Origin of the sequence: Capnocytophaga bilenii, from assembly GCF_017565765.1 — a bacterium.
GTDB classification, from domain to species: Bacteria; Bacteroidota; Bacteroidia; order Flavobacteriales; family Flavobacteriaceae; genus Capnocytophaga; species Capnocytophaga bilenii.
In genome coordinates, this window is the sequence record NZ_JAGDYP010000003.1 from 230687 (window position 1) to 288357 (window position 57671).

59 protein-coding genes and 1 other RNA gene (2 of these 60 running past the window's edge) are annotated in these 57671 nt (G+C 36.8%); 31 read left to right on the plus strand and 29 right to left on the minus strand.

The genetic code is table 11. The features are described 5' to 3' along the window. Both nrdG and nrdD read right to left on the minus strand, forming a co-directional pair. A protein-coding gene (gene nrdG / locus J4N46_RS05460; RefSeq protein ID WP_208058458.1) for an anaerobic ribonucleoside-triphosphate reductase activating protein crosses the window boundary here: on the minus strand, positions 1-147 show its 5' portion. Its footprint begins 330 nt before the window's first position; 147 of the gene's 477 nt are visible here — the first part of the coding sequence; it begins with the start codon at positions 145-147; the stop codon falls past the left edge of the window. After that, the gene (nrdD, locus tag J4N46_RS05465) at positions 128-1918 is read right to left on the minus strand and encodes an anaerobic ribonucleoside-triphosphate reductase (protein WP_208058459.1); all 1791 of its coding nucleotides are present in this window, start codon (positions 1916-1918) and stop codon (positions 128-130) included. The genes nrdG and nrdD overlap by 20 nt, the downstream gene beginning before the upstream one ends. Before the next feature lie 292 nt (positions 1919-2210). On the opposite strand from nrdD, the gene J4N46_RS05470 reads away from it, so the two are divergent. From J4N46_RS05470 to J4N46_RS05520, 11 genes are all read left to right on the plus strand, one after another. Beyond that, the gene (locus J4N46_RS05470; RefSeq protein WP_208058460.1) at positions 2211-3242 is read left to right on the plus strand and encodes a PDDEXK nuclease domain-containing protein; all 1032 of its coding nucleotides are present in this window, start codon (positions 2211-2213) and stop codon (positions 3240-3242) included. A 303-nt stretch (positions 3243-3545) separates the two neighbouring features. Beyond that, positions 3546-4181: a peroxiredoxin gene (locus J4N46_RS05475; protein ID WP_208058461.1), complete on the plus strand. Its 636-nt coding sequence runs from the start codon at positions 3546-3548 to the stop codon at positions 4179-4181. 240 nt (positions 4182-4421) lie between these two features. After that, positions 4422-5252 carry a class I SAM-dependent methyltransferase gene (locus J4N46_RS05480; RefSeq protein ID WP_236013743.1) on the plus strand — a complete coding sequence of 277 codons (831 nt, stop codon included), beginning with the start codon at positions 4422-4424 and terminating at the stop codon, positions 5250-5252. Positions 5253-5309: 57 nt separating this feature from the next. Further along, a complete protein-coding gene (locus tag J4N46_RS05485; RefSeq protein ID WP_208058463.1) occupies positions 5310-6119 on the plus strand; it encodes a type IV secretion protein Rhs in 810 nt (269 codons plus the stop codon). Positions 6120-6149: 30 nt separating this feature from the next. Then, positions 6150-6827 carry a porin family protein gene (locus tag J4N46_RS05490; RefSeq protein ID WP_208058464.1) on the plus strand — a complete coding sequence of 226 codons (678 nt, stop codon included), beginning with the start codon at positions 6150-6152 and terminating at the stop codon, positions 6825-6827. Positions 6828-6983: 156 nt separating this feature from the next. Continuing rightward, positions 6984-8510, plus strand: a complete 1527-nt coding sequence (locus J4N46_RS05495) for an oligosaccharide flippase family protein (RefSeq protein WP_317194293.1) — start codon at positions 6984-6986, stop codon at positions 8508-8510. Between the two features lies 1 nt (position 8511). Next, positions 8512-9378, plus strand: coding sequence for a glycosyltransferase family 2 protein (locus J4N46_RS05500; protein WP_208058465.1), 867 nt, complete (start codon positions 8512-8514; stop codon positions 9376-9378). 5 nt (positions 9379-9383) lie between these two features. Beyond that, positions 9384-10283, plus strand: coding sequence for a glycosyltransferase family 8 protein (locus J4N46_RS05505; protein ID WP_208058466.1), 900 nt, complete (start codon positions 9384-9386; stop codon positions 10281-10283). A 10-nt stretch (positions 10284-10293) separates the two neighbouring features. Then, positions 10294-11421 carry a glycosyltransferase family 4 protein gene (locus tag J4N46_RS05510; protein ID WP_208058467.1) on the plus strand — a complete coding sequence of 376 codons (1128 nt, stop codon included), beginning with the start codon at positions 10294-10296 and terminating at the stop codon, positions 11419-11421. A 7-nt stretch (positions 11422-11428) separates the two neighbouring features. Next, positions 11429-13315, plus strand: a complete 1887-nt coding sequence (locus J4N46_RS05515; protein WP_208058468.1) for an acyltransferase family protein — start codon at positions 11429-11431, stop codon at positions 13313-13315. Positions 13316-13326: 11 nt separating this feature from the next. Continuing rightward, positions 13327-14091, plus strand: a complete 765-nt coding sequence (locus J4N46_RS05520) for a molecular chaperone DjiA (protein WP_208058469.1) — start codon at positions 13327-13329, stop codon at positions 14089-14091. Positions 14092-14099: 8 nt separating this feature from the next. Here the strand turns inward: J4N46_RS05520 and ffs are convergent. Further along, an RNA gene (ffs, locus tag J4N46_RS05525) (signal recognition particle sRNA small type) lies at positions 14100-14198 on the minus strand. Positions 14199-14246: 48 nt separating this feature from the next. Here ffs and J4N46_RS05530 point away from each other — a divergent pair. The 8 genes from J4N46_RS05530 (at position 14247) to J4N46_RS05565 (ending at position 23231) form a co-directional block, all read left to right on the plus strand. After that, positions 14247-14912, plus strand: coding sequence for a spermidine synthase (locus J4N46_RS05530; RefSeq protein ID WP_208058470.1), 666 nt, complete (start codon positions 14247-14249; stop codon positions 14910-14912). Between the two features lie 451 nt (positions 14913-15363). Beyond that, complete coding sequence (locus J4N46_RS05535) at positions 15364-17511, plus strand: prolyl oligopeptidase family serine peptidase (RefSeq protein WP_208058471.1); 2148 nt, start codon at positions 15364-15366, stop codon at positions 17509-17511. A 236-nt stretch (positions 17512-17747) separates the two neighbouring features. Beyond that, positions 17748-19124 (plus strand): T9SS ring complex lipoprotein PorK/GldK, encoded by a 1377-nt coding sequence (gene porK, locus J4N46_RS05540; protein ID WP_009416900.1) that lies wholly within the window; start codon positions 17748-17750, stop codon positions 19122-19124. Positions 19125-19190: 66 nt separating this feature from the next. Further along, a complete protein-coding gene (gene porL, locus J4N46_RS05545; RefSeq protein ID WP_009416901.1) occupies positions 19191-19865 on the plus strand; it encodes a type IX secretion system motor protein PorL/GldL in 675 nt (224 codons plus the stop codon). Between the two features lie 41 nt (positions 19866-19906). Next, complete coding sequence (gene porM, locus J4N46_RS05550) at positions 19907-21478, plus strand: type IX secretion system motor protein PorM/GldM (protein ID WP_208058472.1); 1572 nt, start codon at positions 19907-19909, stop codon at positions 21476-21478. Between the two features lie 7 nt (positions 21479-21485). Continuing rightward, positions 21486-22388, plus strand: coding sequence for a type IX secretion system ring subunit PorN/GldN (porN, locus tag J4N46_RS05555; RefSeq protein ID WP_009416903.1), 903 nt, complete (start codon positions 21486-21488; stop codon positions 22386-22388). Between the two features lie 104 nt (positions 22389-22492). Continuing rightward, entirely contained in the window at positions 22493-22912 is a 420-nt protein-coding gene (locus J4N46_RS05560) for a hypothetical protein (protein WP_208058473.1), read from the plus strand. Then, the gene (locus J4N46_RS05565; protein ID WP_009416905.1) at positions 22902-23231 is read left to right on the plus strand and encodes a nucleotide pyrophosphohydrolase; all 330 of its coding nucleotides are present in this window, start codon (positions 22902-22904) and stop codon (positions 23229-23231) included. Before J4N46_RS05560 ends, J4N46_RS05565 begins: the two co-directional genes overlap by 11 nt. A gap of 28 nt (positions 23232-23259) precedes the next feature. Here the strand turns inward: J4N46_RS05565 and recA are convergent, their stop codons facing one another. From recA to J4N46_RS05695, 26 genes are all read right to left on the minus strand, one after another. Further along, a complete protein-coding gene (gene recA, locus J4N46_RS05570; protein WP_009416906.1) occupies positions 23260-24426 on the minus strand; it encodes a recombinase RecA in 1167 nt (388 codons plus the stop codon). 67 nt (positions 24427-24493) lie between these two features. Continuing rightward, on the minus strand, positions 24494-25276 hold the full coding sequence (locus J4N46_RS05575; RefSeq protein WP_208058474.1) for a UDP-2,3-diacylglucosamine diphosphatase: 783 nt from the start codon (positions 25274-25276) through the stop codon (positions 24494-24496). Then, positions 25273-26022 carry a uroporphyrinogen-III synthase gene (locus J4N46_RS05580; protein ID WP_009416908.1) on the minus strand — a complete coding sequence of 250 codons (750 nt, stop codon included), beginning with the start codon at positions 26020-26022 and terminating at the stop codon, positions 25273-25275. The genes J4N46_RS05575 and J4N46_RS05580 overlap by 4 nt, the downstream gene beginning before the upstream one ends. A 36-nt stretch (positions 26023-26058) precedes the next feature. Beyond that, positions 26059-26730, minus strand: coding sequence for a DUF4271 domain-containing protein (locus J4N46_RS05585; protein WP_208058475.1), 672 nt, complete (start codon positions 26728-26730; stop codon positions 26059-26061). 8 nt (positions 26731-26738) lie between these two features. Beyond that, the gene (locus J4N46_RS05590) at positions 26739-27176 is read right to left on the minus strand and encodes a DUF4296 domain-containing protein (protein WP_208058476.1); all 438 of its coding nucleotides are present in this window, start codon (positions 27174-27176) and stop codon (positions 26739-26741) included. A 3-nt stretch (positions 27177-27179) separates the two neighbouring features. Further along, the gene (locus J4N46_RS05595; protein ID WP_208058477.1) at positions 27180-28517 is read right to left on the minus strand and encodes a dihydroorotase; all 1338 of its coding nucleotides are present in this window, start codon (positions 28515-28517) and stop codon (positions 27180-27182) included. An 18-nt stretch (positions 28518-28535) separates the two neighbouring features. Further along, a complete protein-coding gene (locus J4N46_RS05600) occupies positions 28536-29075 on the minus strand; it encodes a GNAT family N-acetyltransferase (RefSeq protein ID WP_009416912.1) in 540 nt (179 codons plus the stop codon). A 4-nt stretch (positions 29076-29079) separates the two neighbouring features. Beyond that, a complete protein-coding gene (locus J4N46_RS05605; RefSeq protein ID WP_236013752.1) occupies positions 29080-29394 on the minus strand; it encodes a DUF721 domain-containing protein in 315 nt (104 codons plus the stop codon). Between the two features lie 14 nt (positions 29395-29408). Then, positions 29409-30296: an NAD kinase gene (locus J4N46_RS05610; protein ID WP_208058478.1), complete on the minus strand. Its 888-nt coding sequence runs from the start codon at positions 30294-30296 to the stop codon at positions 29409-29411. Positions 30297-30316: 20 nt separating this feature from the next. Next, on the minus strand, positions 30317-31336 hold the full coding sequence (locus tag J4N46_RS05615) for an acyltransferase family protein (protein ID WP_208058479.1): 1020 nt from the start codon (positions 31334-31336) through the stop codon (positions 30317-30319). Between the two features lie 3 nt (positions 31337-31339). Next, positions 31340-32491, minus strand: a complete 1152-nt coding sequence (locus J4N46_RS05620) for a hypothetical protein (protein ID WP_208058480.1) — start codon at positions 32489-32491, stop codon at positions 31340-31342. A gap of 12 nt (positions 32492-32503) precedes the next feature. Next, positions 32504-33271: an oxidoreductase gene (locus J4N46_RS05625; RefSeq protein ID WP_208058481.1), complete on the minus strand. Its 768-nt coding sequence runs from the start codon at positions 33269-33271 to the stop codon at positions 32504-32506. Then, positions 33268-34059 carry a nitrilase-related carbon-nitrogen hydrolase gene (locus J4N46_RS05630; RefSeq protein WP_208058482.1) on the minus strand — a complete coding sequence of 264 codons (792 nt, stop codon included), beginning with the start codon at positions 34057-34059 and terminating at the stop codon, positions 33268-33270. The genes J4N46_RS05625 and J4N46_RS05630 overlap by 4 nt, the downstream gene beginning before the upstream one ends. Then, on the minus strand, positions 34059-35351 hold the full coding sequence (locus J4N46_RS05635) for a glutamate-1-semialdehyde 2,1-aminomutase (protein ID WP_009416919.1): 1293 nt from the start codon (positions 35349-35351) through the stop codon (positions 34059-34061). Before J4N46_RS05635 ends, J4N46_RS05630 begins: the two co-directional genes overlap by 1 nt. A 4-nt stretch (positions 35352-35355) precedes the next feature. Then, the gene (locus tag J4N46_RS05640; protein WP_208058483.1) at positions 35356-36072 is read right to left on the minus strand and encodes an acylneuraminate cytidylyltransferase family protein; all 717 of its coding nucleotides are present in this window, start codon (positions 36070-36072) and stop codon (positions 35356-35358) included. Positions 36073-36075: 3 nt separating this feature from the next. Continuing rightward, complete coding sequence (locus J4N46_RS05645; protein WP_009416921.1) at positions 36076-37119, minus strand: nucleotidyltransferase family protein; 1044 nt, start codon at positions 37117-37119, stop codon at positions 36076-36078. 2 nt (positions 37120-37121) lie between these two features. Continuing rightward, positions 37122-37793, minus strand: coding sequence for a PIG-L deacetylase family protein (locus J4N46_RS05650; RefSeq protein ID WP_009416922.1), 672 nt, complete (start codon positions 37791-37793; stop codon positions 37122-37124). Further along, a complete protein-coding gene (locus tag J4N46_RS05655) occupies positions 37790-38680 on the minus strand; it encodes a methionyl-tRNA formyltransferase (protein ID WP_009416923.1) in 891 nt (296 codons plus the stop codon). The genes J4N46_RS05650 and J4N46_RS05655 overlap by 4 nt, the downstream gene beginning before the upstream one ends. A 3-nt stretch (positions 38681-38683) precedes the next feature. Then, on the minus strand, positions 38684-39844 hold the full coding sequence (neuC, locus tag J4N46_RS05660; RefSeq protein WP_009416924.1) for a UDP-N-acetylglucosamine 2-epimerase: 1161 nt from the start codon (positions 39842-39844) through the stop codon (positions 38684-38686). Continuing rightward, the gene (neuB, locus tag J4N46_RS05665) at positions 39841-40848 is read right to left on the minus strand and encodes an N-acetylneuraminate synthase (protein WP_009416925.1); all 1008 of its coding nucleotides are present in this window, start codon (positions 40846-40848) and stop codon (positions 39841-39843) included. Before neuB ends, neuC begins: the two co-directional genes overlap by 4 nt. Beyond that, positions 40845-41162: an LNS2 domain-containing protein gene (locus J4N46_RS05670; RefSeq protein ID WP_009416926.1), complete on the minus strand. Its 318-nt coding sequence runs from the start codon at positions 41160-41162 to the stop codon at positions 40845-40847. The genes neuB and J4N46_RS05670 overlap by 4 nt, the downstream gene beginning before the upstream one ends. Before the next feature lies 1 nt (position 41163). After that, the gene (locus J4N46_RS05675; protein WP_208058484.1) at positions 41164-42102 is read right to left on the minus strand and encodes an ATP-grasp domain-containing protein; all 939 of its coding nucleotides are present in this window, start codon (positions 42100-42102) and stop codon (positions 41164-41166) included. A gap of 138 nt (positions 42103-42240) precedes the next feature. Continuing rightward, on the minus strand, positions 42241-43140 hold the full coding sequence (cysD, locus tag J4N46_RS05680; RefSeq protein WP_208058485.1) for a sulfate adenylyltransferase subunit CysD: 900 nt from the start codon (positions 43138-43140) through the stop codon (positions 42241-42243). Positions 43141-43268: 128 nt separating this feature from the next. Continuing rightward, the gene (locus J4N46_RS05685; protein ID WP_208058486.1) at positions 43269-43490 is read right to left on the minus strand and encodes a hypothetical protein; all 222 of its coding nucleotides are present in this window, start codon (positions 43488-43490) and stop codon (positions 43269-43271) included. Next, positions 43484-43936 carry a DUF6934 family protein gene (locus J4N46_RS05690; RefSeq protein ID WP_208058487.1) on the minus strand — a complete coding sequence of 151 codons (453 nt, stop codon included), beginning with the start codon at positions 43934-43936 and terminating at the stop codon, positions 43484-43486. The genes J4N46_RS05685 and J4N46_RS05690 overlap by 7 nt, the downstream gene beginning before the upstream one ends. Before the next feature lie 98 nt (positions 43937-44034). Further along, positions 44035-45141: a class I SAM-dependent methyltransferase gene (locus tag J4N46_RS05695; RefSeq protein ID WP_208058543.1), complete on the minus strand. Its 1107-nt coding sequence runs from the start codon at positions 45139-45141 to the stop codon at positions 44035-44037. A gap of 603 nt (positions 45142-45744) precedes the next feature. Here J4N46_RS05695 and J4N46_RS05700 point away from each other — a divergent pair. From J4N46_RS05700 to J4N46_RS05755, 12 genes are all read left to right on the plus strand, one after another. Further along, positions 45745-46161: a CBS domain-containing protein gene (locus J4N46_RS05700; protein WP_208058488.1), complete on the plus strand. Its 417-nt coding sequence runs from the start codon at positions 45745-45747 to the stop codon at positions 46159-46161. 10 nt (positions 46162-46171) lie between these two features. Next, positions 46172-47131, plus strand: a complete 960-nt coding sequence (locus J4N46_RS05705; protein WP_208058489.1) for a PhoH family protein — start codon at positions 46172-46174, stop codon at positions 47129-47131. A gap of 100 nt (positions 47132-47231) precedes the next feature. Next, positions 47232-48551 carry a UDP-glucose dehydrogenase family protein gene (locus J4N46_RS05710; protein WP_208058490.1) on the plus strand — a complete coding sequence of 440 codons (1320 nt, stop codon included), beginning with the start codon at positions 47232-47234 and terminating at the stop codon, positions 48549-48551. 10 nt (positions 48552-48561) lie between these two features. Continuing rightward, on the plus strand, positions 48562-49404 hold the full coding sequence (locus J4N46_RS05715; RefSeq protein WP_208058491.1) for an NAD-dependent epimerase/dehydratase family protein: 843 nt from the start codon (positions 48562-48564) through the stop codon (positions 49402-49404). A 48-nt stretch (positions 49405-49452) separates the two neighbouring features. Continuing rightward, positions 49453-50469, plus strand: coding sequence for an NAD-dependent epimerase/dehydratase family protein (locus J4N46_RS05720; RefSeq protein WP_208058492.1), 1017 nt, complete (start codon positions 49453-49455; stop codon positions 50467-50469). Position 50470: 1 nt separating this feature from the next. Continuing rightward, positions 50471-51553: a glycosyltransferase family 4 protein gene (locus tag J4N46_RS05725; protein ID WP_208058493.1), complete on the plus strand. Its 1083-nt coding sequence runs from the start codon at positions 50471-50473 to the stop codon at positions 51551-51553. Next, positions 51540-52946 carry a lipopolysaccharide biosynthesis protein gene (locus J4N46_RS05730; protein ID WP_208058494.1) on the plus strand — a complete coding sequence of 469 codons (1407 nt, stop codon included), beginning with the start codon at positions 51540-51542 and terminating at the stop codon, positions 52944-52946. Before J4N46_RS05725 ends, J4N46_RS05730 begins: the two co-directional genes overlap by 14 nt. Beyond that, on the plus strand, positions 52925-54022 hold the full coding sequence (locus tag J4N46_RS05735; RefSeq protein WP_208058495.1) for a CapA family protein: 1098 nt from the start codon (positions 52925-52927) through the stop codon (positions 54020-54022). The genes J4N46_RS05730 and J4N46_RS05735 overlap by 22 nt, the downstream gene beginning before the upstream one ends. Further along, on the plus strand, positions 53958-54962 hold the full coding sequence (locus J4N46_RS05740) for an ATP-grasp domain-containing protein (protein ID WP_208058496.1): 1005 nt from the start codon (positions 53958-53960) through the stop codon (positions 54960-54962). Before J4N46_RS05735 ends, J4N46_RS05740 begins: the two co-directional genes overlap by 65 nt. A 306-nt stretch (positions 54963-55268) precedes the next feature. Further along, on the plus strand, positions 55269-56309 hold the full coding sequence (locus J4N46_RS05745; protein WP_208058497.1) for a CgeB family protein: 1041 nt from the start codon (positions 55269-55271) through the stop codon (positions 56307-56309). A gap of 95 nt (positions 56310-56404) precedes the next feature. Next, a complete protein-coding gene (locus J4N46_RS05750) occupies positions 56405-57445 on the plus strand; it encodes a glycosyltransferase family 4 protein (RefSeq protein ID WP_236013755.1) in 1041 nt (346 codons plus the stop codon). Positions 57446-57657: 212 nt separating this feature from the next. Further along, on the plus strand, positions 57658-57671 hold the start of the coding sequence (locus J4N46_RS05755) for a hypothetical protein (protein WP_236013757.1). Its footprint extends 1144 nt past the window's final position; the window shows 14 of its 1158 coding nt (coding positions 1-14); it begins with the start codon at positions 57658-57660; the stop codon falls past the right edge of the window.

The following is a 57671-nucleotide window of genomic DNA, read 5'->3' on the forward strand; positions in this document are numbered from 1 at the left end:
CACACTACCGCTATTGCCATCCCAAATATATTCTGAATGGCACCCCTCGCAAGCCAACTGACAGCCCGTGATGGTGAAACACAAGGATATCTCGTTGGGAACTTCTTGCAATACAATGTCGTAACTGCTATACCGTAGTATGCCCATAGTAACGAATTTTAGCTTCTTTTTGTCGGTCTTTTGAGAAATTGGTGATACGCTTTAGGTAGCCTATCACACGCGTAGCGTAATCTACATCGTGCGAACCGCAGTGCGTGCAGTGGTCGGTAGTGTGCTTATTGATGTACCCACAATCGTTGCACACCGTTACACGAATATTGAAACAGAAGTAATTACACCCTGTTTTAGCCGCTACATTCAGCAGTTTGAAGAACCCTTCTTGGGTAGGATACTCCTCGAGGTTGCAGTGGTAAGCCGACCCACCATCTAAATACTGAATATAGTCATTGCCGTGTAGGTAGAATTTGTCGATAAGGTTCTGTGAGCTGTCTTCTACTATGTAGAAATACGAATTGTAGCAGTCGCGGGGTACTTGCAAACCATCAGCTTTGTCCCACGCTGCATTCTTCACCCCTAAATTCTCGGCAGGCACAAATTCAGTGTTGAACATATAGCCATATTTAGCTTTGGCTTCTTTGTTTTTGTCGTAAATTACTTTTAAATTTTTATTGATAAACGCCTTATAGTCAGGGTTATCGGAGATTTCAATTCCCAAATACTCAGCTGCTTCTACCATTCCGTTGATGCCGATAGTGAGGAATTGTTTATTGAGGCTGATAAATCCGGCATCGTATACCGGCAGCATTCCCGCATCTTTATAATCTTGCACAATAGCGCGGTAGGCTACTTGGTATTTTTGTATTTTATCTACCGTTTCTTCCAAAGAAAGCCCCTTTTGGTATAGGCGATTCATATTGATAGTTATCACGTTGATACTACCAGTTGAAACTCCACCTGCCCCAAGCGAGTAGCTAAAAGTATTGTCCGAAATCTCATTGCGCAGGCGGCAGCAGCTCGCCAAAGAGTCGGCGTTATCCGATTGGTATACGAAGAACGCATTGCCCTCGCTAAGCTCTTTGGCACAGAATTGGGCAAAGTGCTCGTCATACACCCGTTTGTCTTTAGTGAGCATCGCAGCCGTTACCACAGGAAAGGTAAGTATCGCCTTAGTGCGCTCAATGTTAAACCAATCCATAAAAAATTGCTGTAGCTTGTCGAGGCTTTCATAGGTAGGCTTACTGCCATCGGGGAATACGAAGGTGCCAAACATCGAATCGAAATAAGGGCGGTCGTAGAGCGAAATGTTCCAGAACACCGATTGATAACCACGTGCCGCCGCAGGCTGATTGATAGCATACACTACGTGTTGTAGTTCGTTTTCTATCACCTGGCGATGAGTGCTGAGGTAGTTGTCGCCAAAGTCTTTACGCGCAAAATAATCAAAGTACATCAAAAACTCTACCGTAGCTACTGCCCCTGCAAACTGCGAAGACACCGAAAACAAGAAGTTGACAAACGAACCGCAATAGCTCGCCAAGTGCTTAGGTGCTTTACTTTCGCCACCGAGTTTTAGCAGCCCGTCTAATAATAGAGGGTACATCGATACGCTCACGCAGTAAGGTTTCAGGCTTGTTTCATCGTGTACGTAGATTTCGTGACTCTCAATTTGACGGATGTATTCTTCGGCAAGCGCCTTGCCAAAAAGCTGTTCAATTTTGTGAGACACCAATGAGCGGTTCACTTGTATATTGATGTCTTTATTGAGTTCAGCCTCCATCGTAGCGATGTTTTTATGAGCCACATTGGCGTTGGCATCAAAGAGAGAGCCAGTGGCGGCATTGTGTGAAGTAAGGTAATTTTCTATGAAGTTGCGTTTGGTAAGCAACTGTTCTTCAGTAAGTTTGGTAAATTTGCTCATAGCTTTTATTATTATTTTTTTCTGAGGGCAAAGTTACGGAATAAAAGAATAGCATCTCCTAATAACGAAAATACTTATCAACACAGTTTTTAACACCTTGAGAATTCTGAATTCTGAATTTTGAATTTTGAATTGGGGGTGAAGTAATTTTGAATTTTGGATTCTGAATTTTGAATTGGGGGTGAGGGAAAAAAACCTTGATAGTCAATTTTTTTGTTATCTTTGCGCTATAAAAGGATAGCAAACTTTTGTGTACTTTACAGCGTAATTTATAAATTAACAAACTGATACTATGAAAAAAGAAGAAGTTAACAAAAACGAACAATTTTATACAGAAATCCGTCAGATTATTGAAACAGCGCGTACTAATGCGATACGAAGTGTTGATTTCAGCAGGGTGCAAATGTATTGGCTCTTAGGCAAACGCATTTTTGAAGAAGAGCAACAAGGCAAAGACCGCGCCGACTATGGGACTTACCTTATCCGTAACTTAGCTGAAGAGCTAATGCCTACATATGGCAGTGGTTTTTCTGTTAGACAACTAAAATTTTGTAGGCAGTTCTATCGAATGTATCCAATTGGGAACGCACTGCGTTCCCAATTGAACTGGACGCAGTACAGACTGCTCATTCAAATTGAAGACCCCTGTAAAAGAGAGTATTACGAGTTAGAATCAGTCAATAATGCTTGGACAGCTCGCGAAACAGAACGACAAATCAACGCAATGCTTTACGAACGTTTATTGCTAAGCAATGACAAAGAGAGTGTACTTGCTATAGCTCGTAAAGAGCGCATTCCCGAATCGCCTACTGAAATTATCAAAGACCCTATGGTATTAGAATTCTTAGGACTTCATCGCGAAGCAAGTTATTATGAGAAAGATTTAGAAGGTGCAATCCTCTCTCATCTAACAGATTTCTTGCTTGAAATGGGCAAAGGATTTTCATTCGTGGCACGCCAAAAACGATTACTATTAGAAGATGATGAATTCTTTGCAGATTTAGTACTTTACAATCGTCTGTTACGTTGTTTTGTGGTGATAGAACTCAAAACAGGCACTTTGACGCATCAGGATTTAGGTCAGTTACAGATGTATGTCAATTATTATGATCGTGTAGAGAAATTGCCAGAAGAAAATCCTACCATTGGTATTTTGCTATGTTCTGCAAAGAATGACACTGTAGTAAAAATGACCCTCCCCGAAGATAACCAAACTATACTTACCAGTGAATATCAAATATATCTACCGACTACAGATCAGCTTATTGAACAAGTAAACGAAGTAAAGCAGAACCTACAAGCTCACACTCCCAGCGAACCTTGAGCGAAGGAAAGTCGGCGAGCTGGCACAGCCGAGTATGTGACGAAGGATAAGCGAAGGATAAGCGAAGGATGAGCGAACGATAAAAGCCTGTGCGGCTCGCACCGAAGGATAAAACTTTGGCAAACTCTGAAAGTTTGCCAAAGTGTGGGGCGCATAAAAGCCTGTGCGGCTCGCACAATTCAAAAAACGATTATTAGCAAAAACTATTTTTAGATAAAAAATTTCAATTAGCAAGCTCTTTTTTTGTGTTGGTTTTACTGTAATTTTGCACCCAGAAAAATAAACCTATAAACACTAAAAAATATGGCACTTGTAGGAAAACAATTCCCTAATATAGCAGTAAATGCTACCGACAAAATGGGAGCTACCTTCAAAATAAACATACTCAACGAGGCGATTAATAACAAAAAGAAAGTGTTGCTCTTTTGGTATCCTAAAGACTTTACTTTTGTATGCCCTACAGAACTTCACGCTTTTCAAGAAGCCTTAGAAGAGTTTGAAAAACGCAACGTAAAGGTTATTGGCGCTTCTTGCGACACTGCCGAAGTACACTTCGCTTGGCTAAATACCCCTAAAAACCAAGGTGGTATTCAGGGCGTTACCTATCCACTTTTGGCTGATAGCAATCGCAACCTCGCTACAGTATTAGATATTCTTGATACTAATGAGGTTTTTGACGAAGACTATGACAACTACCTTATCGAAGGCGACAACGTAACTTACCGCGCTACTTATTTGATTGACGAAAACGGTAAGATTTTCCACGAAAGCATCAACGATATGCCCCTTGGGCGTAATGTAAGCGAGTTCTTGCGCCTAATAGATGCTTACGCTCACGTACAACAATACGGCGAAGTATGCCCTGCCAACTGGCAAGAAGGCAAAGATGCTATGAACGCAAACCGCGATGGAGTGGCTAACTACTTAGCAAATCATTAAAAATCACTATACAACTAATTAGCTTAATCATTGTAATTTGACATTAACTAAAGGACTCTATCACTTATTTATCACTAACTAAATAAATCTTATAGCAAAAATTTTATTATTATTTCTTTCACTAACTAAGGAAAAAAAGCCGTCGGAGTTTTTCTGATGGCTTTTTCTTTTCTTTACCACTTGCTATTTGTAAAAAAATACGTACCTTTGCTAAAAATAATTCTAAAAAACAATCGTACAATGAACCAAGCAAACAAACTTACACAAGTGCCCGAAACAATGCTCATCACCCTATGGGCTAAGGCTACTGAAAACAACCACCCCAAACCATTGCTAAAAGACCCTAAAGCAGCCGAAATTATTAGCAAGATAGATTATGACTTTTCTAAGTTTAAAAAAGCCTCTTTCAGTCAGGCAGGCGTATGTATTAGGGCAAGCCTGATAGATAAACAAGCAGCAGCCTTTATAAAGGCGCACCCCGATGCGGTAGTAATACAATTAGGAGCAGGGCTTGATGCCCGCTATGAGCGTTTGGGATGCCCAGAAGTAACTCACTGGTACGACCTCGATTTGCCCGAAGTAATAGCTTTGCGAAAACAGTGTTTTACCGAAACAGACCGCTATTCGTTTTTGGCAATGTCCTTATTTGACGATGCGTGGATGCACCTTATAACGGCTTTCCATAAACCCATACTGGTGATTGTAGAAGGGGTACTAATGTACTTTGACAGGCAACAAGTGCAGGCATTTTTTAAAAAACTATGCCAAGAACTCTCACAACCTACCACTATAGTAATGGATATTTTGGCTTACTCGCTGGTAGGGCACGCCAAAAACCACGATTCCTTGGGAGCTATGCAAAAAAATGACCGCCCTGAATTTAAATGGAGTGAAAAAGAAAGCCAGCTTATAGAACAATGGCACCCCTATTTACACTTAGATAAGGAATACTTTATGAGCGACTACAACCAAGGGCGTTATCCATTTATATTTAGGGTGCTCTATAAACTGCCCTATTTCTATAAGCGTTTCAATCAGCGGGTAGTGCAATTTTCTATCGTAAAGCGTTAGAGTGTAGTTTGGCACGTTATTTGTGGCTACTTTCGGTCAGAAAATAAATTAATTTATATGAAAAAAATTACATTTGCATTATTTTTTGTTGTGGCATTTGCTTTCGGACAACAAAAACAAAATGGTTGGGAGCGTGCAGGGCTGAAAGGTATGGTAAAAACCTATAAACTGATAGGGTATCAGTTTGACGAAAAAGGGAAACCCCAGCTGATGAACTCAGAGTTTTATGCTGAATTTGACAAAAAAGGTATCAATACCAAGATGCGCGCTATAAATAACAACACGGTGATAAACTATGTAGATACACGTGATGAAAATGGAAATATTTTGGTATCCGATTCACGTGATGCGAGCAATACCTCAATGTCTAAAAACACATATGAGTACGACCAGAATGGAAATTGTGTGCGCCACGATGTCCTCACTTCCGATGGCAGTGTCTTTATGAGTAGGCTTACAGCCTATGACAGTAACCAGCGTGTGATAGAACGTACTGAGTGTATTGCAGGCGTATGCGACGACAAAACTACTTATGTGTATGGCGATAACAATAAGGTATCAGAAGAAACCAAGCTGGGCAAAGATAATGTTGTAAAAGGAAAAACAGTATTTACTTACGACGCTCAGGGTAACGCTATAGAAAAAAAACTATATGATGCTGAAAATAACTTGCAAAAGTTGGTGAAATCAACCTTTGATGAAAATAATAACGAGGTAGAAACGCTTACTTACGACAGCTATGGCAATCTTCTACGCAAAGAAACCAATGTTTACGTATACGATAAAAAGAAAAATTGGGTAAAGAAAACAACATTAGTAGGTGATAAACCTACAATGATGATGAAACAGAAACTAAAATACTATTAATTTCGTAACTAATTTAACAGATAACATACAATGAAAAAGATTATCACAACGTTGGTGCTTGCAGTAGCTACATTAGGGGTAGCACAAGCACAAGAGTTTAAAGTAGGGGTAAAAGCAGGAGGGCTTTTCAGCAATGTTGCTTTTAAAAAACAAACTAAAGAAGGTATTACAACTAAATATAATACAGGCTTTAAGTTTGGTTACCAATTTGGGGTATTGGGCGAATACAACTTCAACGACAAATTGGGGGTAGAAGTAGATGTGCTTTACGCTTTCCAAGGGGCTAAATTCAACTCGATAGAGGGAGGTAGAGAAGGAGAAACTCTTGAAAAAGTAAACGTAAAGAACGGCGAGATAAACACTCAGATGAACGTAAATCACATATGGTTAAAATACTCGATAGCAGAAGGTTTGCGTCCTAAATTGGGGGTAAATATCAGCAACCTTATTAAAACATCACTAAAAGGAGAGTTTGAAGGGGGAGGTCATACACTTAACTTTGCTGATTTAAAAGCTGAACCTAAGAAAAAATTTGATTTTGGAGTAGGTGCAGGGATAGAGTACAACCTCGATTCAGGTTTCTTTGTAGAAGCTACTTACAACTACGGCTTGACAGAACTTAGCTTTAAGGAAAAAGGAGATGCTGACTCTGAAAGTCCTCGTTTTAAAAACAGCGTAATACAGCTGAATGTAGGCTACAAGTTTTAAAAAATAACTACTTTAAACAGATAAAAAAAGCGTGATTTATGGCAAATCACGCTTTTTTTGTATCTTTGCATCATTATCAGAAGTTCATACAATTCAAAATTCATAATTCAAAATTCATAATTCAAAATTCATAATTCAAAATTCATAATTAAATAAGTGTCATATACTAAAAACTACTTGAAAATATACCTTTGGCAAGGATTGTCGTTTGTACTTTCATTCTTATCAATGTTTGTAGTAGTACCAATGATAAGTGCCGATAAGCCTATTTATGGTATTTATACTATTTGCGTATCGCTATCTATCTTCTTACAATACGCCGATTTAGGCTTTTTAGGAGCAGGACAAAAGTTTGCCGCAGAGGCTTTTGCCAAAAAAGACCTCACTACCGAAATACGCATTACAGGCTTTACTACCTTTATACTCCTGATATTTCTACTCCTGCTTTCAGTGGTATTTTTAGTCTTTGCCTATGCCCCTCAGCTTATCATTGATAACCTTACCGACCCCGCTAAATACAATATTGCCCAGCAACTGCTGCTAGTGCTGGCACTCACTACACCCATAACCCTATTACAGCGCATTGTGCAAATGATTTATGTTATTAGAATGGAAGATTACATCTTTCAGCGCATCAACATTATAGGCAATACAATTAAGATATTATCGGTGTTTTACTTTTTTGGAGGTGAGCGTTATAACATCGTAGGTTATTTTCTTTTTATACAGCTTGTGAGCCTTATAGTACCTATGGTGAATATCGCTTTAGCACACAGGCGTTACAACTATGATATTGGCTTGCTGCTCAAGAGTATCCGCTTTGATAGAGCTATTTTCGCACAAACACAACGCTTGGCATTTTCGCTTTTCTTTGGGATGATAGCTTGGATATTGTATTACGAACTGGATGCCGTGAGCATTGGTGCGCTCTGGGGGGCTGAAAAAGTAGCGATTTACGGCATTGGTTTTACACTGCTTACCTTTGTTCGCACTATTTTAGGAACGCTTTTTTCACCTTTTTATGCACGTTTCAATCACTTTGTAGATAATGAGGAAGGACTAAAAAAACTCCTTTCGGATGTAACGGTACTTTACCAACCTATAGTGATGTATATGCTGCTATCGGTTACCTTTTTGGCAGAGCCTTTGGTGCTGTGCTGGGTGGGCGAAAACTATAGAGCTTCGGTGCCTGTAGTGCGCTGGCTGATGCTCTGCAATCTTTTTGCTTTTATCAGTTATCCTGTGGGGGCACTATTGGTGGTAAAACAGCGAGTAAAGGAAATGTATTACCTCAATTGGCTTGTGCCTTTGGTGTTCTGGGGAGGTATTTTGGCTACACAACATTACCTTCAAGAGCTCTCGTTTGCCTTCTTCAAATGGCTCGCATTCCTGATAATGATGTTAGTATATTACAAGATTTTATTATCATATTTGCAACTTTCTTTGGTAAATTCGTTAAAAAGATATATCTTTGCACTATTCTTGCCGTTAGCTTTTCTTGTGGGCTACTATTTTTTGGTGCAACAGCTATTCGTAGCCGAACAGAATACACCTAAATTACTCACTATAGCACTGCTTATAGCAATAGCCTTCGGGGCGTGCCTGCTGCTGCATTACGTTTCATCACGGGCATTTAGGCAAGTAGTACAAACTATTACAACTCGTCTGCTGAAAAAAAATTAATATGTTTTCAATTGTCATTCCTACTTACAACCACGCACACCTGTTGCCGCGCTGTATAGAATCTATTATAAACCAAACGTATACCGATTGGGAGCTTATTATCGTCAATAATGCCTCTACCGATAATACGATTCAGGTGATAGAGGGCTACCACCACCCCAAGGTAAGTTATATCAACTTTAATAACGACCAAGGTATTGCAGCTTCGCGCAATGTGGGCATTAGGGCTGCCAAAGGCGACTTTGTATGCTTTTTAGATTCGGATGACTGGTGGAAGCCTAATAAATTAGAGGTTTGTAGTGCCTATACCGCTACGCACGACCTTATATACCACAATCTGGAGGTGGTAAGTGCCGATGGCAAAGCACTCCGCAAGCAACTCTATAGCCGCCAAATTCCCACCGATAACTTTTTGGCAGATATGTTTATCAATGGCAACCCCATAAAAAACTCGAGTGTAATGCTTTCTAAAAATATTATAGAAAAGATTGGCTATTTAGACGAGGATATGGGACTGATGGCAGTAGAAGATTTTGACTATTGGCTGCGTGCCTTGCAAGCAGGCGCTCGCCCTAAATACATAGCCGATTGCTTGGGCTACTACTGGGTAGGCAGTAATACTTCGTCTAAATTGGTGCAAATACAGCGCAACCAGCACTTGTTTGATAAATACAAAGCGCAGCTACAACCCTCAGAGCTGCGTTTGGCAGAAAAAATGTTGCATTACCAGCAAGGGCGCGTCTACCAATCTAATAAAATGTTTGGCAAGGCGCTTATGCACTACCTGAAATCACTTAGTTTGCGCAGTGATAAATTTAGATTTGCCCTTATTGGGATAGTTACGAGTATATTTAGAGTAAAAATATAAGCAAAATGACTTATACTGTAGTATTTGCAGCTAATAATAGCTACATACAGCACTTCTCGGTAGCATTGGCTTCGCTACTGCACAACAACAAGCGTGTGCCTTTTGCTATTTACCTGCTAAATGAGGGGCTTACTCCCCAAAACCAGCAAATTATAGATCATATTATTGCTGATTTTCCCGTTACTTTTAAGAACCTTATTGTTGATGAACAACAGTTTAACAACCTACATACAGGCGCTAATCACTTATCGGTACAGACTTTTTTTAGGCTTTTTATTCCACAACTCTTCCCTAACGAAGAACGAGTACTTTATTTAGATGCCGACCTTGTGGTAGGGGGTAATATAGAGCCTCTTTTTCATATCCCATTTGATGATAACTATGTGTTAGCCGTAAAAGATACTTTTACTGCTTATGCCCAAGAAATGAAGCTTAAGCTACAAATGAGCCCAGAGGCTACGTTTTTCAATGCAGGAGTGCTGATGCTAAATATCCCAAAATGGATAGCCGATGATTTGGTAGGCAAAATTATAGACTTTGCCGCTACTCACCCGCAACTAATAGCCTATGCCGACCAAGATAGTATTAATGCAGTAATCGATACAAAAACTAAAATACTGCCGCTGCGGTACAATATACAATTTAGTTTGTTAGACAGGCTGTCGCAATTTACGGCAGCGGAACGCCAAGAGGCACAGCAACCTTGCATAGTGCATTACACAGGAGGCTACCCCTACAAGCCTTGGTTTTACGCCTGCATCAATCCGCTAAAGAATTTGTATTACCAATATTTACAATATACACCATTTAAGAATTTTAAACCAGCAGCAGATTATATGGGAGTGCTGAAGTATCGCTGGTTACGACCTATTTATCAGAAAATAAAACCCTTTATAGGAAAATAACCCCATACAAATGAAGAAAATCATACTACTAAACAATATAGTACGCGACTTGCTGATATTCCGCAAGCACCTTATCGCCTATTTGATAGAACGTGATTATCAGGTGTATGCTATGGCTACTGATTTTACTTTTGAAACACGCCATCAGATTACTGAAATGGGTGCCATTCCTGTTGATTATAGTTTTGCACGTGGAGGGCTGAACCCTTTTTCAGACCTTAGGAATATGTACAAATTAGAGCGTATCATTGAAGATATTGCCCCCGATGTAGTAGTAGCGAGTTTTGTGAAGCCCGTAATCTATGGTACAATCGCTTCCTATAGGGCTAAAGTACCCAAAGTAATTGCAATGGTTGAAGGATTGGGCTATCCGTTTACCGAGCAACCCAACGGGCAATCATTGAAAGCAAAACTCATAAAAGCTATACAGATACTACTCTACAAAATTGCGCTACCCAAAGCCCACACCGTAGTCTTCCTAAACCACAACGACCCTACCGACTTGCTTGTGAAATATCGTATACCCGTACGAAGAAAAGCAATATTAGGAGGTATAGGGCTCATTTTAGATGAGTTTCCTTATTCCGAAGCCCCTACCCAGCCTATATCGTTTATATTTGTAGCACGTTTGCTTCGTGAAAAAGGTGTTTTTGAATTTTTACAAGCCGCCGAAATCGTAAAAGCAAAGCACCCCGAAGTACTTTTCAAAGTAGTAGGTAGCCTTGATAACGAAAACCCAGGAGCCCTACGCGAAAAAGAACTAACACACTATATAGAAAACCAAACGATTGTATACCCAGGCTATGTGCAAGACGTAAATAATTGGATAAAAGAAAGTTCAGTATTTGTATTGCCCTCCTATAGAGAAGGGATGCCACGTAGTACACAAGAAGCAATGGCTGTAGGGCGAGCTGTTATTACTACCGATGTACCAGGCTGTCGTGAAACCGTTATAGACGGCAAAAACGGCTTTTTAGTACCCGTATGGGATGTACCCGCTTTGGTAAAAGCTATGGAATACTTTATTGCCAATCCCCAAGAAATCAATCGTATGGGAGCAGAGAGCTACGCTATAGCCGCCGAACGCTTTGATGGCGACAAAGTAAATGAAAGACTTTTTAAGATGATAGAAAATTAATAAAACAATGCTTAGAAAACTTAACTATCGCCCCGATATAGATGGATTACGTGCATTAGCAGTACTTTCGGTAATATTATTTCATATCAATCCTAATTATATGCCCAATGGTTTTTTAGGGGTTGATATATTTTTTGTTATCTCAGGTTATCTTATTACCTCAATCATTTATAGAGAAATGGTAGAGGGAACATTTTCATTTGCAAACTTTTACAATAGGCGTATTAAGCGTATTCTTCCTGTCTTTTTTGTAGTTCTTTTTGTAGGTCTTATAGTCGTATGGTCAATTTTTTTACCACGCGATTTTTATGGAATAATAAATAGTGTTATAGCTTCATTGGCTTTTATGAGCAATATTTATTTTGCTCGTTTAGGCGACTATTTTGGTATTGACAATGAATTACGTCCGTTTACCCATATATGGTCATTATCAGTAGAAGAGCAATTTTACTTTATTTTTCCTTTAATATTATTAATAATTTTCAAGATAAAATTCTTTTCAAAAAATAAGCTTATTACATTAGTTGTAGGAGGATGCATACTAATCTTATTGTCATTTATAAATTTAAAAAAGTTTGATATTGAGCTGGATATTTATTATTTACCACATTTACGAATAATAGAATTATTTACAGGTTCTATTCTTTCAGTGTTTTTGTATGAGAAAGGTAATAAATTATCAGTTAAGCAGTCTAATATTTTAGGAGTAATTTCATTTATTGTACTTTTTTTGTGTTTATATATAAAAGATTTTTTCACACCAGATAACTACTTTCCAGGTGTTTTAGCTTTTTTACCTTGTACGGCTACTAGTTTGCTTATTCTTTCTAATGAAAAAGGACAATGGATTAAAGATATTTTTTCACTAAAATTTGTAGTTTGGATAGGAAAACTATCGTATTCACTATATTTGTGGCATTGGGTTGTATTAGCCATTTTTAGATATATATTTGGGGTTGGAGTGCTTTCTCTAAATAATTTGTTAGTAGCACTTGCGATAACATTTATATTTTCGCTGCTTACATATTATCTCATAGAACAACCTTTCAGAAAGAAAAAATATTCATTTAAAAAGAGTTTATTACTTTTTTATATACTCCCAACAATAGTATTGCTATCTATTTGTTTTGTAATGCGAACTACAAAAATCCCTGAAGATCAACAAATATTTAAGCATTACAATCCAAAGGAATGCGATAAATGCTTGCAAGGGGATAATGTTACAGCTTTAGGTGATTTACACAACAGTTCATCGTCTAAGAATATATTAGTAATAGGAGATAGCCATACATCACATATAGCACCTTTTATTGATATAGTAGCAAAAAAGCAAGGAATAAAAATCAATATTATATCAGAAGCTGGTTGTCCCTTTTTATTTGATAGTTCATACCCAAGTATTAAAAAAGGATGTAGACAGATGAATGAATATATGAGGAAGCATTATCAAGAATATGATATATTCATTCTATCAAATAGTATAGTAGAAGATGAAGATATACTTGATTTTAGGAGGCGATTAATAGAGACAATACAAAAGTTACTTGATGAAAATAAAAAAGTATATTTACTAAATAGTTCATTAATTTTTGATTGTAACCTACCACAAGTGATGTATATAGAAAAAAATCTTTCTATAAAACAGAATTTGAAGCTAAAAGGGAAAAACTACAATAAAGCCCTTAAACAATGGGAACAGATAAAAGGATTGGTAAAAAATAAGTTTCCTAAAGTAGAAATCATAGACCTTTTAGAATATATAAATGAAGAAGGAACCATAGATGGACGCCCTATCATATTAGACCGTACCCATCTGAATGTTTATGGAGCTAAAAAAATAGCTGAAAAATTCATAGAAGAAGGCAAAGTTTTGATTAAAAAAGAAGATTTATAAAATATTTACTGATGAGTTTTAGTTTTATTATTTTAATACTATACCTGTTATACATTATCTTTCAGAAATTTATGGGTGGTGAGCAGCAGAGTAGGGAAGGGGGAAGCCGCTTCCAAAACAGCTATTCGTACGAACAAGATAGAGTCTCACCACTGAGTTTTGAAGTGAACTTACTATCACTTTGTACCCTCGTAATTAGAGCCAATGGCGTAGTTACACAGGCAGAATTAGACTTTGTGCGCAACCAATTTGTACAACTTTACGGCAAAGAACGCGCTAATTCAGTATTCAGAACTTTCAACGACCTAAAAGGCAGAGAAATATCAGCAGAACGAGTCGCTACTTTCATTAGGCAACGCTCCAACTACGAAACCCGTTTGCAGATTCTTTACTTCCTTTTCGGAATAGCTCAAGCCGATGGCTTTGTAAGTGCCGATGAGGTCGCACAAATTGAAGAAATTGCATACTATTTCCATATAAATAAGCCAGACTACGAGAGCATCAAGGCAATGTTTACTACCTATGGCGGTAGCCGTAGTAGCTATAAAAGCGGCTACAATAGCAGTACACAACATACCCCCGATGCCTATACAATATTAGGAATTACACCACAAGCTACCGATGCTGAGGTGAAAAAAGCTTATAGAGAAATGGCAAAAAAATATCACCCCGATAGGGTGATTACCGATGATGAAGCTATAAAAAAAGGCGCTGAAGAAAAGTTCAAGCAAGTGCAACAAGCCTACGAACAAATAGCGCGACAACGTGGTATATAACCAAAAAAAAGTGGCAAGCTACCTACATCGCACCGCTACAACCGAATACCTTTGCTGTGTTCCCACCCTGGAGGATTTTTCAGGAGCTGGTCGTGTAGGACTTGCCGAGTGCAAAGGTACAAAAAAAATAATACATAGCAAGTTTTTTAGTGAAAATGTTTAAAAAAATTTTAAGTTACCTATATCCAATCAAAGTAGGAGAACGCAAATCTGATATAAGTGGGCAACTCGAACTCACCCTCCAAAATGGCATCTTAATACTTGATTCACAGCATACTAACTATTCCTATGGCAGCGTAAGCCACATACTTTATTACGGGCTGAAAAAGGTAGGCATCAAGCGAGTGAAGGAAATGAAAAATATTTTGCTACTGGGCGTAGGAGCAGGCTGCATTATAGAGCTATTGCAAAAAATAGTAGGCTATAAAGGACAAATAACAGGCGTAGAATTAGACCCCGAAATCATTAAAATTGCTACGCAACACTTTGGTATAGATAAAGTAAAAAACCTCACCCTACACCTCGCCGATGCTCAAGAATACGTACAACAACCCAACCTACCCCACTACGATTTAATTGTCATCGACATCTTTCAAGACGACCTAATGCCCCCATTCCTATTCACCGAAACCTTTATTGCCAATGTCGTCAAACTACTCACACCACAAGGTGCCCTTTTGCACAACACCATCAGAGTAACTCCCGCAGCCGAAGCCCGTAATGAAGCCTTTTGGACGATGCTCAACAAACACTATAACGCACAACGATTTCAAAAAGTAGAAGGCACCAACGAACTATTTTTAATTGAAAAACAAAAATAGCTGTCTTTTACGCAAAACAATTAAACACTTGTATTACAATCACTTAAAATAAATGGTAGCGTTAAATTTTTGTTAAACCTCTGATTTTCTTTGCTATGTAAAAAAAAGCTCGTACCTTTGCAAACGCAATGAGGGTGGTAGCTCATTGTAAAACTTCAAATAATAGTTTTCATAATTTAAAGTTTTGGTTGGTTAATGGAAAAGTCCGATAGCAATATCGGGCTTTTTTTTTGCTCCCATTCACACCCTAACTCGAGCGAAGGTTCAGCGAAGGTTCAGCGAAGGATAAAAAGCCCGTGCGGCTCGCGCCAAAGGAAAGCCCCTTCACCTCTACAAAATAAGGTTAAAAGTGTTAAAGTTTTTGGAAGTTCAGAAAATAGCTTTATCTTTGCACGAAAAATTGTGCTCAATACCAAAGGTAAATGACAAACATTTTAAACATTAAAATATAATGAAACACTTTTTACTAACGGGAACGATGCTAGCTTTATTAGTGAGTTGCAACCAAACTACTACTTCTGAACAAACTACTACAAACTCCGAACCAATGAATTATCCTTCTACTAAAAAAGGAGAGGTAGTCGATACCTACTTTGGTACAACAGTACCCGATCCCTACCGATGGCTTGAAGATGATAAATCAGCAGAAACCGCCCAATGGGTAAAAGATCAAAACGATTTTACCTTTGCCTATCTGTCAAAAATCCCCTACCGAAATACTATCAAAGAAAAACTACAAAAGCTTTGGAACTACGAAAGAATAGGAGCACCCTTCACCGAAGGCGACTATACCTATTATTACAAAAATGACGGCTTGCAAAACCAGTCCGTATTATACCGCAAAGACAAACAAGGAAAAGAAGAAATATTCCTAAACCCCAACACCTTTGCTGCCGATGGCACCACCTCTCTGGCAACCGTAGCGTTTACCGAAGATGGTAGCCTTGTAGCTTACTTGATTTCTGAAGGAGGAAGCGACTGGCGCAAAGCAATAGTACTAAACACTAAAACAAAACAGCAAGTAGGCGATACACTTGTTGATGTGAAATTTAGTGGTGTAGCTTGGAAAGGCAACGAAGGATTTTTTTATTCTAGTTACGATAAGCCAAAAGGCAGTGAGCTATCGGCTAAAACCGACCAGCACAAGCTATACTATCACAAGTTAGGCACTCCACAAAAAGAAGATGTACTTATATTTGGAGGTTCAGCTGCCGAAAAGTACCGCTATGTAACAGGGACAACTTCTGAAGACGGGTGCTACCTATTCATTTCAGCAGCCAACGCCACTTCGGGAAATAAACTATTTCTCAAAGACCTCACCCATCTTAAAAACCCTTTAGTAACAATTACCAACGATTTAGAAAGCGACATTCACTTTCTTACCGTCAAAGATAAATACATCTATTTTGAAACCAACCGCAATGCCCCCAACGGCAAACTCGTAAAAGCAGCTGTAGATAAGCCGCAACCCGAACATTGGCAAGAAGTAATCTCCGAAACAGAAAATGTACTAAGCGTATCAACAGCAGGAAACTACATCTTCGCCACCTATATGGTAGATGCACTTTCACAAGTGAAACAATACGACTACAATGGCAAGCTTATACGCCAAATCACCCTGCCTGCTTTGGGTACAGCTTCAGGATTTTATGCTAAAAAAGGAGAAACACACACCTATTATACATTTACCAACTATGCCTACCCTCCACAAATATACAAATTAGATTTAGCAACAGGAGCTGCCGAACTCTATTGGAAACCCAACATCGCCTTCAACAGCGATGATTACCAAACAAAACAAGTATTTTACCAAAGCAAAGACGGTACAAAAGTACCAATGATCATCACCTATAAAAAAGGACTCCAACTCAATGGGAATAACCCTACCTTATTATATGGGTACGGAGGGTTCAACGTTAGTTTGCCACCTTCATTCGGAGTAGTAAATGCAGTTTGGATGGAATTGGGAGGTGTATATGCTGTAGCCAATTTGCGCGGCGGTGGCGAATACGGAAAAAAATGGCACAATGCAGGTACAAAAATGCAAAAACAAAACGTATTTGACGATTTTATAGCTGCTGGCGAGTATTTAGTAAAAGAAAAATATACTTCACCTTCCTATTTAGCTATCAAAGGAGGTTCTAACGGAGGATTATTAGTAGGTGCAACAATGTTACAACGCCCCGACCTATTCAAAGTTGCATTGCCCGCAGTAGGAGTACTCGATATGCTTAGATATCACACCTTTACAGCAGGCGCAGGCTGGGCGTATGACTACGGCACCGCCGATGACAGCAAAGAAATGTTTGAGTATCTGAAAGGTTACTCACCATTACACAACGTAAAAGAAGGAGTACAATACCCTGCAACCCTCATAACCACAGGCGATCACGACGATAGGGTAGTGCCAGCACACAGCTTTAAGTTTGCAGCTGAATTGCAAGCAAAACAAACCGGCAGTAACCCTATACTTATAAGGATAGAAACCAATGCAGGACACGGCGCAGGCACACCCGTTAGCAAAATAATAGAACAAAGTGCTGACGAACGCGCTTTCACCCTCTGGAATATGGGTGTAAAAGAGTTACCAAAAAAATAATAAAAAAGAGAAAGTATAAAATATTTTGGGAAAATAACACGAGTGTTTTTTTATATCTACAACACTTTTCTTAAACAGATTTTTTTAATGTTTTTTTACATTTCAGTAAATAAGAGTTTGTAAAATGTAAAAGAACTGTTAAATTTCTATGTTTGTGAAAAAATTAATGTAATTAAGTTTGCGGGTATAAAATAAAATGCGTACGTTTGCACCCTAATTAAATGTGAATTTAAACAATGTTTATGGCAAGAAGAATATTTGTAGTGCTACTGTTACTTATGGTAACAACTGCGTGTATGCGTGGTGGTGGCGATAACAAAGGAGAGCTTGTAGGTGTAGGAGGTAAAAGCTGGAAACAACCTACGCCCTATGGTATGACGCTTATTCCGAGTGGTTCTTTCATTATGGGTAGTTCCGATGATGATAAAACTGCGAGTTTTAACGCTACGGTAAAAACTGTGAGTGTAGGGTCATTCTATATGGATGAAACTGAAATCACAAATAGTGAGTACAGACAGTTCGTCAATTGGGTACGCGATTCTATTATCCGTACACAATTAGCCGATATGGCTGAGCAAACAGGTCAAACTTCCGGAGGCGGCGGTATAGGTGATTATGCCTATCTTGACGCTAATACCGAGAAAATGAATGCTTGGCAACAGTACTTGCAAAATACTTACGGCGACCAAAAAGCCCGAAAGCTGAACAAGAAAAAACAGCTTATTTGGGATGTTAACAAATTCCCCGATGAGTACTATTCTGAGGTAATGGACAAAATGTACCTACCTGAAGAACAGGCTTATAACGGAAAGAGAATTATGGACGTTCAAAAATTCGAGTTTAAATACCAATGGCTCGATATGGAAAAAGCTGCACGTGCAAGAGGTAACCGTAAAGACTTTATAAAAGAAGAAATAGTAAAAGTTTATCCTGACACTACTGTTTGGATTCGCGACTTTAACTACTCTTATAACGAGCCAATGCATAATGACTACTTCTGGCACGAGGCTTATGGTGAATACCCTGTAGTGGGCGTTACTTGGATACAAGCTAAAGCTTTCTGCGAATGGCGTACCCTAAACAAAAATGCTTACCAAAAAGCTAAAGGCGATTATACAGTGAATGCCTTCCGCTTACCAATTGAGTCAGAATGGGAATATGCTGCACGTGGAGGACTACCAGGAGGTACCTACCCTTGGGGAGGACCTTACGCTTATGACGATAAAGCTTGTTTCTCTGCAAACTTTAAACCTTTACGAGGTGACTATGCTTCAGATAATGCCTTATATACTGTTGAAGCAAAATCATACGAGCCTAATGGATATAACCTATATAATATGGCAGGTAACGTATCGGAATGGACTAACACTTCTTATGACCCTAACTCATACGAGTATATGTCGACAATGAACCCTAACGTATTGGATGATAGCAACAGACGTAAAGTAATACGTGGTGGTTCTTGGAAGGACGTTGCCTTTATGTTGCAAGTAAATACCCGTGATTATGAGTACCAAGACTCTGCTCGTAGCTACATAGGATTCCGTACAGTACAAGACTTTATGGGTATTAGCGAAAAACAACAAGCTAAATCAGCTCGTGGATTTAGATAAAAAAAAACAATAATAACAAAAATAGAAAATCAACTTATTTAAACAACAATTAAAAAAAATAGTATTATGGCAGGAAGTAAATTGCAAAAAAAGATTTTTAATTACGCTTATGGTATCGGTGCCTCTGTGGTAATCGTGGGAGCGTTGGCTAAGATTTTGCATACAGATATTATGGGTATCAACGGTAGCGTACTGTTGGCTGTAGGTATGGGTACTGAAGCTTTGATCTTCTTTATGTCGGCTTTTGAACCAATAGAAGAAGAATTGGACTGGTCTTTGGTATATCCAGAATTAAAAGGTGGAGCTCCTGTAGCTCGCCAAGTAGCTCAAGTACAACAAGTAATTGACCCCGTTGAAGAAAAAGTATTGAAAGAATCGCTATCAGAAAAATTAGATAGCATAATGGAAGAAGCTAAGATAGATGCTAACTTAATGCGCAACTTGGGTAAATCAATAGAAAACTTTGCTGATGCTACCAAAGAAATAGCTCCTATTGCTGGTACTTTGGCATCTACTCACAAGTTTGGCGAAGAATTATCTGAAGCAGCTTCTAACTTAGAATCATTGAATAGCCTATACAAATTACAATTAGAAAGAACAGAACGCCAAGTATCTGCTCAAGCTGGTATCGCCGATAACCTCGACACCCTAAATCAGCAAGTACTTTCATTCAAAGATAACTTGAAATCATTGAACACTATCTATGGAGGTATGCTTTCTGCTATGGGAGGAGCGCGATAAGAAATAAAATTAGTTAACAACTTATTAAAAAATAACAGCTTATGGGAGGAGGTAAGGCAAGTCCTAGACAGAAGATGATTAACCTGATGTATATGGTATTCTTGGCGATGATTGCTTTGAATATGGGTAAGCAAGTGCTTGATGCATTCGGGTTAGTTAATTTAAAATTTGAAACGGCGAATACACGTTCGACAAATGTGATAAATGCTGCGTTTGAAGATTTGCAAACTAAAGCAGGTGAAAACCCAGCTCAGTACGCTCAGATTTTGGAACAAGCCAAACAAATTAAAGCATTATCATCAGATTTGTATAATTATATTGGCGAGTTTAAAACAGGAGTGGAAGACGTTATCGGGCAAAAAGATGTCCCTGTAGATGAAAAAGATTATCAATCAATGGATAAATCTGATTATACAGACCATTTGTTCTTTGCCGAAGGCGCTACTAAAGGAGATGAGTTCGTAAACAAAATCAATACCTATCGCGAAGAAGTCCTTAAAATATTAGGTACTAACAAAGCTTACGCTTCATTGGCAGCTAAAGTAAAGGATAACTTTAAAACAGACGATAGAAAAGATAGAGATGGTAACACTGTAAAATGGTTGTCTTTTAACTTTGAAGGTTTCCCTTATATTGCTACCTTAGCTAAATTCTCAATGATGCAATCAGATATCTTGTCAGTACAACAAGATTTCTTCTCTGAGGCTTTAGCAGGAAGCTTGAAATCTCAAGTATCTATGACCAATTATACTACTTTGCTTGAGCAAGGTAAAGGTGCTTACTACCAAGGTGAAAAATTTGATGGTGCTATCGTATTAGGTCGTAAAGATGCTTCTACTCGCCCTAACCAAGTAGATATATCATTAGATGGCAGAAAACTATCTGCAAGTGAATATTCTATTGAAGATGGTCGTGTAAAACTAAACGTTAGTGCTGGTAACACAGGTGAACACAAAATCACAGGTAACTTGTACTTTGACCAAGAAGGTGAGCGTATTGCAGTACCTGTATCACAATCATTCTCTACAATACCTAAACCAAATTCAGCAGTTATTTCGGCTGATAAGATGAATGTTGTGTATCGTGGTGTTGATAACCCAATCACAATTTCTATGCCTGGTGTTCCTGATAATAAGATTATGGCTTCAGGACAAGGGCTTTCAAAAGCTTCAGGTACAGGAGCTTGGGTAATGAGACCAGGACAAGGTAAAGACGTTACTATCACAGTTACAGGTGAACTTGACGGTCAACGCTTCAGCTCTTCAAAACTATTCCGTATTAAGAGTATTCCTCGTGCTTCTACAAGCATCGGTGGACAAATATTGGAAGCTAAATTGCCAAAAGCTAACTTAGGGGTACTTCCTATAAATGCAGTACTTGAAGACTTTGACTTCGACTTGAAGTTGCAAGTAAATGAGTTCAAAGTATTTATACCAGGGCAACCTAGTGTGGCTGTAAAGGGTAACAAGTTCAACGAAGCTGCAAGAAATGCTGTGATGCGTGCTAGGAAAGGTGATAAGGTTCAAATATTTGATGTAAAAGCTAATATAGTAGGTAACTCTACACTTAAATTACCTCCTGTATCGCCTATCACTGTTGAAATAACAAACTAAGAATTATATGTTGTATATGAAGAATATAATAGTACTATTAATTTTACTCTTTGCTTTTCAGTTGTCTTCGGCACAGGTGAATATTTTGAATGCTAAAGTAGCTTCAGAAATAGGAGTGAAAACAGCAGCTCAAAAGGAAGCTGATAACGACAGACCGCTACCTTACGGATATGTAGATGATCGTGATATTCTTTGGTCGGTAGAGGTATGGGAAGTAATAGACCTTAATGAACGTGCAAACTTTCCGCTTTTGTTTCCTACAGATACATTGGAGGTAGATGCTTACAGACGTTCTCTATACGATGTATTGCTAAAGAATATCAAAAATGGTAAAATAAAAGATTTGTATTCTGACTCTTATTTTACTCAAACAAAGACAACAGCGCAAATAGAGGCATCTATGTCTAAAATAGATACTTTGGATGTGGGATATGAAGAATTGAATGCAGGACAACCTCTTTCACCTGAATATATCACAAGACGTAACTTAGAGGCTTCAGATATTGCTCAATATCACATTCGTGGTATATGGTATTTTGATAAACGCCAAGGTGAGCTTAAATATCGCTTGTTAGCTTTAGCTCCTGTTGCTCCTGATGTAAACTTTATAGACTCTGATGACTCTACAATGTCGGCATTAGTACCTTTGTTTTGGATATTTTACCCTCAGGTGCGTGAGATATTACACGAGGCTAAGACTTTCAACAGAAAGAATGATGCTCGCCCAATGTCATTTGACCACTTACTGAATGCCCGTATGTTTAGCTCGGTGATTTATCAGGAAGCTAACGTATATGGCGATAGGAAAATAAAAGATTACATTCCTAATAATGCCTTGTTACAACTCTTGGAATCGGATAAGATTAAAGAGAAGATACGTGATAGGGAACAGGATATGTGGGCAAACTAATTTTAAATTCACACAGTATTCATAACTGTTTTGAAAGTACGTATTTTGAGTGTACTTTTAAAACAGTTATGATTTTTTAAAAATACAAAAAAGGATAATTAAGTATGAAAAAATTTATTACTTTTCTAATTACTAATTTCTTAGTGATTGTTTTTAGTAATTGGCTTATGTTGGAGATTGTACATCCTTTATGGGCTGGTTATTGGTTAAAAATAGGCACTGTAGTTACGCTATTGGTGCTTTGTAGCGTTTATCCGCTTATCAATAGCATCAAGTTGTGGTATGCTCGCCATTTATGGCTTTATGGGGCTGTGGTAGCTATTTTGTTTTCGTATTGGTTTTTTGCTACCTTAACTTTTGAACAAGCAAGCGTATTATGGTCGTTGAAAACAGCTATTGAAGGAGCTACTTTTGGGCAAGTATTTGGTATGTGGATTGCTTATCCAGCGTTGATAATGATGAATTACGGTTTAGGGAAGTACTTTTTTAAAGAAAATCAATTATTGAGTAAATATGAATATTAAGAATGCACAATTGGAGGTTGATAATTGGATTAAAGAGCACGGCGTGCGCTATTTCAATGAATTGACGAATATGGCTCAGCTTACTGAAGAGGTGGGCGAGGTAGCTCGTATTATTGCGAGGCGTTATGGTGAGCAATCAGAAAAAGAGAGTGATAAAGATAAAGATTTAGGCGAAGAGCTTGCTGATGTAGTGTTTGTAGTACTTTGTTTGGCAAATCAAACAGGTATTGATTTACAGGAGGCTTTTGATAAGAAGATGATTAAAAAAACGAAACGTGATCATCAGCGGCATCAGGATAATAAAAAACTCAGAGCTTAGTACTCTGAGTTTTTTTATGGTTGATAATTTACTCTTCTTCTTCGTAAGTATCATCATCGTCTTCGTATTCCTCCTCTTCATATTCTTCTTCATCAGGAGTTTCATTCTTTTTGGCTTTTGCCACTGATTTTTTTCCTTTTTTAGGTTTTGATGGCAGTTCGTTGTGTTTTAACCACTCTCTGATTTGTTTTTCTAATTCTTCAGCCAATTCAGGGTTATCCTTCAACATTTTGAGGGCAGCATCTCGTCCTTGTCCCAATTTTGTCCCTTGGTAGCTAAACCAAGCACCACTTTTTACTATAATATCGGTATCTACCCCTATATCCAATATTTCACCTACTTTTGAGATTCCTTGTCCGAATATAATGTCAAATTCTGTGCTTTTAAAAGGAGAGGCAACTTTGTTTTTTACGATTTTTACTTTAGTGCGATTTCCTATAATTTCGCCATTCCCGTCTTTAATTGCTGCAGTACCCTGAGGACCTCCTGCTTTTCTGATATCGATACGAACTGAGGAGTAAAACTTAAGTGCATTACCTCCTGTAGTGGTTTCGGGGCTACCGAATGATACACCTATTTTATCACGCAATTGGTTGATAAAAATAACGATACAATTTGCTTTGCTGATGCTTCCTGTGATTTTTCGCAGTGCTTGCGACATCAAGCGAGCGTGTAGTCCCATTTTAGAATCACCCATATCGCCGTCTATTTCGCTTTTTGGGGTGAGGGCAGCTACAGAGTCAATTACGATAAGGTCTACAGCTGCTGAACGTATAAGAGCATCGGCAATTTCAAGAGCTTGTTCTCCACTATCGGGCTGGCTTATTAGGAGTGTTTTTACATCTACGCCAAGGCTTTGTGCGTATACAGGGTCAAAGGCGTGTTCAGCGTCTATAAAGGCTGCTGTTCCTTTTGCTTTTTGTACTTCGGCGATAGCGTGTAGAGTGAGGGTCGTTTTCCCTGATGATTCAGGCCCATATATTTCAATAACACGCCCTTTGGGGTATCCTCCTACGCCCAATATAGCGTCAATACCTATAGAGCCTGTTGAGTATACTTCTACATCTTCTACGGGCGTGTCGCCCAAGGCGCGTACAGTTCCTTTTCCGTAAGCCTTATCCAATTTTGCAAGTGTTAGTTTTAAGGCTTCTTTACGTTGTTCTTCTACGCTTACTTCTTTATTATTTTTTGCCATAATTGTCTTATTTTTTTAGCGTTGCAAAGGTAGTGATAATAATTTTAAAATGCAAATGATTTCCAACTTAAGGATTACTATCGGGTAGGGGATAGGTAGTGAGTTGTAGCTCTTTTCCGTCAAATAAGGCATAGGTGTAGTAATGTATCCAATCCCCAGTATTGATGTAAGTAGCCCCCCCTTTTAAGGGTATCGTCATTGGCAAGTGCCTATGTCCAAACAGAAAGTAGTCGTAATGAGCGGTTTGTAGCTTTTTTAGGCAATATTGCACGAGCCATTCATTCTCCTCACCTAGAAAGTGAACATCTTCAGCACCCGATATAAGCTTGTTTTTCACCGATAAATATTGTGCCAAACGCACCCCAATATCAGGGTGTAGCCATCTAAAAAGCCATTGGCAAAAAGGGTTTGTAAATACCTTTTTCATCCGTTTATAACCCTTATCACCAGGTCCTAATCCATCACCGTGCCCCACCAAAAAACGCTTCCCACAGCACACAATTTCTTGCGGCTTATGAAACACATCTATGCCAAGTTCTTTACTGAAGTAATCATTCATCCATAAGTCGTGGTTACCTACAAAGAAGTAAATAGGAATCCCACTATCGCGAAGCTTCGCCAGCGTACCCAAAGTGCGTACAAAACCCTTAGGCACTACCGTTTTGTATTCAAACCAAAAATCAAAAAGGTCTCCCAGCAAGAAGATAGCCCCAGCCTCATCTTTTATTTGTTCCAACCAAGCCACAAACCGCCGCTCACGTGGCAAGCTTTCAGCAGCTGTTGGGGCTCCAAGATGATTATCTGAGGCAAAATAAAGATTCTTACCTGCTTCTAAGGCTATTTCTATCATTTTTTACCATTTACTTTCCCCAAATAATGGTCTAAAGCCACCGTCATCGAAGGGCTTTCTGGCGATGGTGCTTTTATATCAATCACCAAGCCAGCCTCTTCAGCCGCCTTCAATGTCGTATCTCCATATACCGCTATACGCGTCTTCTTCTGCGAAAAATCAGGAAAACTCTTAAAAAGTGCCTCTATACCCGCCGGACTGAAAAACGTCAGTATATCATATTTATTATTCTTTATAGCCGAAATATCGCAGTACACCGTACGGTAAAAAACCACACGCTCCCATTTTATCTTCAAATTATCAAGCGCCAATTCAGCTTCTGGTTTAGGAACATCCGAACCAGGAAACAAAAACTTCTCCTCTTTATACTTCTTCAGTATAGGCAAAAGTTCCGAAAATTCCTTTTTACCCACATATATCTTGCGCTTCCTATAAGTAATATACTTTTGCAAATAAAAAGCAATTGCTTCCGATTGGCAGAAGTATTTCATCGTATCAGGTACTTTGAAACGCATCTCTTCAGCTATGCGGAAGTAGTGGTCTACCGATTTTCTACTCGTTAGTATTACAGCTGTAAATTTCGTGAGATCTATCTTCTGCATTCTTACATCTTTAGCTGTCATACCTTCCACTTTCACAAAAGGTACAAAATCTACTTTCACATTATGGTTCTCAATGATTTGAGCGTAGGGCGAGTTATCAGCTTTTGGCTCTGGCTGCGAAACTAAGATTGATTTTACTTTCATAGTATATTTCTTTACACTTCTCTAAAGGTTGCTCTTTTATTCATTGCCAAACAGTGTTTTTACACCGTAAAACAAATAAACATAGGGCGCGATTTCAAGGGTGCAAAGATACAAAATAAAATATAATAAGTATGATTTTATTTCTTTACGATTTGCATTTATGATTTTTACCCAACTTAATATGCTGATTATCAGTAGCAACAATAGTAAAGTGTATAGTAATATTCTGTTTATCATTTGGCAATAAACGCCTATAAAAAGTACTAAAATCATCATTATTGAGGCGTATGATGTATAAGATATGCGGCTGAAGATGTATTCTTTGCTGAACTCCGATAGCTCAAAAAGACTGCTTATCCATCGTTGGAAAAGTAGTTTTATGCTCAGAACTATTATAACTATCACCAAGAGTTCAAGATACATAAAGCGTTGGTTGAAGAGTTGAGTGATACCTTCACTTTTAAGCCATATATACAGAAATAAGGAAAGACTGATGCATTGCAAGAAGTATAGAACGATGGTAAAGAGGTGTCCTCTTGTTTCTTTTTTCCCGTAGATAACAATATATTTGTTATTAACAAGCAAGCGTTGGTAATCGGCGAAGTGTTTTGGGTAAAAGGTACGCAAGAAAGCCACCAGTCCAAAGACCAGTAGGAAGGCAGGAAATACCCAGTTTAGGTATGAAGTATGTAGAGCTATTGATTCCAAAGAATATGTTATTGTATGCTTAAGCTATCTGTGTTGTTAAATTGATCTACCTTGTTGATTTGATCGAGCTCTGGCTGTTTAGATTCACTTTTTGGGGTAGGGCGATTTTGGATAGCTTGGAGGCTATCGCGTTGTTCCTTTAGCCGTGTGTCTACGTTATGTACAATTTGGTCATATACTTTGGGAAAAGAAGCGTAATAAATCATATTTTGAGCGATAGCAATACTATCAGTACCATATTTGTTGTAGATGTATTCTTGGGGCGTTCCTTGCAGAGAATCAAGGTATTGCGCATCATAGTTTTTGATGCTTTCCAAGAGAGCCAAATCATACAGAAGTTGCTCCATTTGTTTAGCATCCAAAAAATGATCAGGTTTAGGCACTATATTCCTTTTGCAGCCACCAAAAAACAAAGCAATTACTACAATATACAAAAAACTCCTCATAGCCTAACGATTAAAACACACCCGCGCACCATAGCAAGCAGGGATAACCCCACCATTATCATACGCCAAATTACCATTCACCCACGTACTTACAATGCGACTGCGGAAGCCTTGCCCTTCCATTGGGCTCCAACCACATTTATACAGCAAATTATCTTTTGCCACCACCCAAGGAGAGTTCATATCCACCAATACCACATCAGCAAAATACCCCTCGCGCAAGTAGCCCCTATCAGCAATATCAAATAAAATAGCAGGGTTATGGCACATCTTTTCTACAACTTTTTCTACCGAAATAACCCCCTCCTGAACTTTTTCAAGCATAGCAACCAACGAATGTTGCACCAAAGGCGCCCCCGAAGGAATACGACCATACCCCACCTGATGCTTCTCCTCCCACGTATGAGGCGCGTGGTCAGTAGCAATCACGTCCAAGCGGTCGTCCAATAGTGCAGTCCATAGCGCACCCCTGTCCTCAGCCGTCTTCACGGCAGGGTTCCATTTTATCAGGCTACCCTTTTCAGCGTAATCAGCATCGCTAAACCATAAGTGATGCACACACACCTCAGCGGTTATTTTTTTATCTTTTAGCGGAATATCATTTCTGAAGAGAGCCGTCTCGCGAGCAGTAGATAGGTGAAATACGTGTAGGCGAGCCCCTGTTTTTTTAGCTAGGGCAATAGCTTTACTGCTCGATAAGTAACAAGCCTCAGCACTCCGTATCAAAGGGTGAGTCCCCATCGGAATATTTTCGCCATACACCGATTCGTAATAACCCAAGTTTTTACGTATAGTAGCCTCATCTTCACAATGCGCCGCAATCACCAAATCCACATTGCTAAAAATCTCCTCAATAGTACGCTCGTTATCCACAAGCATATTCCCAGTCGAAGAACCCAAGAAAAGTTTTACCCCAGCACAAGCCTTGCGGTCTAAGCGCTTCAGTTCTTCCAAGTTATCATTAGTACCCCCCAAGAAAAAGGAATAATTAGCATACGAAGTACGTCCAGCGATAGCAAATTTCTCCTCCAAACGCTCAATACTTATCGTTTGAGGCATCGTATTAGGCTGCTCAAAAAAAGTAGTAACCCCACCAGCTACAGCCGCTGCACTTTCACTCCCAATAGTCGCTTTATGAGTCAACCCCGGTTCACGAAAATGCACTTGGTCGTCAATAGCACCAGGCAAAAGCAATTTACCACCAGCATCTATCACCTTACAATTCCCTACAGGGGTGATATCTTTTGCAATTTTCTCAATCCTATCACCAGCAATCAGCAAATCCCCTTCACCAATGCAGCCGTCACTCACCATACGAGCATTTTTTATAAGCGTCTTCATATTTTTAGAAATTAAAGTTCAGAATAATACCAAATGTTTATACACACCACCGGCAAGAGCCTGCTGGTTAGCATACACAAAGCCCAATCTATTGTAAAGCCGCTCAGCTTCAGCATTATTCACATCCACCAGTAGCCCCAAAGGCAATCTATGAAGCCCCTTCAAGTGATTGATAAGTGCCGAGCCAATACCACTGCCCTGAGCCAAAGGCAACACACTCAGCGTATCTATGTAAAGCTCCCCAGCGCCAGTTTCATCTTCCAGTACAATTTCGGTGCCATAGCGCTCCTTTATAAGTTCCAATACAGGCAACCGCAAAGCGTACAATTCTCCACCATCATAAGCCACTACCGACCCCACTATGCCTCGCTCATCCTCATATACCCACGCATTTTCATACGAATACTGATTTCCCCCCTTTGCAAAAAGCAACTCCAGAAAACCAATACCCTCATACCTATCAGCACGCCCAATCATCTTATAAACAATCTCTTCCATAGCCTGAAACATTAGCGGAGCCACCGCTGTAGCATCCTCAGGTCTTGCCGCTCGTATCATATATTTAAGTCAAAAAAATCAATTTATCTATGAGTTCTTCACCCAAAGCCTCATTAAGGTAAGCAATAATTTTGTGTTTCCCATAGCTCAATTCATTAGCAAGAGCAGGCGAATTGAGTTGTACGTATAAGGTTCGTTTATCAAGAGATACCAGCGTAGTATGTTTTGCCACCGCATCACCCAGAATATCACCCCAAAGCTGCGGAAGCCTAGCCCGCTGCAATCCACGTTTCAATTTTCCTTGCGCAATAATCAGCTCAATCACCTCACCCAGCGAATGCACATTCTTATCCACAAAATCCCTGTCCTCAGCCTCCATAGTTCCAAAAAAAATTACACTTTATTTCTTCTATCCTCTCCCCACAACAATTTGCTGCGAAGCGTTTTTACAAAGCTATCACCCCCCAAGCGTATCATCCGTACCACAAACGGAGCCCGCCTGATAATCACACCACGTTTGTTAGGCAACGATAGTATTTGCGAATCCAGCGACAGCAAATACTTCTTCGCCCTGCCCGAAATAGAAAGCCTTACCTCCGTATCTTCAGGAATAATCAAGGGGCGAGCACTCAAGTTATGCGGTGCGATGGGTGTCAATACAAAATTCTTAGCAGTAGGCAAAATTACAGGACCACCACAACTCAGCGAATAGCCCGTAGAGCCCGTAGGCGTAGCAATCATAAGCCCATCAGCCCAATACGAACAAAGGTAATCACCATCCAATTCCGTATCAATAGTAATCATCGAAGCCGTATTTTTTCGCGTAACAGTAATTTCGTTCATCGCAAAATTAACCTCAGCCACAGGCGTCAAATCATCGCTAAATACAGCCTCTATCACCGAGCGTTCTACAATTTCGTACGAACGTTCCCGCAATTGTTGCACCACCGTTTGCAAATTATCCTTATGAGCCGTAGCCAAAAAACCCAGCCTACCTGAGTTAATACCCAGTACAGGAATTTCCAAATCCCTAATATAGCCAATACTCTTCAGCAGCGTACCATCGCCACCAATAGTCAGCATCACATCAAACGAATCGTCCAAGTCCTCAAAACCGCCAAAACCACACAAACCCTCAAATCTATCACTATGCGTTCTAAGCTCATTTAGTATTTCATTCTCAACACACACCCTATCCCCATCGTCCAGCAACCCCAACAAAGTATCCAGTATCCCCTCATTTTCAGCACTATACTGCCGTATATAAATAGCTATTTTCATCTTCTTTTTTTACCCACAATTCAAAATTTTATTAGTTTTCTTATCCATATTTCTGCTTTGGTAACTCCGTATGATAATCCTGTAATAGCTATAAATAATGGCAAAGGAATACAAAACGAATTAATTACTCCTCCAGCAGCAGTATGTATTTTATCTATAAAGAAAAGTAGTATAGGCTCTTGTAACAAGTAAAAACTATAACTAATAAACCCAAAAAACAATAAAAATTTATTCTGAAAAACAAAACGTACTTTTTCAAATACTAAAGGTATAAAAAACACTGCAATGATAGTTATAACAGTTATGAAATATTCCACAAAATATTCTTTTGACAATGCAGATAGTATAATAGCTGCTAAAGTAATGCCACCCGAAAGATAAAGGTATTTATCTATTTGAGTTTTAAAATATAAATAAGCATAACATCCCCCAGCAAACCACCCATAATATATAAAAAGTTCTGCAATCTTCATTACAAATTCATTATGACAAACCAAAGATGTAATAATTGAAAAACACCATAGTATGACCAGAAATAATATAGATTTATGGACGTTTTTTCTCAATAGAAAAAATACACCTCCAAAAATAGCATAAAACTTCACCTCTACAAATAATGTCCAAAAGCTGGGTGATAAAGCTTTTATAGTGTCTATATGCAATAGTTTTTTATAAAAGTACGGTTCTGTAAAAGTAAGACCAGGCAGGAGGTTGTAATACGGGATCCATTTCTCACAAAATAGATAATAACCCACATAGAAAAGCAAAGTAACGATTGCCATTGCAGGAAACAACCGCAACCAACGTTTATACAGAAAGTTAATAAAACTCCTGCTACGTTCTAAAGTCATCAAGATAACAAACCCCGAAATAAGAAAGAACAACTCTACTCCCAAGTACCCATATTTTAAAAGAGGAAAAGAAGCATATTCAAAGCCATAAGGGAAATGTTCATATCGCGCATAAGCGTGATACAACACCACCAGCCATACCGCTATTCCACGTATAGCGTCCAAATAATCAATCCTCTTTACTTTCACAATTTAAATCTTACAATTTACAATCTCTTTTACAAAAATCTCTCCCGAATTGAGTTTCTCAGTCTCCTTATTTGTCAAAAAATTATATTTATACTCCTCATAACGCCCCTTATCCACTACAGGAATAGAAAAATCAGCCTCAGTATCGTCTAAAAGAAAAACCTTAGTATTTAAGTACTCACCCAAAAAATTAATATACTGATAAATGCGATGTATATTTTGCTTGTACAACAACGCATTCAAAAATACCAAAGGCTTTTCAGTAGCGATAGCATACCCTATCGAAGTACTACAATGAGCAAGTACGCACACACTATTTTTTACCAATTCAGCTGTTTTGCCAAAAAGCACCTCCCTGCCTTCGTAATAATTATGCGTCCTGTACAATTCCGCTTTGGGGTGGGCGGCTATTACTACAGGCAGCTGGCAAGCAGCTTCTATTTTTTTAAAAAAAGTATTCAGTTGCTTGTAATAAATATCCTCACCAATAGTAGCCTCTCCAAACATTTTAAAGTCAGGGTGAAAAGGAAGGTACTCATCTAAAAAGACAATGTATTTATAAGCAAAAGGTACTTCTTCAGTATCTCTAATACGCTCAAAATCACACGTATTTACACCGATAATCTTTGCTTGTGCTACATCGTATTGCCATCCCAAGCCAATGTTACACAATGAAGTTCCACAGTTAAACACATATTTGTATTTCTGTACATAACCTACCTTTTTCAGCAAGATAGTTCCCACCTTTTTCAGGTAACTAAAGTATTGTGAGGGTTGTCGTAATTTGTTAATGATTTTGTCGGTTATAGGCATAGCTGGGAACGCCCCACGAGTTAGAGCTACAAGTTGGCAGTTGTATTTCTTAAACAACCTAAAAAGGCGCACCACTATATCTGTAAAGGTAAGCCGTGAAACAAAAAGCGTATCCTTAGAAAATCCAGCTATTACCCTCTCCAATTCACTAAACGAACCAATATAATGTATCTTTATTCCTTCAAACGATACTTCTTTACAGAATGAAGGAAAGTACAACCGTGTCAAGTCCAAATACTCCACACAGCAACCTGCACTAACCAATTGCCCCAAGTAGTAATCGTCATACACCTGCTGCGATAACGGCTGATAGTCAAAATATACAATGGTACGCTTTGTCATATTATCTCTGTGTTACAATGTAAAACCATCATCCACCACAATATTCTGCCCGTTTACATACTCCGAAAGGTCTGATAGCAAGAATAGTACTGTCCCCGATACATCCTTAGCATCCAGCATCCCCTTGTTCAAGCAAAATTCCTTATAAGCCTTCAAAAAAGGCTCAGGTTGGCGGTCTTCAATTCCTCCCAACGAGATGGTATTCACCCGGATATGTTTCCCTTTAAAATACTTAGCCATATATTTTGTAAGGTGTATCAACCCCGATTTAATAGCCGCATATTCCACTGCAGATGTCATTGGTGTATTGTCGTAAATCTGAAAACGTGGTGCTATCACCCCATATATCGATGCCAAATTAATAATATTGCCATATCCCTGCTTGTAAAAGTACTTCGCAAATAGCTGTGAGGTAAGAAAATACCCCCCTAAGTTCATTCCCAAATTCTCACAAAAATCTTCGTACTCCACATCAAAAAAATGCTTCCCGAAATTTTTGTTACGAGGGTAAGCACTATTTACTAAAGCATCTATTTTGCCATATTTTTCTGAAATAGTAGCAATAAGTGCCGAAACAGAATCTTTGTTAGTAATATCCACTTGGGCAGGTACTATAAGGCTATTTCCCAAAGCATTACATACTTTTTCTGCTACCGAAAGGTCATATTCTGCCATTACAGCAATAGCTCCATTAGCAGCAATAGCTTGGCAAAACTCCTTGCCCAACAAGCCAGCACCTCCAGTAATTACCACTATTTTATCTTCTATCAATCCGCTCATAATATATCTTTGTATAGCGTTATTTTTCTGTCGTTTTTTACAGGAAATTCCTTCCTATATTGGGCTACCTCCCCAAGGTCAATTTCATATACAGCAACCTCTTCAGAAAGTGATACCCCTTTCAGTTCCTCGCCATACGGCGATACAATTTCCGATGAAGCTACATATTGCAAGCCATTACCATCTTTCCCTATACGATTTACACCCACCACAAACACTTGGTTCTCTATAGCCCTTGCTTTAATAAGTGCCTTCCAATGAGTTACCCTCCGTTCAGGCCAATTAGCTATATTTAGCAACACTTGGCAATCTTTAGAATATCCCTGATAAAGCTCCGGAAAACGCAAGTCGTAGCAGATAGTCAGCCCTATAGTTGCACCTCCTATATTTACTTTTTTTAGGCTATTACCCGCTTGGTAATGAGCATCTTCATTAGCATACGAAAAAGGGTGTATTTTAGTGTAAGTAGTGAGCAGCACTCCTTGCCCACTCACTACCGCCAAACAATTACCAGCCTTGTCGCCTTTTGCTAAAACAACCCCAAAGGCTATATTTACACCGTATTTTTTAGCCTGTTCTTCAAAAAAAGCAATCGTGTCAGAGCTCCCTTCCGCTTCTTTTATTCTTTCGCTCTCCATCGTAAAACCCGTAAGGGTCATTTCAGGATATACCACCAAGTCTATACCAGTGCAGCGCGATGCAATAAGTGCCAATGTAGCTGCTACTTTTTGCTTGTTAGCAACCTTGTTTTCCCATTGCTGGTCAAGCGAAACTAATGCTATTTTCATTAGTTATATTTTCTAAATACAGGTTTTACAACTTCACCCACCAAGTATTTTTCCACTCCTTCCTCAAGTGCTTTTTTGTATACTTGTAAAGCTTTGCGCGTAGCTTCAAATGTTCTGTCTAATTCTCTTTGCTTATGAGCATACGAAAAAACAATTACAGGCATTAACACTCCGTTTTTAATCATTTCTTGCGAAAAAAGTGTCCTAAAAGCCATTGATACTTCTTTATTAGCATCTTTAGTAAGATAATAAGGGCTGCATTCTATACCGCCTGCTGAAAAGTAATCCTCTATACCTAACTCTTTAGCAATAGCATTCATCCCAGCAACAATTTTAGTACCATAATCCCACAAATGTCCTATTACATCGTGTTCTTTATAGAATTTTATAGTTTCTACCAAAGCTCCTAAGCCACTCATCTCAGCTCCGTGAGTAGTTGAAGTCAAGAAAACACGTTCAGCACCTATCTCCTTAATGCCTCCAATCTTCATAAACTCGCGTTTGCCACAAAGAGCTGCTACCGAAAAACCATTTGCCATACCCTTACCAAAAGTACATAGGTCAGGCTCTACACCATAATAAGTTTGTGCCCCTTGCAAATGCCAACGGAAGCCCGTAATCATTTCATCAAGAATAAATAAAGCCCCATTTTTATGGCATAAATCTCTTACTTTTTGCAAAAAGTTATCTTTAGGGTGTTCAGTAGTAGCAGGCTCTAAAATCACACCCGCCACTTCATTAGGATGTTGAGCAAATAAAACCTCTAATGATTGTATATCGTTATACCTAAAGTTTACAGTATGTTCGTGGCTTTCTTTAGGAATACCACGAGTAATTACAGTATCACCTATAAACCAGTCGTCATACGAAAAGAAAGGGTGGTCAAAACAACGGATAATATATTTCCTACCTGTATAAGCACGCGCCATCTTCACTGCTGCTGAAGTTACAGTCGAGCCATTTTTTGCAAATTTCACCATATCCACACTAGGTATAAGGTCTACCATCGCCTCAGCTGCTTCTAGTTCTATTACCGAAGCACGTGTAAGGTTATTACCCTTCCATATTTGCTCAATAGCTGCATTAGCAATTCTCTTTTCTCCATAGCCTATCGTAACGGCACGTAGTGCCATACCATAGTCTAAAAACTCCTTCCCATCAGGAGTATAAGTATAAGCCCCTTCACCTCTTTCAAATATTTGTGGGGCATTTTCAGGATATTGGTCATCACCACGACTATATGTGTGGCAACCTCCAGGTATCAAATTATTTAATCGTTCGCTATAAGTCATCTTGTTATAATATATTTTTTAATTTTAATTCTAAAATTCTTTCTACAATATAGAAATCTACTATATCGTCTATTTCGTATGCTTTATATTTAGGTACTATGTAAGGCAGCGTAAGATGATGATAAAAAGTATGTTCTTTTATATAAAAGTTGATATCCGATAAATATAAAGAACCCTCAAAAAAATATAAATCATTTAAATCTTGCCTTCTTAACACCTTCATTTCTCCCAAATAGGGCTCTAATAATCCTTCTTTAGATAAATTTACCAAGAAAGCAGGATGAGTAGCTTCTACTTTCGAAACGCCTACAATACTTTTAGCACTCTTATGATTTAATAACTGCTCTATAGCGGTATTTATATCTGCAACATCACGCAGTGGCGAAGTAGGCTCCAACAGCAGTATATAATCAAACTCCTGTCCTTGGCTGCGGTAGTAATCAATTGTGTGTAGTACAAATTCCGAAGATGGCGAAGTATCAGTCGCCAATTCCGCAGGTCTCAAAAAAGGTACTTTTATCCCAAAACTCTCAGCCACCGAAGCTATTTCGGCACTGTCAGTCGATACGAATATCTCATCAATATAGTTGCTTGCTTGGGCTTGTTCTATGCTCCAACCTATTAATGGTTTGCCACATAAAGGCTTTATGTTTTTATTAGGCAATCCCTTACTACCTCCTCTTGCAGGGATAATAGCCAATATTTTTTTATTATTATACATTGCTTAGCGTTCTAAATGTTTTATAAACTCTTGTGCGTGCTCGTAATCCACTGTTTTCCCAATGTCTATCCAATAACCTATAATAGGGTCATAAACCAATCTACCACCACTGGCTACCAAGCGCTCCATCACATCCGTTATATCACAATATTTTCCTCGCTCTATAGTAGAAATTAGCGAGCGCTCTAGTATATAAATACCAGCATTAGAGTGGTATATAAAGCTCGGCTTCTCTTTAAAGTTCGTTACTCGCCCATCTTTAGTCTCAAATACAGCATAAGGCACATCCACCTTGTATTCTGTCGATGCTACTGCCATAGCAGCCCCTTCATTTAGCAATTTTAGGTATAGTGATTCAAAGTCCACATTGGTAAACAAATCACTATTCATCACCAGCACGTGTTCCGTACTAAAGTCATCTATCAGAGCCAAAGCGCCTGCAGTACCCAGAGGTTCATCTTCCCACACATATTCTATAGTAATCCCCTTTTGGCTGCCATCACCCAAATAATCCACTATCTGCTCACCAAGATATTTTACCGATATATAGATTTTCTTAATCCCAAAACTAATCAATCGGTCTATATTATACTCTATAATAGGCTTACTCCCCAGCTTAAGCATCGGCTTAGGAATCGTATCCGTTAGCGGACTTAAGCGCTTCCCACGACCACCTGCCATTATTACCGCCTCCAAAGGAAGTTGAGCCTCTGTATATTCCAAGTCTATCAAATCCACCATCCTGCCTTCATCATCCAGAATAGGTAAAATTTTTATATCGCTCTTACGGTATTTCTTAAAACTCTGGTACGAAGATAGCTGGGTTAGGTAAGTAAAACCCTTGTAACAAATATCTCCCAACTTCTTTTCTAAATGCTGTTCACTTACTATCGCACGCCTTATGTCTCCATCAGTAACCGAACCTATCACACGCCCATTATCATCTACCACAAATAGTATCAACCTACTGATGTTCCGTAAAGCATTCAGCTTCTGCAAGCCCTCTACTAAGTTCTTATCCTTATGAATTAATAGGTCTGATCTCATTGTTATTTGTCAATATATTTGATAAGTTGAAAAGCCTCGGCATATTCTACTCCCACACTTGCTCCTCTATAAGTTGCTAATGCTTCTATATTTCTTAAACTCCTTGGAAAAGGATGCTCTCCTACCTCAGATTCATAAATTTTCATCAGCTCTAATTTTTCTTCTAAAAAAGATGAAATGTCTACAAAATAGTTAGGTATAAATACTTTTTCAGGTAACTGAGGTGCAAATTCAGTTTCAGAAATACATTCATACATAAGCACTTGTTTAATAAAAGGGTATCTAAAAGATTTTGTACAAGCCATTACTGCATCAAATGTAATTCTATGATCTGAATGAGCATCCGAACGATTCAAACAATACACTATTTCGGGTTCTATCTCAGTAAAAACTTTTGATATTTTTGGAACCATTTCAATCAATGTACTTGTTGAAAGGGACATTGTGGGATAATTCAATAAGAATACCTTTTCTACACCCAATGCCTCAGAAATTTTTTCTATTTCTTTTTGTCGGCTACAAACACGTTCTTTAGAGAAGCCACAACTTTCCAAAACATTAGTTACAATAAGCCAATATATCTTATCACCATTTTTTTTATGTTTTAACAAAGTCCCACCAGCTCCTAAAATCTCATCATCAGGATGTGCCGATATAACTATAACTTTTTTCATAAGTATTGTCCTTTTTTTGGAAGTTCTAAGAACTCGTGTTCTATAATTTGAATTGCCCCATCATATGTTTTTACAAGTATCTTGTTGTTTTCTACTTCTAAAACTTTTCCCGGCTCATAATTTACAAAAGTACAACTTTTTTTTATAACTTTCCATATTTTTACCTCTTTTTCTCCATCCAATTTTATATGAGCTCCTACATAAGGGTGCGTCAATGCCCTTACCAAATTGTAAATAGCTTCCGATGACATCCTAAAGTCTATCTGTCCATCTACTTTTCCTCTTTTTCTCCACGCATTACCCTCTGCTATATTTTGCTTTCTCCTTTCTATATTTTCACCTTTCAGTTCAAATTCTTTAGAAAAATCTATAATTTGCTTTATTGCAATTTCACCTACTTTTTTATAAAGTGTTTCAGCAGTATCAGTCTCTTCTATAGCTACTATTTCTTGTGAAATAATATCTCCTGTATCTGCACCCTCATCCATTATAAAAAATGTACTTGCAGTTCTTTTTAATCCTAAAAAAATAGCCCATATTAGGGGGTGACGCCCTCTGTTGTTGGGAAGTTCAGTAGGGTGAAAACCTACTACTCCGTATTTTGGAATTGATAATATCTCAGAGGGAAGTATATGCGACCAACCAAAACAATAAATCACATCAGGTTTTTTTTCTTTTAAGAAAGCTATAAGCTCTTCTTCATTATCCTTTTTTCTAAAAAAAACAGGAATATGATATTTATCCGTTAAAGGTGTTAAATCACAGAAATCAGCGTTAAAATCTGATTTTCTTTTGGTAATAACCCCCACTACATCAAAATTATGTTCTATAAGCGCCTCCAATGCTCTATATGAAAAATCAACAGTACCTATAAAAACTATTCTCATCTCTTATAAATCATAAAATGGTTTCTTGAGTATATCTTCCAAATCTATACTTTTTAAAACTTTAACTATTTCTTCCGAAGGAGCATCTACTCCCTTAAACGGATTTTCTACAGTTTTTAGTAACGTTTTAAACTCGCTCGAAATGGCTTTGTTAATAGCAGCTTCAATATCTTGTGATGAACTATCACATTGTATCACACTTTCTGCCATTATTCTACCTCTTTGTCTATCACCTATATTTACAGTAGCAATTTTAAAACTTGGAGCCTCTACTATACCACTCGATGAGTTTCCTATCATAGCATCTACATATTGTAATGCCGAAAGGTAGCGCAGTTGCCCCAGAGAGGTAAAACAAACTGCTTTTGAAGAATTTTTAGCCACATACTCTTCTATCATTTGGTTTACAATTCGCCCATCAGTGTCAGAGTTTGATTTAGTAAATATGATTTTGCAATTATCAATCTTATCCAACGCATTTAATAATTGTTGTGTTTGTACTGCTGAAGTTGCTTTTTCAAGTGTAACAGGGTGAAAAGTAACTAAAAAAGTGTATTTTTTATCTAATTTAAAATTAATTGAGGTTTCAAAATCTTCTTTAGATAAAAGTTTTAACTTCAAAATATTTTCAAGAGCTAAAGCACCTATATTAAAAACCTTATTTGGTGTTTCGCCTAATTGTATAATCCTTTTTTTATATATTTCAGTAGCACAAAAGTGTATCTGAGACATTTTGGTAATACTATGCCTAATAGCCTCATCTATTAGCCCCTCTGTTGCTTCTCCCCCGTGACAATGTGCCACAGGAATACGAGCTATCATAGCTGCACTCACTGCCGAAAAGATTTCAAATCTATCACCTAAAACTAAGATAATATCAGGCTTAAGCTCCGCAAAGGCTTCCGAAAAAGAAATCATTGCAAGCCCCATACTTTTAGAGATTCCTACAGGAGTATCAGAAGAAAGAAGAATTTCTATCTTTTTATCAATCGTAAATCCTGCGTTTTCAATATCTTTATAAGTTAAACCAAACTCAGGGGAAAGATGCATTCCCGTTGCAATCAATTGAAGTTGCAATGTTTTATCCTCTTCAATTGCTTTTATAGTATGATGTAGCAAGCCAAATTCGGCTCTTGTACCCGTTATAACACAAACTTTTCTCATAGCTCAATAAAATCATCTTCTTCAAAATCTCTTATCGCCTTGGTACCTATCACCTCATTCCATCGCATAGGCGAAAGCCCCGTGCCAGGTCGTTTAACAATAAGATTCTCTTCTGTAAGCAATTCCCCTTTTTTTATAGCCCTATTAGCTATAATGCTTCTTCTTACAATAGGCTCATTTTTAGCTTCAGAAGCCGATACCTCTTTCACCCCCAAGCCTCCTATCGCTTTTTCTATATTGCGAATAGCACTTACCATAGCTTTTAGCTCTTTAGGCTCAAGAGAAGCCTTATGGTCAGGGCCTGGTAAATTTTTGTCTAAGGTAAAGTGTTTTTCAATTACCGTAGCTCCTAAAGCTACCGCTGCTATAGGTACTTCTATTCCTAAAGTATGGTCAGAATAACCCACCGCTACACCCAATTCTTGCTGAATATGTAGCATCGCCTTTAGGTTTACATCCTCCATAGGAGTAGGATATTCTGTATTGCAATGCAATATCGTAATTTTATCTTTGCACACCCCATTATCAGTAAGCACCTTTACAGCCTCTTTTATTTCTGCAATCGTAGCCATTCCCGTACTCATAATAATAGGCAAACCCATCTTTGCCACTTTAACTAAGTATGGATAATTAGTAATTTCACCAGAAGGAATCTTAAAAAAATCCATATTTAATTCCTTTAGAGTATCTATAGATACTAAATCAAAGGGCGTTGAAGCAAATTTTATATTCTTTGTTTCAGCATATTGTGATAAAATCTTAAAATCAGATAATGGCAAGTGAATTTTCTTAGTCATTTCTAACTGAGACTCTTTTATCCCTAAGTTCTGGATTTGATATTCCGTCATAGTCCCTTTTTTTGTAACAACCAAATTAGGAACTGCAGTTTGAAACTTTACATAATCAGCACCACTTTCTGCAGCAACATCTATTAGCTGCTTGGCTTTATTGAGGTCAGCATTATGATTTACCCCAGCCTCTGCTATAATTACTACCTTTTTCATTTCTTTATTTTCTCTTTTAGTATACTATTCATACTTTCCCAATTTGTAAAAGGTAAAGCCCTATCGTCTATCCATACATCTCCAATAGGTTTCCCCATTACCAATTGATGATATTTAAAACCATTTTTTTTGAGCCAGTCGGTTGTCATTTCAAACTCCATCCAAGTTCTAGCTGTATAAAAAATAATGGTATGCCCCTCATCATATAAAGCATTTACAGAAGAAACAGCATCTTTAAGAGGACGTGCTAATGAACGACTATAGGTCTTTTCTTCAGTACAAATAGTACCATCAATATCTATTATTATTTGCATCTTAAATTGTTTTATAATATTCTTTGAAAGCCCGTATCATCATAAAATTCCCCTTCCATTCTTGATAAGAGTTAGGCAATCCTAAAAAGTCTTTTAACAAACACATCGTACTATCAGCTCCTGCCATAATAGAATTTAAAACACCCCCTCCAAAACGAGGGTTAATTTCCATAAAGAAAAGTTCTTTTTCCTCATTTTCCAATATTTGTAACGTAATAGCCCCTATTAAATTTGTTTTTAGAATAACTTCTTTAGCAAAAGCTTCTATATTTTCATTCTTTATAGTAATTGATTTTATTGACTCTCCCCCTTGAGTTTCTAACCTCTGTCTTGGCACTATAGATAATATCTTACCCGTTTTTGGACTTCTGTAAATATCAATAGTATATTCATTACCTTTTATAAATTTCTGTATTAGGTATTTTTCACGATTTAAAAGGTTTAGAAGTTCAGATTCATTATTTAACACTACAATCCCCTTAGAAGCAGAGCCTTCTAAAGGCTTAGCTATTAGGGGATAGATAGATAAATTAGTATCAGGTACTTTTATATCATTCTTTATACACCATTCATTAGATAATTTTTTATTAAAAAAAATAACACAAGAATCTATGTCAGAAACAGGAATAAAAACATCCTCCTCTTGCAAAATATTTTTCAAATTAGCTGCTATAATAGTAGCGGGGTCTACAAAAGGTAATAGAATATGAATTTTATATTCCTTGATTACCCTCTTCAAATCATCTAAAATAGATTTATCACTCCATTTACACCCTTTTATTACTGTTCCTACGAAAGCAATAGGGCAATCCTCATTCAGTTCATATGAAAAAATAGAAACTTCAAAACCTAATGTTTTACCAGCCTCTATAAATCTTTCTGCAATAGAAACTCTTTTAGCACCTCCTAAAAAAAGAATATTTATTTTTTTACCATTCATTTTAATATAGGTTATTATTGATACAATGAGTATTAATTATTATAACTCATATGTATTACTCCGCTTGGGATATTACAACTCTTATTCCTAACTATTCAGTGTTACCAAGGTCAGTCTCAAAGATATGAAGCATTTCTTTTAAAAATACCCTCCTTTTTTTCTATCCTCCATAGCCGCTTCTGTTACTTTGTCGTCAATACGCGTTTCACCGCGTTCCGAAATGCGCGAAGCCGTAATTTCAGCCACCACTTCTTCCAAGGTAGCAGCATTACTTTCCACTGCTGCCGTACAAGTCATATCGCCCACAGTGCGGTAGCGTACGCGTTTGTTTTGTATTACATCGTTTTCATCAATTTGTATATAAGGCGATACCGCTATCAATCGTCCTTCGTGTTCAATCACATCACGATTATGAGCAAAGTAAATCGAAGGCAAAGCAATCCCCTCTTGTGCTATATAGCTCCACACGTCCAATTCCGTCCAATTCGAAATAGGAAATACACGCACATTTTCACCTTTCTGAATACGTCCGTTGTAGATATTCCAAAGCTCCGAACGCTGCAATTTAGGATCCCACTGCCCAAACTCATCACGTACCGAGAAAAAACGCTCTTTAGCGCGAGCCTTTTCCTCATCGCGGCGAGCACCCCCTATGCAAGCATCAAAGTGAAATTCCTCAATAGTATCCAGCAAAGTATGCGTTTGCAACCAGTTGCGCGAAGCAAATTTACCTTTAGGTTCAGTAAGTCCTTTAGCAGCGATAGTATCTTCCACCTTTCGCACGATTAGTTCAGCCCCCAACTCAGCAGCCAAAGCATCGCGGTAAGCCAAAGCCTCAGGAAAGTTATGCCCCGTATCTATATGCACCAAAGGAAAAGGTATTTTCATCGGAGCAAAAGCCTTAGCCGCCAAGTGCACCAGCGTAATAGAATCTTTACCACCACTAAACAGCAAGGCAGGGCGTTCAAACTGAGCCGCCACCTCACGCATAACGTAAATACTTTCAGCCTCCAATTGTCTCAAATGCTCTTTATTCATCTTCTATATCTTCTATATTTTTATGTCTTTGTTTATTATCTCTGCTAAACATTTTTTGTTTTTTTGCCCCCCGCTGGCGCAAGCTTGCAGCTTGTGCCCAATTCAAAATTCACAATTCACCCGTGCAGTTATTTAGCATTAGTAAAAAATTCCTCTGCTATTTCAGTTTTTGTCAAAGAAGAAGCAACCCCTTCAATGAAGCGCCCTTTACTAAGAGTTTTTTTAGCATCAGCTATTTTTTTTTGAAAAGCCTCACTATTTCTAAATCTTTCAAAAGCACCATCTTTAGTTCCAGGAGTCAACTCATAGGTGTCCCAAGTTTCCCATATATCTTGTTCTTTTGTTACCATAGTTCTTTTGTTTTTCGTTGAATTATAAAAGCCTCATAGTCAGAATTAGAATTAAAGTATTCAAACTCTTCATTTTCCAATTCACCCCAAATAATAAAATCCTCAAGAGCTTGTGTTAAGTATTTTGTAATGCCTCTTCTGTACAATCTGTTACGTGAGTGAGTACTCCCTTTAGCATATACATAAGCATTAGGATACCTTTCTGTAAATAAATAAACCGATTTAACAACAGTTGCTAGTATTTTTTCAGTATCATCATTTGCAGTAACAGCACTATCTTCCCATTCTCCTGTTATAGGATTATTATCCGCCAAAGTCAAATTAAAAATACCTTCAGCTATTTCTTCATAATGTATAATCTTTTTTATAGCACCATTTTTCCCTTTGCTAATAAAATAAAAAGTACATCCATCATCAGGAGCAAATTCATATTGTGGTAGTTCCATATTAGTTAATTTTTATATCGTTTTTTCCAGCAACCACCAGTCCCACCAGTCCTACCAGTCCTACCCGTCCCACTAATTCAAAATTCAGAATTTACAATTCACAATTCAGAATTCACAATCGCCACCTCAAAAAGCGTATGGCTATTGCCACTACCCAAATTGTCGTAAATAGCAACCACCTCCAGTCCAGCACGTTTCACACATTCTATCATATCAGCCGAGTAGTACATCTTGCTGTTACCATTAGCCATAGCCGTAAAGTACAAACTAATTTGCGTCAAGCAGTAAGCACCCGTTTCGTGTTCTTGTCTATCCCAATAAGCCTCCAAAATATACAACCGAGTCGAAGCATCCATCACCTTAGCCACAGCCTTTAGTATCCGTACCACCTCATCAGGCGAGAAGCAATCCAAAAACTGACTCATCCATATCACATCGTGCCCCGTAGGCAACACCGGCGCTTCAGCTAGCAAATTACAAGCAAATCCCTCTATCCGTTCAGCACCCAGCTGTCCGTCAATATGCTTGCGCATCAACCCCAACTGACCAGGCAAGTCCACAATCGTAACATTCACATCCGCATTCTCAGCCACCACCTTCAGAGCAAACCTACCCGTATTGCCCCCCACGTCCAATAATTTGCGTACAGGTGTTTTAAAAATAATCCCCAAGGCATCTGCAAACGAATAGTCAGAGTAATAATGGTCAAAAGCAAACCATTTTTCCTGTGCCTCTTTAGGAAGTTGCGACAACCCCTCGTAGATAGTCGCCCAATTGCCAAAAACCTTCAGTCCAGCAGGCTTACCAGTGCGAAGCGCCTCCTCCAAATGAAACATCCCCTCATAACACACCGATTGTACAAAGTCCATATTCACACGCGTAGTCCTATCGCACAACAAATACCAACCCGTTTTTGTAAGGTGAAACGTGTCATCCTCCTTCACCATTACCGTCCCTATCGAAAGCGAAGCCTCTAAAAGCACCTGCACCGCATAAGGCGACAGCCCCGTAACATTTGCTATTTCAGCCTGCGAAAGTCCTAGCGGAGCGTTGTACAGCACCTCCAAAATGCCCAACTTTACCATCAAGTGCGACACCTGAAAAGCAATAGGAGCAAAGGCAATCTCTTGAGCCAAGCGTTGTGCTTGCAATGCAGTTTTCGTTTCGGTAGTATATTGTTTATCCAAATCAGGAGTTAAGTTCATAAACCACAAATCACTAATATCAGCTGCAAAGATACGAAATAATTTTAAATTACGAATTTTGAATTGCGAAAATTCACACCCCACCAATTCCACCCATAGTATATTTTCGCACACACTTTGGCAAACTTTAAGAGTTTGTCAAAGTTTTTCTACCCCACAATTCAAAATTCAGAATTCAAAAGTACATTTTCGCACACACTTTGGCAAACTTTCAGAGTTTGACAAAGTTAATTACTCTGATAATCAATCGCTTTTATTCACATTGTAGGGGCGATTGGCAAATCGCCCTCACGAAACAAAACTTTTCGGACAGGCTCTTTTTCTACCCCCTAATTCAAAATTCTTCTCCGTACCCTCCCAATTCAAAATTCAGAATTCAGAATTCAAAATTGTTCCCCAGCGAACCTTGAGCGAAGGATGAGCGAAGGATCACCGAAGGATAAAAGCCCGTGCGGCTCGCACAGAGCTGGCGCAGCCGAGTATGTGACGAAGGAATGTCGGCAAGGATAACCTCTCACAATTTAAAAAAATAAAGAAAAATTTGGCAGATATTATTTTATTTCGTACCTTTGTAGTGTAAAAAATCAAAATAAATAAATCATTATGAAACAACGAGTACCAGTATCACAGATTATGAGTAAAGACCTAGTCGTTCTTACTCCCACACAGTCACTTTACGAAGCCGAACGCCTATTCAAAAAGCACAATATTCGCCATATACCCGTAGTTGAAGGCGATAAGCTCATCGGTATCGTAAGCTATTCCGACTTGTTGCGCATCAGCTTCGCTGATATGACCGATGGCGAAGAAGAAGTAACCTCAGTAGTGTACGATATGTACACCATACCCCAGATAATGGCAAAAAGCCCCCTAACGGTTGATGCCAATACCTCTATCAAAGAAGTAGCCGAGATATTATCACAACAAAGTTTCCACTCCATACCCGTAGTTGAAAACGGCAAATTAGTAGGGCTCGTTACCACTACCGATTTGGTGAAATACCTCCTCGAACAGTATTAATAAACAACGAATGAACGATTCAACAAACGAATTAACATTAGAACTCACCGAAGTATCCCCTCAGTTGCTCTTCGGCGAAGACGAAAGCAATATCAAGCATCTCCGCAACTTATTTCCCAAAGTGAAAATAGTAGCACGAGGCAACAAGCTCATCGCCTTCGCCGATGCGCTGCAACTCAATGATTTTGAAAAACAAATCAAAAAACTTATTGCCTATGCCAATAAGTACAACCAGCTAACCCCCCATATCATCGATCGTATCTTTGAAGATGAAGCCGCTCCCGATAAGGCAATCATTGCCAAAAGCGACATTATCGTACACGGCAATAATGGCAAAATTATCAAGCCACAAACCAAAAACCAGCAAGAACTCGTCAAGCTGATGCAAACCAACGATATGGTCTTTGCCGTAGGACCTGCTGGTACAGGGAAAACTTACGTAGGGGTAGCCTTAGCCGTAAAAGCGCTCAAAGAAAAGCAAGTGCGCCGTATTATCCTTACGCGCCCTGCCGTAGAAGCAGGCGAAAATTTAGGCTTCCTACCCGGTGATCTTAAAGAAAAGTTAGATCCTTATATGCAGCCCCTCTACGATGCCCTACGCGATATGATACCCCCCGAAAAGCTAAATGCTTTTATCGAAGCAGGGATTATTGAAATCGCACCTTTGGCTTTTATGCGCGGACGTACCTTAGACAATGCCTTTGTCATACTCGATGAAGCTCAAAACACCACACACGCACAAATGAAAATGTTCCTTACACGTATGGGGTGCAATGCCAAATTTATGATTACTGGCGACCCTGGTCAAATCGACCTGCCTCGTAAAGTATCCTCCGGACTAAAAGAAGCGATGCTCATACTCCAGAACGTAAAAGGCATCGCTTTCCTCCATCTAAACGATACCGATGTGGTGCGACATCCCTTAGTGCGACATATTATTGAAGCGTATAAAACCGCTGAAAATGAGTAATTGTGCGTAAAGTGTAAAAATTGTTGTTAAATACATTTTTTATTTTGGTAGTTGCAAAAATGTTTGTACATTTGCAGCGAAATTGTAAATAGAGATTACGATGAAAATAGCAGTTATAGGCACAGGTTATGTGGGTTTAGTATCGGGTACTTGCTTTGCCGAGATGGGCAACAAAGTAACTTGCGTAGATATAAATGCCGAGAAAATAGAAAAACTCAAGCAAGGTATTATTCCTATCTACGAACCTGGTTTAGAAGAAATGGTACTGAGCAATGTAGCTCATAAAAACCTATTTTTCACTACTAATATAGCTGAGGCTATCAAAGAGGCTGAAGTGGCTTTTATAGCCGTAGGTACCCCTATGGGCGATGATGGTTCAGCCGATTTGCAATATGTTCTATCTGTAGCTCAGTCTATAGGCGAAACTATGCAGGGCGAACTTATAGTAGTTGATAAATCAACCGTACCTGTTGGAACTGCCGATAAAGTACGTGCTACTGTGCAAACTGCTTTAGATAAACGCGGGGTAAGTTACCCTTTTCACGTGGTGTCCAACCCCGAGTTCTTAAAAGAAGGAAAAGCCATTGAGGACTTTATGAAACCCGATAGGGTCGTAATAGGTGCTGATAATGAGCAAGCCCTCAAAAAAATGAAAGAGCTTTATAGTCCGTTTTATATGCAAAATGAACGAATGATAACAATGGATATTCGTTCAGCCGAGATGACTAAATACGCTGCCAATACAATGCTGGCTACCAAAATATCGTTTATGAACGAGATAGCCAATATCTGTGAGCGTGTAGGCGCTGATGTAAACAAAGTGCGTATCGGGATAGGCTCTGATAGCCGCATTGGCTATAGTTTTATTTACCCCGGCTGCGGTTATGGAGGGTCGTGTTTTCCAAAAGATGTGTTAGCACTCAAAAAATTAGCAGAAGAAGTCAATTATAAGGCAGAATTGATAGAGTCCGTAGATAATGTAAATAACCGTCAGAAATACGTAATAGCACAAAAGGTAATTAAGAAATACGGCGAAGACCTTACAGGTAAAACATTTGCAGTTTGGGGCTTGTCGTTCAAACCCGAAACTGACGATATGCGCGAGGCACCTGCTATCTACATTATTAAAGAATTGGTAAAGAGAGGTGCTAAGGTACAAGCATACGACCCTAAGGCAGTACACGAAGCGAAAGTATGCTACCTAAAAGGTATAGAGGTTACCTATGTAGACAGCAAATACGATGCTTTGAAAGGGGCAGATGCCTTGTTGTTGCTTACTGAATGGAAAGAGTTCCGCGTTCCCGACTTTGAAGAAATTGCCAAGTTACTAAAAGAAAAAGTAATCTTTGACGGACGCAATCAGTACAACGCTTTCAACTTGCCTCAAAAAGGCTGGGAATATATCCAAATAGGAGTATAGAAATAGAGATATGAAAATATTAGTAACAGGAGGAGCAGGCTTTGTGGGCTCAAACCTTTGTGAAGCCTTAGCAAAAAACACTAATAATGAAGTATATTCGTTAGATAACTATTTTACAGGTAGCCGAGAAAACCACGTAGAGGGGGTTACTTATATAGAAGGTAGTACCGAACATATTTTTGAATTGATAGATTTTGTTCCAGATCTTGTGTATCACTTAGGTGAGTACTCACGTGTAGAACAAAGTTTTGATGATATAGATAAAGTACTTTTATTTAACAAAATAGGTACACTAAAAGTATTAGAGTTCTGTCGCAAACGCCACTGCAAGATAATATATGCAGGCAGCAGTACTAAATTTGGTGATGGGGGATTGGGCAAAGACCAAAGTCCCTATGCGTGGAGTAAATCATCCAATACCGAGCTAGTGAAAAACTATGGAACTTGGTATGGTTTGGAGTATGCTATAGTCTATTTTTATAATGTATATGGCAAGCGAGAGATACGTACAGGTAAATATGCAACCCTTATAGCGCTTTTTACTGAAAAAATGAAGAAAGGCGAACCACTTACAGTAGTAAGTCCGGGTACGCAGCAGCGCAACTTTACCCATATAGATGATATCGTAGCAGGGCTACTCATCGTTGGCGAAAAAGGTAAAGGCGATGGTTATGGTATAGGAAGCCCCGAAACTTATTCAATTTTAGAAATAGCAAAACTATTTGGTGGAAAAATAGAAATGTTACCAGAGCGCAAAGGCAATCGTATGACCGCCGAAGTGGTTACCCAAAAAACAGAAGAGCTTGGCTGGAAAGCTCAAAAGCATATAAAGAAATTTATAGCAAGTTTGTAAAATAATAAAATAATAAATTAAAAATAACTGCCATTGCGGTTCTCATAGGTGAAAATACTAGTAACAGGAGCAGCAGGCTTTATAGGAGCCTTTGTTTGTAAATCTTTAGTAGAAAATGGACATCAAGTTGTAGGAATTGATAATCTTAATACTTATTATGATGTAAATCTGAAATATGGAAGATTAGCATTTTTAGGTATTGAAAAAGATAAATGTGTTATAAATAAGCTTGTAAACAGCAAGTTATACCCTACATTTCAATTTGCAAAAATGGATATTACCGATAAGCAAACTTTGGCATCATTGGTTAAAGAGCAACAATTTGAGGTAATATGTAATTTAGCGGCACAAGCAGGTGTAAGGTACTCTATTGAAAATCCAGATTCATATATACAATCTAATATATTGGGTTTTACTAATATATTGGAGTGTTGTCGTCATTTTTCAGTAAAACATTTGGTATATGCAAGTAGTTCAAGTGTATATGGAATGAATGCTAAGATTCCTTTTTCTGAAAAGGATCAAGTTGATGCCCCAGTAAGCCTATATGCTGCTACTAAAAAAAGCAATGAATTGATGGCACATACTTATACTCATCTTTATAAGTTTGCAAGTACTGGATTGCGTTTTTTTACTGTTTATGGTCCTTGGGGGCGTCCTGATATGTCACCTATTTTATTTGCCAATGCCATCGCACAAGAAGAAGCTATAAAAGTGTTCAATAACGGCGATATGGAACGCGATTTTACTTATATTAATGATATTGTAAAAGGTGTGGTAACTATTATAGAAAAACCTATTACAGATTTTAGGTCTCTGTACAAAATATATAATATAGGAAATAATAATTCTGTAAAGTTAATGGACTTTATAGCTACTATTGAAAAATATATGGGTAAGAAAGCTAAAAAAGAGATGTATCCTATGCAAATGGGAGATGTAAAACGTACTTGGGCTGATGTAAGTGAATTAATAAAAGACTATAACTATAAACCTTCAACAAGTATAGAAGAGGGTATAAAACAGTTTATAACTTGGTATAAAGAGTATTATAAAATTAATTAATATGAAGAAGTGTCTTTTTCTTGATTATCAAAAATCTGATAAAGCAGCAGAAAATCGTTTAAGTTTAGTTATGCAAGGCTTTAAAGAAAATAATTTTTCCGTAGATTATATTTATATAGTAAAAAATAAATATATATATATATATGATATACTAAAACAAATAATTAGGTATTTTAGATTATTATCTAAGATGGATAAAGGAGATATTCTTTATGTTTATGGTGAAATTCATTTACCTTTTTTACTGCTTTATGCAAAAAGAAAAGGAGTTAGAATTTTTACCGAAAGAACAGAATACCCATTTGAAATTATTTTTCCTGAGAAAGTAAGTTATAAGACAAAAACACTAAGTTACCTCTATAGGAAAAGTTTAAAAAAAATGGATTTATTTATCGTTGGAACTTATGCTTTAAAAGAATATTATCAAAGATTTGCAGCAGAGGAAACTCAGTTTTTAGTAATACCATTCTTAATTGATTTAACTAAATTTCAAGATGGTATAAATATAAAAAAAGAGAACATTATTACTTATTGTGGTTATATGGGGAGTAATAATAAGGATGGAGTAGAAAACATTATAGATGTATTTTGTAAAAGTGAGTATGCATATAAAAACTTTAATCTGATTTTAATAGGGGATGCAGCTCCAGATGAATTTCAAAAGTTAAAAGAAATTGTAGCACAAAGAGATAGTAATAAAAAGATTATTTTTACAGGAAGACTAAAAGAGCATCAAGAAGTAATAAACTATCTAATGAAATCAAAACTACATATTTTAGCTAAGCCTAATACTAAAAGAAATAAAGGTGCTTTTCCTTCTAAGATAGCAGAATATTTAGCAACATCTACACCTTCTATTGTGACAAATGTAGGAGATGTCTCTATTTATCTAAGAGATAATGAGAGTATTTTTTTAGTGGAACCAGATGATAATATGAAATTTTCTGAAAGACTAACTGATGTTTTAAAAAACAAAGAGCTTATGAGTAAAGTTGGTAAGAAAGGTAGAGAGGTTGTAGAGGAATATACTCCTAAAAAACAAATAAAAAAAATATTAGAATTTGCTAATTTTGAAAAACAATAATTTTATAAAATCTTTTTTGATATATGGATTAACATCAGGAATTAGTCGATTTGTATCTTTATTGTTAATTCCTTTATATGTCAGGATTTTTTCTACTTCAGAAAATGGAGTAATAGATATGATTCAAACTATAATCCAAGCATCAATGATTTTTGGATTATTGCAATTGGAGTCATCACTCCAGCGTTATTATTATGAATTAGATAATAGAAATAGAAAGATAATGATTTCAACGATTATTATTTTTGTATTTGTTTTATCATTGTTAATATCTATTTCATTGTGTTTATCAGCAGATAATATTTCAACCTATTTTTTTAAAACAGATCTTTATTCAGTAGAAATTTGTATTGCTGCTATGATAATACCACTTATTAATATTAGTATTTTAAACTTTATTATTTTACGTTATAAGAAAAGATCTATTGTTTTTTCAGTAATAACATTTATACAAGTGCTATTAACTTCATCTTTAATAATTCTTTTTTCTCTAAATTTTAAATGGGGTATTAAGAGTGTTTTTATAGGACAATTATTTGGTTATTTTTTTGTTATAGTAGCTCAGTTTGTATATATAAAAAATGATGTTGGGTTTATTTTTAATAAAGAAGCATTAAAAAAATATTTAAAATTTTCTCTGCCGGAGCTCCCAGCTCGGATAGGAAGTGAAAGTGTTAGTAGAATGAATCGTTTTATATTAATTACATATCTTTCTACTTCTGCATTGGGTATTTATGCAGTAGCTGTAAAGTTTGCTTCTTCTATAGAACTAATAAATAGTGCTTTTATTATGTCTTGGAAACCTTATATGTATGAATCGCTGAAAACTGATAATTATAAAACAAAATTCTTACAAATATACAAAACAACTCTATATTTTTCTTTTTTTATTATAATATCTCTATCATTATACTCACCAGAAATAATTTCTTTGTTTACTACACGAGAATATTATGAGGCAAAATTTTTATTACCAGGATTATTTTTATTTAATGGCTTATATATTATTAAAAGTGTAGTTGATATAGGGCCAAGTGTTTCTAAAAAAATGATATATGTCACTTATATTTATTTTACAGTAGCTATAATAAATATTGTTTTCTTATTTTTAGGAGTCAAAGCTTTTGGATTAAAAGGAGTCGTCTACGCATTGATTTTGACAAATTTTATACTTATTATTTTTAGTTGGTACATAACAGAGAGAATACATCCTATTGGATTTGAAATAAAAAAATTCATTATTAAATTTCTGTTATTATCATTTATAATATTGATACTAATGAATGTAGAATTGCATTTGGTAATTAGAGTATTTATAAATTTGTTTTTAATGGTGTTTTTTTTAATATATGTATTAAAAAATAAAGAATTATGGAGAAAATTGCATTTTTAGGAGATTTTGTTTTAACAAATATTATAAATAATAAGAATAGTTATTTTTTAGACTTTATAAAATTTATAGAAGATAAAAAAATTAAAACTATTATAAACTTAGAATCTCCCGCTATAGAAACAAATATGAAGAGAATAAAAGAAAAGATTACTCTTCATTGTTCAAAAGAGGATTTAGCTTATTTGAAATGTTTTAACCCTTACCTAATTAATTTATCTAACAATCATATTAATGATTACGGGAATGATTCGGTTGAACTAACTATAAGAACATTAAAAGATAATAATTTAGCTTATTGGGGAGTTGGATATGATCAAGAAAAAGAAAAAAAAATTTTTTTTAAAGATGAGCAAACAAAAATAATTTATCTGAGTTATTGTTCTCGTACATCAGATTTAACAGGAAGTAGATTGTTTGCTGAAAAAGAATTTATAGGGGGGTGGCAAGAAGATATAAATGAGATAGCATATTTCAGAAAAGAAAATAGTAATTATTTTATTATTGTTAATATTCATTGGGGAATTGAGAATATTAAATATCCAGAAACTGAAAAATGTTTATTAGCTAGAAAAATTATAGATGCTGGAGCAGACTTGATAATAGGACATCATCCTCATATTATACAACCTTTTGAAATATATAAGGGGAAGTACATATTCTACTCTATAGGGAACTTCTATTTTCCAAGTATTATAGAATTTGAACTACAAGGGAAAACGCAATTATTAGAAACTCTTCCTCATCAAAAAAAAGGAATAGTGCCAATAATAGCTGTAGCAGATGAAAAATTGATAATAGAACAAATTTTATTAGTTGAAAATTTGGAATGTAATCAAAAAATAACTAAAAATTTTAAACTACAAAAGATTGTAACTAACACATTAATATATAATATTAAAACAAAAAGTTATTATTATATAGGGAAGATTTGTGATTTTATAAGATATAAATTGAAAATAATAATCACTAATCCTAAATACTTTTTCAAAAATTATTTCAAAAATTATTCTTATGGAAAAGAAATTAGTTATAATACAGGATGGAATGCTTTTCCCTCAGAGGATAAATGCATTTGAATCTTTAAAGTTAGAGATTATTACACGAGAATTTCTCAAAAATAATTTTCAAATAATCAATACTACTTTTGAAAAGATTGTTAATAGAGGGGAACAGATAACAGACAGTTATATTTTTTATGCCAGTTCTCAAATACCTGAAAGAAAGGCTTATATAGATGATGTATTGTATTATTTAAATATGCCTATTAATAACAATATACTACTTCCTAAATATGAAATTTTTAAGTGTCACGAAAACAAAGGATTTCAGGAACTATATAAAAATATGATAGGATTGAAAAGTTTAAATGGCACTTATCATATAGATAAACAAGAAAATAATGAATTTCCTTTTGTATTGAAGCTATTAGAAGGATATGGTAGCAGAAGTGTTTTTTTAGTAAAAAATAGTATTTCTTTAAAGAAAATATATCATTCTAAAGTGGTATTAAAAAACAAATATCTTTTATTGAAACACTATCTTAGGTCTTTTTTGGGTAGAAATACAAAAGAGAAAAAAAATTATGAAATACAATTACAAACAAGGAGATATATAACGCAACCTTTTGTACCTAATCTAGAGTATGACTATAAAGTATTAGTCTTTTTTGAAAAGGTGTATGTTTTAAAACGTTACGTTAAGAAAAATGACTTTAGAGCTAGCGGAAGTGGTTTATGGGAGTTTACTGATGACAAAAATGTTCCAAAGGCAGTTTTAGATTTTTCTTACAGCTGTTATGAAAAATTAGATCTTCCCTTTGTTTCCTTAGATATTTGCTCTGATGAGAAACAATGTTATTTAATAGAATTTCAGGGAAATCATTTTGGTCCTGTTACACTACTTAACTCAAAAGGATATTTTGACTATAACCAATCTTGGAATTTTATAACAAAAACATCTGATTTAGAAATAGAAATAGCAAATAGTTTATTGGCATATATTCAAAAAAAGAAATAAATCTTTTTATTTATAAATATATTTTCTTTATATTTGTAAATTACAATTTAGTACAATATTTTTTAATAGACTTTTAAAAGAAATCTTAAACTAGTGATGTCTGTAAAGCCTATTTACTAAATACAAAAGTGAAAAGAATTGTAAAAGATCTAAGCACATTAAAGGCTGTGTAAAAAACACAATAGCTATTGTTTCTATGGACAAACAGCAGGTGCAACGCTTTTTCTAGAGAGTAAAATTTGTTTTACAAAAGGCATTTTTTATTGAAGAAAAACAGAATGTAAATTTATAAAATAATAGCTCTAAATGAAAAAAATATTTATAGCAGGAGACTTTTCTTATTACATATATGAACGATCTGTCATTGAAAGCCTTTCTAGATTGGGATATAATGATATTCAAGAGTTTCATTTTAAAAAATACTTTTCTAATATTATAGGTAAAATAGAAAGACATTTTGTTTTTGTAGGGATTTGTACCTTATTAATGAACTTGTGCTTATGGATAAAAGTTTTTATAAAAAAACCTGATATACTATTAGTCTGGCGAGGCACTATGGTGCTACCTATTACTTTGTGGTTGATAAAAAAGACTGTAAGCACAACTTTGGTATCATATAATAATGATGACCCTTTTTCTGAATTTTATAAAAAAAACTTGCAAAAAGTAAGCTGGAAAAATAGAATGAACCAGCGTAGATTATGGACATATTTTGTAAAAGGATTACCTTTTTTTGACCTAAATTTTGTGTATCGACAAAAGAATATAGAGGAATATAAGACAGCTGGCGCTAAGCAAGTAAAGCTATTTATGCCTTACTATATTCCTTCACAATTACCACAGCAACCTCAAACAAAAGTATATGATATTATATTCATAGGACACTATGAAAAAGATCACAGAGTAACGTGTATTGATGCTCTTTGCCAAGCAAATATATCTATTGCTGTTTTTGGAGCGGGTTGGGAAAATAAGTTGTCGCATTATAATAAATATATATATCCTATATATGAAAAAGAATACTATGAAACTATTAGCAAGGCAAAGATATCATTAGTATTTATGTCTAAGCGTAACAACGATGAATATACCCGCCGTTGTTTTGAAATACCAGCTTGTGGAACAATGATGCTTTCAGAGCGTACCCCTGCCTTGCAACGATTATATAAAGAGAATGATGAAATAGTCTTTTTTGACACTCCTGATGATTTGGTACAAAAAGCGACATATTATTTGCAAAATAATCGTTATGAAATAGTTGGGAAGAATAGCCAAAACAGAGCTGCACAAAGTGGTTATGATATAGATAGTAGAGTTAAACAATTATTAAATGATATTTTCGAATGAAAACATATATTTTTATACAGAACATTATAGCTCCATATAGAGTATCTTTTTTTAATGATCTTTTCACAAAAGGGTTCAATTTTAAAGTATTTTATATGAGAGAAAGTGAAATGGGGAGAAGTTGGAGGATTGACTTGAAAAAGCTAAATTATCCTCATTTTATTGATACAAAAGGGTTCTATTTTTTTCTTAAGAAAATAGGTTTTCATTTTCATTTTAATCCTTTTCTTATTTATAGGCTTTTGAAAGAAAAAGAATCTGAACTTATTCTAGGAGGTTCTTGGAATGATATAAATGTAATTACTTTGTGTGTTTTAAAAAGACTAGGAATTACTAAAAAGAGGTTTCATATATGGTCTGAAGCTAATATGAATACACTTGGTGCTAGGAAAGATAGTTTAATAAAAAGGACTATTAGAAATTTTGTTTTTAATACTATTGATGGCAATTTTATAGTACCAGGGAAAATGGCGGAGCTAACTTTTGAAAAATGGAATATTAAGCCTAAAAAATTTGTACATCTTCCTAATTTAATTGATGAAAATGTATTTCAGTTAGAAAATAATTATTTAGAAAAACGTAAACAAAATCCATTGCCAGTTTTTTTTATACCTATACGCTTAATAGAATCTATAAAAGGAGCACTTAATTTTTTTAATGCTATAGGCATCGAAAATATTAAAAGATCAATATTCCTGATAGCAGGGGATGGGGATGATGAAGATTTATATAAAGAGTATATAAAAAATAATGAACTACAAGAAAATATATTTTTGTTAGGATTTCAGAATTACCAACAAATAAATAATTTATATAATAAAGCTAATATCTTTTTATTACCTTCATTTTCAGATCCATCTCCATTATCTATTGTAGAGGCTTTGAAAATGAAGCTCCCCCTATTAGTGTCTACATATTGTGGAAATCATTATGAGGCACTTAAAGAAGGTATTAATGGATATGGCTTTAATCCACATAATTCTAATGAAATTAAGGAAAAATACGAAAAACTAATGTCAGAAAAAGAAATGTTTGATGAATATGGATTAAATAGTTTTCAGATCTATTTGAATAATTTTGATAAAAACACAAGAATTGAAAACTTTACACGTCAAATGAGAGAAGATAAATTATAGTATAGTAGTTGTTAATATAAGTAAAGGATAAGAACAGAACAAGTTGCTAAATATATAGAATGATGTCATATAGCTATTTGCTTTCTATTTTTGTAAGATTGCTAATATACATATTGGTAATCTTGTATTCTTTTTTTGAAGAATCTTCTAAATTGTTACTGTCGTTAGCGATAGTAGCCAATCTTTCTATTATATTTAAAACTTATAAGAGTTTGCCTATACTCTT

What these genes read in the sequence shown, in the direction of transcription:
- J4N46_RS05650 (WP_009416922.1), bottom strand. Translation starts at nt 37,793, where the DNA reads ATGAAAAAAGTTATAGTTATATCGGCACATCCTGATGATGAGATTTTA.
- J4N46_RS05600 (WP_009416912.1), bottom strand. Translation starts at nt 29,075, where the DNA reads ATGATACGAGCGGCAAGACCTGAGGATGCTACAGCGGTGGCTCCGCTA.
- J4N46_RS05505 (WP_208058466.1), top strand. Translation starts at nt 9,384, where the DNA reads ATGACTTATACTGTAGTATTTGCAGCTAATAATAGCTACATACAGCAC.
- J4N46_RS05630 (WP_208058482.1), bottom strand. Translation starts at nt 34,059, where the DNA reads ATGAAAATAGCATTAGTTTCGCTTGACCAGCAATGGGAAAACAAGGTT.
- J4N46_RS05565 (WP_009416905.1), top strand. Translation starts at nt 22,902, where the DNA reads ATGAATATTAAGAATGCACAATTGGAGGTTGATAATTGGATTAAAGAG.
- J4N46_RS05480 (WP_236013743.1), top strand. Translation starts at nt 4,422, where the DNA reads ATGAACCAAGCAAACAAACTTACACAAGTGCCCGAAACAATGCTCATC.
- J4N46_RS05475 (WP_208058461.1), top strand. Translation starts at nt 3,546, where the DNA reads ATGGCACTTGTAGGAAAACAATTCCCTAATATAGCAGTAAATGCTACC.
- J4N46_RS05510 (WP_208058467.1), top strand. Translation starts at nt 10,294, where the DNA reads ATGAAGAAAATCATACTACTAAACAATATAGTACGCGACTTGCTGATA.
- J4N46_RS05500 (WP_208058465.1), top strand. Translation starts at nt 8,512, where the DNA reads ATGTTTTCAATTGTCATTCCTACTTACAACCACGCACACCTGTTGCCG.
- J4N46_RS05590 (WP_208058476.1), bottom strand. Translation starts at nt 27,176, where the DNA reads ATGAGGAGTTTTTTGTATATTGTAGTAATTGCTTTGTTTTTTGGTGGC.
- J4N46_RS05710 (WP_208058490.1), top strand. Translation starts at nt 47,232, where the DNA reads ATGAAAATAGCAGTTATAGGCACAGGTTATGTGGGTTTAGTATCGGGT.
- J4N46_RS05715 (WP_208058491.1), top strand. Translation starts at nt 48,562, where the DNA reads ATGAAAATATTAGTAACAGGAGGAGCAGGCTTTGTGGGCTCAAACCTT.
- J4N46_RS05700 (WP_208058488.1), top strand. Translation starts at nt 45,745, where the DNA reads ATGAAACAACGAGTACCAGTATCACAGATTATGAGTAAAGACCTAGTC.
- recA (WP_009416906.1), bottom strand. Translation starts at nt 24,426, where the DNA reads ATGGCAAAAAATAATAAAGAAGTAAGCGTAGAAGAACAACGTAAAGAA.
- J4N46_RS05655 (WP_009416923.1), bottom strand. Translation starts at nt 38,680, where the DNA reads ATGAGAATAGTTTTTATAGGTACTGTTGATTTTTCATATAGAGCATTG.
- J4N46_RS05685 (WP_208058486.1), bottom strand. Translation starts at nt 43,490, where the DNA reads ATGGTAACAAAAGAACAAGATATATGGGAAACTTGGGACACCTATGAG.
- J4N46_RS05750 (WP_236013755.1), top strand. Translation starts at nt 56,405, where the DNA reads ATGAGAGAAAGTGAAATGGGGAGAAGTTGGAGGATTGACTTGAAAAAG.
- J4N46_RS05725 (WP_208058493.1), top strand. Translation starts at nt 50,471, where the DNA reads ATGAAGAAGTGTCTTTTTCTTGATTATCAAAAATCTGATAAAGCAGCA.
- neuC (WP_009416924.1), bottom strand. Translation starts at nt 39,844, where the DNA reads ATGAGAAAAGTTTGTGTTATAACGGGTACAAGAGCCGAATTTGGCTTG.
- J4N46_RS05740 (WP_208058496.1), top strand. Translation starts at nt 53,958, where the DNA reads ATGGAAAAGAAATTAGTTATAATACAGGATGGAATGCTTTTCCCTCAG.
- J4N46_RS05520 (WP_208058469.1), top strand. Translation starts at nt 13,327, where the DNA reads ATGAGTTTTAGTTTTATTATTTTAATACTATACCTGTTATACATTATC.
- cysD (WP_208058485.1), bottom strand. Translation starts at nt 43,140, where the DNA reads ATGAATAAAGAGCATTTGAGACAATTGGAGGCTGAAAGTATTTACGTT.
- J4N46_RS05670 (WP_009416926.1), bottom strand. Translation starts at nt 41,162, where the DNA reads ATGCAAATAATAATAGATATTGATGGTACTATTTGTACTGAAGAAAAG.
- J4N46_RS05580 (WP_009416908.1), bottom strand. Translation starts at nt 26,022, where the DNA reads ATGAAAGTAAAATCAATCTTAGTTTCGCAGCCAGAGCCAAAAGCTGAT.
- J4N46_RS05635 (WP_009416919.1), bottom strand. Translation starts at nt 35,351, where the DNA reads ATGACTTATAGCGAACGATTAAATAATTTGATACCTGGAGGTTGCCAC.
- J4N46_RS05645 (WP_009416921.1), bottom strand. Translation starts at nt 37,119, where the DNA reads ATGAGATCAGACCTATTAATTCATAAGGATAAGAACTTAGTAGAGGGC.
- J4N46_RS05515 (WP_208058468.1), top strand. Translation starts at nt 11,429, where the DNA reads ATGCTTAGAAAACTTAACTATCGCCCCGATATAGATGGATTACGTGCA.
- J4N46_RS05735 (WP_208058495.1), top strand. Translation starts at nt 52,925, where the DNA reads ATGGAGAAAATTGCATTTTTAGGAGATTTTGTTTTAACAAATATTATA.
- J4N46_RS05695 (WP_208058543.1), bottom strand. Translation starts at nt 45,141, where the DNA reads ATGAACTTAACTCCTGATTTGGATAAACAATATACTACCGAAACGAAA.
- nrdD (WP_208058459.1), bottom strand. Translation starts at nt 1,918, where the DNA reads ATGAGCAAATTTACCAAACTTACTGAAGAACAGTTGCTTACCAAACGC.
- porK (WP_009416900.1), top strand. Translation starts at nt 17,748, where the DNA reads ATGTTTATGGCAAGAAGAATATTTGTAGTGCTACTGTTACTTATGGTA.
- J4N46_RS05560 (WP_208058473.1), top strand. Translation starts at nt 22,493, where the DNA reads ATGAAAAAATTTATTACTTTTCTAATTACTAATTTCTTAGTGATTGTT.
- J4N46_RS05640 (WP_208058483.1), bottom strand. Translation starts at nt 36,072, where the DNA reads ATGTATAATAATAAAAAAATATTGGCTATTATCCCTGCAAGAGGAGGT.
- porL (WP_009416901.1), top strand. Translation starts at nt 19,191, where the DNA reads ATGGCAGGAAGTAAATTGCAAAAAAAGATTTTTAATTACGCTTATGGT.
- J4N46_RS05485 (WP_208058463.1), top strand. Translation starts at nt 5,310, where the DNA reads ATGAAAAAAATTACATTTGCATTATTTTTTGTTGTGGCATTTGCTTTC.
- neuB (WP_009416925.1), bottom strand. Translation starts at nt 40,848, where the DNA reads ATGAAAAAGGTAGTAATTATAGCAGAGGCTGGGGTAAATCATAATGCT.
- J4N46_RS05605 (WP_236013752.1), bottom strand. Translation starts at nt 29,394, where the DNA reads ATGGAGGCTGAGGACAGGGATTTTGTGGATAAGAATGTGCATTCGCTG.
- J4N46_RS05620 (WP_208058480.1), bottom strand. Translation starts at nt 32,491, where the DNA reads ATGACAAAGCGTACCATTGTATATTTTGACTATCAGCCGTTATCGCAG.
- J4N46_RS05625 (WP_208058481.1), bottom strand. Translation starts at nt 33,271, where the DNA reads ATGAGCGGATTGATAGAAGATAAAATAGTGGTAATTACTGGAGGTGCT.
- J4N46_RS05745 (WP_208058497.1), top strand. Translation starts at nt 55,269, where the DNA reads ATGAAAAAAATATTTATAGCAGGAGACTTTTCTTATTACATATATGAA.
- J4N46_RS05675 (WP_208058484.1), bottom strand. Translation starts at nt 42,102, where the DNA reads ATGAATGGTAAAAAAATAAATATTCTTTTTTTAGGAGGTGCTAAAAGA.
- J4N46_RS05575 (WP_208058474.1), bottom strand. Translation starts at nt 25,276, where the DNA reads ATGATAGAAATAGCCTTAGAAGCAGGTAAGAATCTTTATTTTGCCTCA.
- J4N46_RS05535 (WP_208058471.1), top strand. Translation starts at nt 15,364, where the DNA reads ATGAAACACTTTTTACTAACGGGAACGATGCTAGCTTTATTAGTGAGT.
- J4N46_RS05470 (WP_208058460.1), top strand. Translation starts at nt 2,211, where the DNA reads ATGAAAAAAGAAGAAGTTAACAAAAACGAACAATTTTATACAGAAATC.
- J4N46_RS05705 (WP_208058489.1), top strand. Translation starts at nt 46,172, where the DNA reads ATGAACGATTCAACAAACGAATTAACATTAGAACTCACCGAAGTATCC.
- J4N46_RS05610 (WP_208058478.1), bottom strand. Translation starts at nt 30,296, where the DNA reads ATGAAAATAGCTATTTATATACGGCAGTATAGTGCTGAAAATGAGGGG.
- J4N46_RS05530 (WP_208058470.1), top strand. Translation starts at nt 14,247, where the DNA reads ATGTTTAAAAAAATTTTAAGTTACCTATATCCAATCAAAGTAGGAGAA.
- J4N46_RS05595 (WP_208058477.1), bottom strand. Translation starts at nt 28,517, where the DNA reads ATGAAGACGCTTATAAAAAATGCTCGTATGGTGAGTGACGGCTGCATT.
- porM (WP_208058472.1), top strand. Translation starts at nt 19,907, where the DNA reads ATGGGAGGAGGTAAGGCAAGTCCTAGACAGAAGATGATTAACCTGATG.
- J4N46_RS05690 (WP_208058487.1), bottom strand. Translation starts at nt 43,936, where the DNA reads ATGGAACTACCACAATATGAATTTGCTCCTGATGATGGATGTACTTTT.
- porN (WP_009416903.1), top strand. Translation starts at nt 21,486, where the DNA reads ATGTTGTATATGAAGAATATAATAGTACTATTAATTTTACTCTTTGCT.
- J4N46_RS05490 (WP_208058464.1), top strand. Translation starts at nt 6,150, where the DNA reads ATGAAAAAGATTATCACAACGTTGGTGCTTGCAGTAGCTACATTAGGG.